Origin of the sequence: Flammeovirga pacifica (assembly GCF_000807855.2) — a bacterium.
GTDB lineage: Bacteria > Bacteroidota > Bacteroidia > Cytophagales > Flammeovirgaceae > Flammeovirga > Flammeovirga pacifica.
Genome location: NZ_JRYR02000002.1, coordinates 853456 through 911126, shown reverse-complemented (window position 1 = coordinate 911126; position 57671 = coordinate 853456). Strand labels below are relative to the sequence as shown.

Genomic DNA, 57671 nt, shown 5'->3' with positions numbered 1-57671 from the left:
CTACCATTGCATCCAAAAGATTCAATAGAGTTTGGAGGTTATTTCTGTAATATAAACGAGGTTTATCCACTGATTCTCCAACAGCTTTTGAAGCAGCAAAATGAATAATACCATCTAATTTTTCTGTTTTGAACAATTGATCTAGTTGATCTGCATCTAAAAGATCAAATTCATAAAAAGTAGGACGAACACCTGAGATTTTCTCTATACCGTCTAAAGCACTTTTTTCTGAATTTGATAAGTTATCTACAATAACTACTTCAAAACCTTTATTGATTAATTCTACAGAGGTATGTGAACCGATATATCCTAAACCTCCCGTAACTAGAATTTTCTTTTTCATGATTTATTTTTGATAAGTTGTTGTCTGTTTATAAAAAAGGGAGCTGGATCTGTTTTTCTGTATGAAAATGAAATTAACTGTCCTTTATCCAACTCCCTTAAATTAAAGTTACACTGTCCATTGTAACTTTAAAAAGAAAGCAAATCATAGTAATAACAATGATTTGCTCAACTAAACTACTAACTAACGATTGTTATCTTCAGCCAACTCACGCTGCTTGTAATGAACTAAAGATTGCTCTCTAATTCTTGCAGCTGCTGTTTCTGCTGTAATATCTCTTTGAGCATTCGCAAGCATTTCGTAACCTACCATAAACTTCTTCACAGAAGCTGATCTAAGTAAAGGAGGATAGAAACACATATGTAAATGCCATTCTGGGTGATCTTCTCCGTCTGTAGGTGCTTGATGTATACCTGCAGAATAAGGGAAAGAAACCTCAAATATATTATCATACTTTACAGTTAAATGCTTGTAAGCATCTGCATAAGCATCTTTTTCTTCATCTGTAAGATCTGTAATTCTTGATACAGCTCTTTTAGGAACGATCATGGTCTCAAATGGCCAAACCGCCCAATAAGGTACAAGGGCTACAAAGTGTTCGTTTTCATATACGACACGAGTACCTTGCTCAATTTCTTGTTTGATGTAATCCGATAGTAAAGTTCTACCATTGGCATCAAAATAATTTTTTTGATTTTCAGTCTTTTTTGCTGGCTCTAAAGGAACTGATTCCTGTGCCCAAATCTGACCGTGGGGGTGAGGGTTTGAGCAACCCATTACACTACCTTTGTTTTCAAAAACTTGTACATAGTTAATATAGTCTCTGCTACCTAACTCTGTATATTCTTTACACCATAGATCAACTACTTTACGGATACCCGCAACTTCCATTTCAGGAATAGTTAAATCATGACGAGGTGAGAAGCAAATTACTTTACAAAGACCTCTTTCGCTTTTTGCTCTAAAGAGACCATTATGATCGTTAACTTCTCCAGAAGGAATTTCTTCTAATAATGCAGCAAAGTCATTTTGGAAAGAAAATGTATCTGTATATTGAGGGTTAACTTCTCCACCAATACGAGTGTTACCAGCACACAAATAACAGCTTGGATCATGTTCCGGACGCTTCTCTTCTTCAATCTTCTCTACTTGTCCTTGCCAAGGTCTTTTCGCTCTATGTGGAGATACTTGAATCCATTCACCTGTTAAAGGATTGTATCGTCTATGCGGATGGTCTTCAAAGTTAAATTTCATCTTTCTGGTCTTTTAAAAAGTCTTTGTTGTAGTTGATTGGGGAGATTATAACCTCCCCAATCAGTTTGTAAATTTAGTTTAAGTTGTTGTTTGATAGCTTGATATAGTTGAAAAAATAATGGCGAGAACCATTTAAAAAATGCTATTAAACAATCACTTTTAATAAGAATTGATTATGCTTCTACAGCTTCCTCAGTTCTTGCACCTGGTCCGATTACTACAGCATAAGCTAACATGTCTTTACCCATGCCTTCTTTGTATGCTTTAGTCATACGGTCGATAAATGCATCTACTGCATCCTCTTTTACCAAGTTAATAGTACAGCCACCGAAGCCGCCGCCCATCATACGCGCACCCAACACATTGTCATCTTCTAAAGTTTGCTCCACTAGGAAGTCTAACTCAGGACATGACACTTCATATTTCTTAGAAAGGCCTTCATGAGAACCATAGATCATTTTACCTAAGTTCACTAAATCACCTTTGTCCATGAATTCACAAGCTTTTACTAAACGGTCGTTTTCTTCAACAACATAAGAACATCTGTTGTAGATTACTTGGTCCATTTCACCTTCGAATTCTTTGATCATTTCAACAGATACGTCACGTAAGTTGATGATCTCTGGATATTTCTTTTTGATTACTTCAACACCTGCTTCACATTGCTCTCTACGAGTATTGTACTCTGAAGAAGCTAATGAGTGAGTTACATTTGTGTTACATAAAACAAGTTTATGACCTGTGATGTCTAAAGTATGGTACTCATACTCTTTAGTACGACAGTCTAACTTGATTACTTTATTAGTTTGTCCGTAAGTAGAAGCAAATTGGTCCATAATACCACACTTCACACCTGCGTAATTATGCTCAGACATTTGAGAAGCTAAAACGATATCTAATTTAGAAAGATCTCCATTAAATAATTTGTTTAAGCCTGTAGCTAATCCACACTCTAATGCAGCTGAAGAAGACATACCTGCACCTAGTGGCACATCGCCTGCAAATACTACATCAAAACCTTGTGGTTTTAATCCTTTTTTAGCTGTTTCTGCAACAACACCTTTGATATAGTTGATCCATCCTTCTGTTGGAACGATAGAATCTAAATTGAAAGAATCCTGCTCGTTTAAGTCTAAAGCAAATGCATTTACAGAGTTTGTGCCGTTTAAAGCGATTGCAAATACCATTTCCTTATCAACTGAGGCAGGTAATACGAACCCATCATTGTAGTCAGTATGCTCTCCGATAATGTTAACACGACCTGGAGCTCTTGAAATTAGAGGTTCATTTTTGAATAGTTCTTCGAACTTAGCTACTATTGCTGTTGTTTGCATGATTAAAAAATTAATTTACGTTTCATTTCGATGTTTCAAAACTGTGGTTAATTTTTTTAAATGACAAATATACATTTCCGAAAATAATAAAATAACGTTACCGGAAACGTTACCGGTAAATTCTCGGTTGTTATTTACGTTATTTTTTTGTCTATTTGTAGTATGAAAAGTCGAAAGCCAACCATTAAAGATATAGCAAGAAGATTAGATATATCTGTATCAACTGTCTCAAGAGCATTACGTAATGCAGATGATATCAATCCGGTCACAAGGAGGAAAGTATTAGAACTTGCCGAGAAAATCGGATATAAGAAAAGTGTTCTTGCAGCGGGGTTAGCAAGTAAGAAATCATATTTAATAGGGGTAATCATTCCAGAAATAACGGTTCCTTTTTTCGGTACAGTGATTATGGGTATTGAAGAATTTTTAAAACCTTTAGGCTATGATTTGATCATTTTACATTCCGATGAGAATGTAACTACTGAAAGTGATTGTATAGATTTATTAATCGACAGACAGGTAGATGGTATCATGATTTCTTTATCGATGAATACGAAAGAGGATGATCATTTGAAGAAAGCAATGGAAGAAGAAATTCCGGTGGTAATTTTTGATCGATACCTTCCTGATTCTATTTTACCAATTCCAAGGGTAATCATTGATGATTTTGATGCAGGATATCAAGCAACAAATCATCTTATCAATAAAGGGTACAAAAGAATAGCATTTATCACTGGTCCGGTAGATATGTTCATCTCTCAACAAAGGCAAGAAGGATATGTTAGGGCAATGGAACGACATGGACGTTCAACGTCTGCCGATTTAATTGTACCGGCAACAGATTTAAGAAGGAGCGTAGGAACAGCATTAGATAAACTGATGGTTTTAAAAAATAGACCTGACGCAATATTAGCATTTAACGATCCTATAGCATTTAAATTAATGAGATTGCTACATAAAAGAGAAATCAAAATTCCTAAAGAAGTAGCAGTCATGGGTATTTCTGGCGATGATATGGGCGAGTTATTCTATCCAAGTTTAACCACAATAGCACAACCGGCAAAAGACATGGGATATTGGGCTGCTAATTTGCTAAAAGACAGAATGGATGCCATGAAAAAAGCTAAGGATGAAGGGAAAGTATTTATACCAATGTCTATTCAGAAATTTTTACCTATTCAACTCATTCAAAGAGAAAGTACTTAATACAATAAAATTCACTTTAAGTGATCAATTTTGTATATTACAAATTATATAATAATCTCAATCTAATTATAAATGGAAACTCAAAACCCAGAATGGGAAAACACAGAAGTAAGACCTTGGGGCATGGATGTAAATCAATTCTGCATGCTCATGCATTTATCTCAATTTGCAGGTTACCTTATGCCATTCGCTGGAGTGGCTTTACCAATTGTTATGTGGGCCACTACTAAAGAAGAAAGTCCACAAGTAGATGAACAAGGTAAAAATATTTTGAATTGGATGATCAGTACTTATATCTATGCTATAGGTTTTGGTATTTTATGTATTTTCCTTATCGGTATTCCATTCATCATTGCACTAGGTATTATGACTGTTGTTTGTGCAATTTTGGGTGCAATTAAATCTAATGATGGAGGAATATATAAGTATCCTTTTACAATTAATTTCATTAAATAGAAGATTTTTTTAATGATCATAAAACGACTGAAAAGTAATCTTATAAATGAAAAAGAATGGGATGAGTTCATAAGAATTCATGCCCATTCTTTTTTATATGCTCAATCTTGGTTTTTAAATCTCTTTGATGAAAAATGGGGAGCTTACATAGCCTATGATAACAAGAAAATCATTGGTATACTTCCTTATCAGTATAAAATACAGTTGGGAATAGTCAAAATATTGAATAACCCTTTTGTTAATGAATTAGGTGTCATCACAGATGAAAATTATGATGGTGTCAAAGAAAAGTTACTTCAATCTTTTACAGCTTTACAATTTATTTCACTGTATAAGTTTAATGTAAATAATAGTTTTAATACCTCTAAAATTATTAGTTTGGAGACTACACATCACCTTTCTTTAAATTCTGATTACGATACATTATTTAAAAATTATTCTAAAAACTTAAAGAGAAAACTGAAAGTAGCAAACAATATAACAATAGAAAAAACCGAAGACCTGTCTACTTTAATTCATCTATTTAAAAAACATGTTGCCCAAAAAATATATGGCATAGAGGAGCATCAATATGATTTATTACAAAGGATTTATCAAGAATTTAAATCAAGAGGAATAGGTCAAGTATATATTGCCAAAGAGGTAGATGAAGTACTTTGTGCTGTTTTAATGGTGCAACAGGGAAACAGGTTGATTTATTATTTTGCTGCATCCTCACCAAAAGGTAAAGAATTAAATGCTTCTGCTTTTCTGATTGATTTTTTAATTAAAAAGAATGCTAGTTCTAATTTAATATTTGATTTTGAAGGAGGTGATATTCAAGGGTTAGCACAATTTTATGGCAGTTTTGGAAGTGATAAAAAATCAATACCTGTACTTCGTCAAATGCTCACTGATAAAATCAAATCCTATTTACATTTAATATAACATTACTTAAACATTTGATTTAAAATAGAAGTGTAGTAAGTTTGTGTAGAATTTTAAACACTTTAATGTATTGAAGACAGCTAAGCTACATCAACTTTTTCATCTTGTCTGTGCAGGAGTTATTCTGTTCAATGCATTTTCTTTGTCTTTACTTAAGATTGACCTAGAAATTCAAAGAGATTTCATAGAGAAGGTTTTTTGTATCAATAAAGACAAACCTGAAATGTCTTGTCATGGACAGTGCTTCATCAACAAACAGATGAAAAAAGAAGCGCAAAAGCAGGAGGAAACCAATACTATTACCACAAAAGAAGTAGTATTATCCTATGCCGAAAAAGAGTGTTTGATTCCTCATTTTTCGCAGAAAAATCCTCTGCTGACCTCATTAAGAGTGCTAAAGAAAGCACCCCAATTAACAGCGAAAGATAAAGCTGATAGACTACTACGACCTCCCATCGCTTAGATTCATTTCCTTATTTTGATATGATATTCAAGACATGTTATGCAATAATATGCCTTAGTTTTGACGGCTTATAACTAAAGTTGATACCTATTCTAAGTGCTGATTATTAGTATTTTATTTGGTGTTTGATCATGTCAATTTCCTTATTTATTTTTTTGATATATCATTATTTGTTAATCTCATTTTAGGGGTAGCTTTTTGATGTGTCATCTAACCTAATCATACACATTAGGCAATACTTTTATGCCTAAATATTTATTTTTTTAAGATGAAAAATTTTTCAATTTTATTATATACTCTTCTTGTATCAGCTGTTTTATTTTCGTGTGATAATAATGATTCTACTTCTACAATCCCAGAAGAAGAGCTTTATACAATAGCAAAAATCACGAATGATAATGGAGTAGAACTTCAAATGAAATCTACTGCAGAAATGCTTTACGAAGGAGTAAACAATGTGCAATTTGATATCGAAAATGGAAGTTTATCAGACGGGGGAGTTTGGAAAATTATGCCTGTTATGCAAATGATGATGAACGGTGAAACTGCTCATCAACACTCTACTCCATTAAGAGGTTTCGATGTAGGAATGTCGAATACTACTACAGGTAAAGGACAAATTCTTTTTGTAATGCCTTCCTCGGAAATGGGAGAATGGACGATGCACGTATCTTATTATGTAAATGATGAAATGGAAGCAATGTGGGTGCTGCCAATTGATGTAAATGCGGTTGAATTCTTAACTCCAGCTGCAAATTATAAGACAGTCATAATGGCTCCAATTCCGGATTCTGACGATCGTTTAATATTAGGATACAATTTTTTATCTGGAACACCTGATATTGGTAATAACGATTACGAAATTCTTGCTTTTAGAAGAACACCTGCTATGATGAGTCATGGTAGAACATCAAATGAACATATGTTTGAAACTTACACAGCATACAATGATCTTACTTTTGAAGTTACACCATGGATGCCATCTATGGGTCATAGTTCATCAAATAATGAAGATCCTTTGGCAAGTAAAGAGGGTGTTTATACTGGCCTAGTGAATTTTTCTATGAAGGGAGATTGGCAATTACAATTGAACGTAAAAGACGGAGAACAACAACTTATTGAGGAAGACGGATTATCATTCTATTTAGAATTCTAATGCAAAACGTATTCTTAATCATGGTACTACTCTTTTTGGGTAGTACCTTTTCTATAAATTCTATGGCTCAGGATACATTAAAAACGATGTATTTGGGTGAAGTATTGATACAATCAGATACGATTTCTAATAATGATTATCAGTTAACGATTGATCAATTAATGAGTCAACAAGCTGATCTAAATGTAGTTAAAAGAGGAGGTTTTGCTTGGGAACCGATTATCAATGGTTACACTGATGGTCAGATTACAGTTTCTGTCGATGGTATGCGTGTTTTTTATGCCTGTACCGATAAAATGGATCCAGCAACATCTTACCTTGAGCCCATCAATTTATCAACCTTTAAAATAGCAAAATCTTCTGAAGCACAACGTTATGGAACATCAATAGGAGGGACTTTACAAGCGGAAATGAAATATCCGACACTTAATAAAGGGACTTCTGCAGGTATCCAAAGTTATTATAGCAGTAACACTAATGGATATGATGGGAATGTTTTTGTAGAGCAATCTTCAGAAAAATTTGGCTTTCGTTATTCGGGTGCCTTGCGAAAGCATGGAATTTATACCGATGGGCACGGTCAAGAAGTAGAATTTACTCAGTTTCAGAAACAAAATCATACTTTAACAACGGTTTATAAACCTAATCATCAACATGAATTGACAGGTCTATTTATGTTTGATGAAGGGAAAGATATTGGTTATCCGGCTTTGCCAATGGATGTGAGTTCTGCTACTGCCTATATGGGTAATATCGGTTATAAAAATCATGTAAGTGATAGGACTTTTGAATTATTACAAGCAAAAGTATATTTCAATTCTATTGAACATATCATGGATGATACAAAGCGAGAGAACGTTGCCATGCATATGGATATGCCAGGAAAGAGTACCACATTTGGGGCTTGGTTCCAGGCAGATAGAAATACAGCTTTGCATCATCAAGAAATAAGGGTAGAAGGATTTTCTAACTTGCTTTTTGCTGATATGCGAATGTATTCACCAATAGGTGGCCAAGATATGTATTTAATGACTTGGGGTGATATTCATCGTTACAATGCTTCTGCTTTTATTTTGGATCAATGGCAATTGGACCCTCGCTTAACTTGGACCAATAGTTTAAGGATGGAATATAATTCTACCAATTTGACGAGTGATTTTGCTCGTAAGCAATTTGAAACTCTCAATTCCTATATAGATGGTGCAAAAAGTCATTTAACCGGTAACTTTTCTTCTTCTTTTCACTATCAGTTAAATGATGCATGGTCCTCTGATTTTGGAGTAGGTTTTACACATAGGGCCCCAACAGCTTCAGAAATGTACGGGTATTATCTATTTAATGCTCGAGATCGATTTGATTATGTGGGTAATCCAGATATTGATACTGAAAAAGCATTCGAGTTTAATTTCAATATAGGTTACGAAAAGGAGGGATGGAAATTCGTTTTTAATGCCCGTAAAGTATTTTTGGATGACTACATAGTAGGTGTTATTCAAGAAGATTTAGATGCAAGTACTCCAGGTGCATTGGGAGTGAAAAAGTACGAAAATGTAGGAAAAGCCAATACATCTCATTTAAGCATGTTATTAGGTAAAGAGATAAGTAATTGGCTCTATTATCAAATTAACTTTAGAATGGATAATGGGTTTATTGATGCATTACATTCACCTCCAGCATATATGAGTCCGCTTACCATTGATCAAAGAGTGGCATTCAATATCAAAAAGATACAAGTGGGAATAAACTATAAATATTGCGATGGCATGAGCACACCTGCGGATGTGTTAGGAGAGCAAAAAACTTCCGCTTATCATCTTTTCGATTTAAACGTAGATTATGGTATTTCTCTAAGAAAAGGAATATTGAATTTATCAGCCAAAGCTGAAAATATTTTTGATACTTATTATATCGATCCGTTTGCTTGGAATAACATTCCTAATATAGGGAGGAATTTTAAGGTAGGAGTAGGATATAGTTTCTAAAGAACAAATAAAAAAGGCTGTAACCATTATTTAATAGGTTACAGCCTTTTATTAGGTACTTGTTTCTATTCATACTTTACGTTATATATGATCTGCTTTACATGTGATTACTTGCCCATTTTTTCGGTTGAATGTAACGTAAATTAATGCATTTTCATTCACAATTAACCTCACATTTACCACCCCAGAAGTTTTGGTAACTTCTTTAATAGTCGCTGATCTGATTCCGTTTTCAAAGGCACAGAAAAACTCCTCGGTGGATAAATTGTATAAATATAGTGTCTCATTCTCTTCATATAAACCAACCCATTCTTCTAGAAGATCAATGGTTTGTCTATCATCCAATTCAACGTCAATTATCATAAGATATTTGTTGAACCATTCGGTATCATTTGCATAAATGTTAAGAGGGATAAGGAATGTTATTAATAATATAGTAATGTAGTGTTTCATATATTTATAGTTGGTGTTCGTATAATTAACATTATTAAAATAATTATAATTCTATGTTTGTAAGTATTTTATTAAATGTCCTTTTAAAACGGTTAATTTCATGAAATAAAATGTAACATCTTCTTAAAGTGCAATATTATTAATTGATAAATTACAATAGTTAGGGTTACATGGCATGTAAGGATTTTAATTAATTACTAATTTTGAAGAAAGGGAAGCCTATACTACAGTAGTTAGACTTTTTCATAGAGGATAGTACTTCTTATTCATCTTTTTATACTTTTGTGTTTTGATCTTTTATTATGATACAGAGAAGTATACCATTATCTAAAATAAGAACACTAATCACAAAATTAAGTGATCTTTCCTATCAATATGATAAGGAAACACATACTATTACCTACACATTGGAGGATGAGGAGATCTATCAATTAAGATTACCTTATCAATTAGATGAAAATCTTGAAGTGAGAAACTATGATTATGTCATTTGTTTGATTCAAACAGAAAATGCATCGGTGGGAATGGTTAAAGATCATCAGATTATTGATCATAAAACTTTTTCGACTTATGCTGTCAGGAAAAAGCAAGGGAAAAGTCAGATTAAATATTTAAAAACAAGAGGGAAGTCAAAAGCAGGTTCACGTTTACGTTTGGCCAATACGATTAATTTTTTTGAGCATATTAATGAACGTCTTCAGCAGTATTTTAAAGATCATGAGGTAAAAAAGGTCATGTTTAGCTGTTCAAAAATTCTTATCCCATATTTATTTACTTCAAAAGTAGCTTGTCCATTTGATAAAAAAGATGAGCGTATACATAAAATACCTAAATACATTCCAAATGCTAATTTCGAAGATCTTACACAAACATTTAAAAACTTACAAAAAGGAGAGTTTATCTTCTCAGAAGCATCAAAAGAAGATGCTGAAATACTATTACAAAGCGTTTTTGATAATTAATGTTTTTTTATTCGTTACTCTAAGTTGTACATCAAAAAATATGAATTGGATGGATAAGGTTATAATTGAAGGTAGACATGTATCTAAACAGAATTCATTGGACTTATTTTGGCCAGGATCATCAATCACTTTTAAAGTAAAAACCAAATCTCTACAATTAAAAATGTGTGATACGGTTGGAGAAAGTGAATATCTAGTTATTGTAGATCAGGAAGCAAAACATCAATTTGTCGTTAATCAAGATAGTATTTATACACTTTGGGAAGAAAATGAGGTGAGAGAAGTTGAGATCACATTACATCGATTAAACGATTTTTCAAGAGGTACCACTAGTATAGAATTATCCCAATTTAATGGAGACTTCTTGCCGATCAATAAAAAGAAAAAGCAGATTACTTACTACGGGAATTCAATTACAGTTGGGTATGCAAATGTTGATACTACGGGTACGGATAACTCATTATATACTAGTAATTACAAAGCATTTTCTTCTTTAACTTCTAGAGCTTTATCAGCAAGTCAAAATGTAATTGCAAAGAGTGGAATTGGCATTACTATGAGTTGGGGAGATTACATTATGCCTCAAATATATAATAGGATAGATCCAACAGATTCGACTTCAGTATGGGATTTTCAACAAGATACTACAGATTTAGTAGTTGTAAATTTAATGCAAAACGATTATTGGTTAAGTGGGCATCCTGCTCATGAAAGGTATATTCATTGGATAGGAAGACAACAACTTCGAAAAGAAGATTTTATTCAATCTTATGCATCGTTTCTAAAACAGCTGAGAAAAGCACATCCACAAGCTCCTATTATTTGTGTTTTAGGATGTATGGATGTAGTTAAGGAAGATTCTCCATTTATTGATTATGTTGACGAGGCCGTTAAAGAATTAGACGATAAGTCAATTTATCGACTTAATTTCCCCTATTTAGCTAAAGAAGCACATCCTAATGTAGATATGCACCAAGCAATGTCAGACATATTAGTGCAATACATTCGAGAGCATCAATTATTGTAATTGTATGATAACGTGATTCTGATTAAATTTTTGAAGTCAATATTTGAATACTGTCGAGTTAATTGTAATTTCTATAAGTTAATTGATAAAACTAAAGTAAAATAGAAATGTACGGTATTGTTAATAAAGCAATCCAAGGATTGGTAACTGAAAATTTTGGTCAAGAAAATTGGGATGCCATCCTTAAAAAAAGTGGAGTAGATATAGAGCTCTTTGCAGGAAATGAAATATATGATGATAAAATTACGTTTGATCTAGCTATTGCTGCTTCAGAAGTATTGAGTCTACCACTAAAAGATGTGCTCATTGCATTTGGAAAGTATTGGGTGCTAACTACAGCTAAAAAACATTACGGCTCTCTTATGGATACAGGGGGGAATAATTTGAAAGATTTTTTCTTTAACCTACCTAATTTTCATAGTCGTGTAATGTTGCTTTATCCTAATATCCAGCCTCCTGAATTTGATGTGGAGGAAATTCCTGGTAATTCTAATTCTATCAAGGTAAAATACTTTTCTGTAAGAGAAGGATTAACGGACTTTGTCTATGGCCTAATGTTAGGTCTTGGTGAAGCGTTCGAAACAGAAGTAGAAGTAGAATTTGTTCAAGGTAGAGTGGATGGTCTTCCACATGATGAATTTACTGTAAGTTGGTAAAATGGATATTAATATAGCAAATACAAATATTGATTTTGATTTACTTTATCCATTTTATTTTATAGTGGATAAGGATAAAAAATTTGATAGTGTAGGGAAAAGTTTTGATAAGCTTTTCCCTAACATTGTTGGAAAAGATTTTGATGACACATTAAAGTTAGTTCGTCCTTGGAGTATTAAGTTTAATTATAATGAATTAATCGGACAACTTACAAAAGTATTTGTATTTCAAAATGCAAAAAAGGCTATTGTTTTAAGGGGGCAAGTAGTACTATTAGAGGCCGAAAAGAAAATATTATTTTTAGGCTCTCCTTGGATGAAAAGTACCGATGAATTAGTTACCCATAAATTGGCTTTAAGTGATTTTGCATTAAATGATCCTACGCCTGATGCAGTTCAGTTATTGAAAATGAATGAAATTAACCTAACTGAACTAAGAGAACTAACAGATAGATTAAAGCAACAAAAGATAAAAGTAGAGGAGAAGGAATTATTATATAGAGGTCTAGTAGAAAATGCCTCGGAGATTATAATAAGAACAGATTTAGACGGTAGATTTCTCTATGTCAACCCTTCTTTAATTGAGCTTACGGGTTATACGGAGGAAGAACTTTTAGGAAAAGAGTTTTTCGAACTTATCACAGAAGATCTTCATGATGATATTGCCGAACAATTTCATCAGCAAGCCTACTTATCAAAAGATAAAGACATTTATGAGTTTAGTATAAATACAAAATCAGGTAAAATAATTTGGTTATACGCTACAATAATCTCCATTAAAGATGATAACAATAAAATCTTAGGATATTCGTCTGTTGGGGTTGATATTTCATTAAGAAAAGAAATGGAAGAGGCGTTGTCAAAAGCGAGAGAAAAGGCCATTGAAACTGCCAAAGTGAAAGAACGTTTTATTGCAAATACCTCTCATGAGTTAAGAACACCAATGAATGCTATTATTGGGTTATCTAATTTATTGACAAAAACACCATTATTACCGAAACAATCTGAGTTTATTCATGCTATCAAGACATCTGCTGAAAATCTTCTTGTGGTCATAAATGATGTTTTAGATATTTCTAAAATAGAATCTGAAAAACTTGAAATTGAACATATCGAATTTGATTTGAAAGATAGAATCAAATCTTTTGTAAGATCATTAGAAATAAGAGCTACAGAAAAAAATATTCTATTAAATCATAAATGGAACGAAGATATACACCCTACATTAATTGGAGATCCCTATCGTTTAAATCAAATATTAACCAACTTAGTTAGCAATGCTATAAAGTTTACAAACTACGGAGAAGTAACTTTAGATATATCAATAGATGTAGACAAGACCAACGAAAATAATCAGCAGGTTCTTTTTAAAGTAATTGATACTGGAGAGGGTATTCCTAAAGAGAAACACGATAAAATATTTGAAGGATTTTCACAAGCAGATGCTTCTGTTACACGTAAATTTGGAGGAACAGGCTTAGGTTTAACCATCAGTAAAAGTTTAATAGAATTGATGGGTGGAGAAATTTCTCTGGAGAGTGAAGTGGGGGTAGGAACTACTTTTACCGTAAGTATACCTTTTGAAAAGTGCAGTATCATTAATGATGATACTAGCCTTATACTTTCTCAAGAAGATGTGGATTGGTCTGATTTTAATGTCTTATTGGTAGAAGATAATCAGTTTAACCAACTTTTAGCAGATAACATTTTAAAGCAGTGGAACCTAAATGTAGACATAAGTGATAATGGAAAGATTGCTACAGAAGTTCTAAGAAATAAATCATACGATGTAATCTTAATGGATATTCAAATGCCGGAAATGGACGGTATTGAAGCCACTCAATATATTAGAAATACGTTACAAATAGGAACGCCAATTATTGCATTAACGGCAAATGCAATGAAATCTGATTTAGATTATTATAAAGAAATTGGAATGGATACAACTGTAACTAAACCATTTCAACAAGAAGACTTATTTATAGAACTATCAAAGATCTTTGATCAAAAAGAAATAAAAGACGAACACGGGGTAGATCATTCTACTTGGGAAGATAAGAGTGTTCTTTTAGTGGAGGATAATGAATACAATCAACTTCTTGTAACTAATATCTTATCTAGATGGGGTTTAAATGTAATCAAAGCCGATAATGGTAAAGAGGCAGTTAACATAATTAGTTCAGGGGATAAACTAGATTTAATTCTAATGGATATCCAAATGCCCGTAATGGATGGCGTAGAGTCCACTAAAGTGATTAGAGAAAAATACAACAAAAATATTCCAATTATAGCTTTCTCAGCACATTTAACCTCAGAATATGAAGAGAAATTTTTAGAAGTAGGAATGAATGGTTGTATTCCAAAACCCTTTAAAGTGGGTCAACTGAAAAAAGTAATTCAGGACGTCTTTTTCTTGAAACCTAAAGATAAAGAATTACATCGCCCATCAGATTCTTGGAAAGGAAAGAAAGTATTGGTGGTAGAAGATAACATGTTTAATAAAATGCTGGTCGTTAATATTTTAGAAGGCTGGGGTTTAGAAGTGGAGACTGCTGAACATGGTGAAGAAGCAGTCGAAATGGTAAAGGATATACATTATGATATAATATTAATGGATATCCAAATGCCTGTGATGGATGGTATTGAAGCTACAAAAATTATAAGAGGAGATTTAAATCAAAGCCTACCGATTATTGCACTAACGGCAAATAGTTCTAAAGCAGATCAAAAGATTTACAAGGCAAATGGGATAGATGCTTGTGTATCAAAACCATTTGATCTAGAAGACTTGGAGGAAGTCATTAAAAAACATCTGAATCAACAAAATAAGGATGTTAGAAGGAAGGAGTTAAAAAAAGGCAATTGGAGAGGAATGAAAGTACTCATGGTAGAGGACAACCCTTTCAATATCTTGCTTTTAAAAGGTATACTTGAAAATTGGGAAATGGATATTTTCGAAGCTGAAAATGGTTTAATTGCTACAGATTTATGCAAAGATGAGGACTTTGATATCATCCTAATGGATATTCAAATGCCTGTGATGGATGGCGTTGAAGCTACAAAAATTATTAGAAATGACTTAAAACTAAATACACCAATTATTGCAATTACTGCAAATGTAGAAGAAGATTTAGTGCAGAAATATATTAGTGTCGGTATGAATGCTTGCATACCAAAACCTTATGAGCAAGAAGATTTACAAAAATTTATAATGAAATATCTTTAACCTGAGTTTTTAAAACTCAGGTTAATAATTAAGCCGTTGTTGTTTTTTTGGTTTTGCCTTTTTGAAACCATATATAACCGAAAACTATACCTAATACACCTAAGAAATGATATAGTTTTACACCTTGATCTAAAATGCTTACAACAATCCAAATGGCATCACTAATTACTGGTGTAACTAATGCAAATAAACCAATTACAAAGCCTTCAACTTTATAAATTTGCCAAGTAGTGAAGACATGATAGAATAAGGCAGCAAAAGGAAATACGCCTATTATCCAATTCGTAAAATATTTTCTAATTGATTCCATGATTACTTCATTTATGTTTGATATAAAACTAACAAATGTAGCTATTTAAGTCAAGTGATTTGATTGTAAACAATGTTAATTTAGATCCCTTATTCATTCATTATGAGTATCTTATTATGAATTATATAAACTCATGAACAAATATTAACAACTTAAGTGTTGTTTTTACATTTGTTATTAATTGAGGTTTTGGTTTGTTAGTTGTTAAACAAATTTATTTAGTTTGATTTTTCTATTTGAAAATGATATTGCAACTTTTAATCTTGAAAAAGTATTTCATTTTTTTCAATAGGAGGTAACACGTTTTTTAGAATTTTAGTATAAGTTTAATTTCCTTATTAAAATTGTATTACGTAAAAATAAATAGATAAATATTTCATTCAATTTATTGCCACTTAAGTTGGTTGTGATATTCCCTGTTTTTGAGGTCGAAGGAAATCGAGATGCAGAAGCTATTGAAGTGATTCAAAGTATCTATCCTGATAAGAAAATGGAACCCATTGAAATGAATGAGATAGCAAAAGAAGGTGGATTGATGAATTATATATCTTGGACAGGATAATACATGCCAAACAAATTGCCATTTATGAATTGAAATAACATTTTTATCTTAGTACATATATCAACAAAAATCACTCACAAAATAGTAGGAGAGACCTTCTTAATTTTGTGAGTGATTTTACCTAAATTTTTTAATTTAATTAAAACTCTGAGCTTAATTTATTTTCTGTATTTGCAGACTGATTTAATCTTTCTTTTTCCTTTTTACACCTCTAACAGCTTCTTCTTCCCAAGGTTCATCTGGCCAAGCATGCTTAGGATACCTTCTTTTTAATTCTTTTTTGACCTCATAATAGGTATTGTTCCAAAAACTATGAAGATCAGAAGTGATCTGAACAGGTTTGAAACCTGGAGATAATAAGTGCATCAATACTTTGTTTTTTCCCTTATTGATAGATGGAGTCTCAGATAGACCAAAGCATTCTTGAAGACGTACAGATAAAATTGGAGCGTCTCCATTACTTAAATATTTTACTTTGATATTACTTCCACTAGGCACTTTAATTCTTGTGGGTGTAAGTTGTTCTAATTCTTCTTGTTGTTCCCAAGGTAAACTATGATGAAGAATATCCATTAGATTTAATTTCTTTAAATCTTGTGGCTTTTTCACATCAGTTAAATAAGGTGACAACCATTTTTTATTGTTTAATAATAAATGAGACGTTGAACAATCAGGCCAACCTTCTTTTGGATTCCATTTTCTTAGACAACTCACCCTTGCTTGCCACTGCTGCACTTCTTCATTAAAGTCTAACAAACGTTCACCTTCTTTCTTAATAGCATCAGTAATAGCATTTAATTTTGCCTCTTCAGAAACACTTTGTATAGGGGTACTTTTAAGAACAATATTACCAATTCTTAAATCTTTTGAAGCAATTAATCCACCGTCTTCCGTATCCCATTCAATCACTTCCTTTTCCTTCACCATAGTGGCCAAATCTTTAGGATCTAATGGAGAAGCCATAAAAATCTTGCCCATGTTTTCTCTTGCATCAATATGTGCTACAGCAAGCCATTGTTCGTAGGCTAGATCATCTTTATGACCTGCCATGGCAATTTTACCATTTGCTAATTGAAACTGTGCATTATTTCCAGGTTTAGAACAGGCAATTCTTTCCGGATAGGCGTGAGCCAGTAAAACTCCGGTTTCGAAATCATCCACAGAAGAATTGTCAATAGGTGCATCAAATAGTTTTCGATATTGATTGGCTACTTTATCGATATTTGTGAATCGCTTGTTTTTACCATCATCTCTGCGGTACCTTCTTAATGCTTCAATTCTAAGATTGATGTCTATACCAGCCTCTCTTGGTAGGGGGTCTCTCTCGTCTAAAATTGCAGCTAAATCACAGGCTAAGCCAAGTAGATCATTTTCTTGACCGTACAATAGCATATGGGCAATTCTAGGATGACAAGGAAGTTGGTGTACCTCTTTACCATGTTCAGTTAATTTTCCTTCTTCTAAAGCTTCTAATTGCTCTAAAGTTTCAACAGCCTGTAAAAAATGACCGTTTGGCGGTGGAGTTACCCAATCCAAAGATGTTGGAGAGGTAATGCCCCATTCTGCCATATCTAAAGCTAATGCTGTAAGGTCAGCTTTTTCGATTTCTGGAGTTCTTTCCTTATCTAATTTATGATGTGTCGAACTGCTCCAAAGTCTATAACAAACCCCTTCAGATAGACGACCTGCACGCCCTTTTCTTTGGTCAGCAGCGTCTTCGGAGATTTGTTCAGTGATGAGTTTGGATAAACCGGAGTTGGCATCAAATACTTGTGTTCTTGTAAAGCCAGAATCAACAACAATTTTAATTCCTTCAATTGTTAAACTGGTTTCGGCAATATTGGTAGCCAAGACCACCTTTCGTTTACCTTCCTTATTAGGGAATATTGCTTTTTGCTGTATATGAAAAGGGAGCTGTCCATAGAGAGGGTGTATCATAAAACCTTTTAAAGCTCCTCTCAAAATCTCCTCACACTTTTTGATCTCACCTTGACCGGGTAAAAAACAAAGTATATCTCCTTCATGTTTTTTTGAGGCATCAATGACAGTTTTAGCAGTTAATTCTGGGATTAAATACCTATCAATATCACCAACATAATTCACATCCACAGGAAACATTTTACCCTTACTTTCTAATATAGGAGCATGATTTAACATGCTAGAAAGTTGTGGCATATCCATGGTTGCAGACATTACCAAAATTCTCAAATCTTCTCTGATCACTTTCTGTACCTCTCGTGAAAGCGCCATAGCCACATCAGCATGAATACTTCTTTCATGAAATTCATCAAATATTACTAACCCTATATTTTCAAGGGTATTGTCATGATGTATCATACGAGTGAGAATACCCTCAGTGACTACTTCAATTTTAGTGTTTTCTGATACTTTGGTATCGAATCTGACTCTATAACCTACGGTATTTCCTACCTTTTCACCAAGCATATCAGACATTCTTTCAGCAATAGATTTTGCCGCTAAACGTCTTGGTTCTAACATCAATATTTTTTGATTCCCAAGCCATTCTTCCTCTAATAATGCCAAAGGAAGAAGCGTACTTTTTCCGGCACCCGGAGGAGCTTTTAGAATAAGTGTATTTTGATGTGAAAGTTTTTGAAGAACTTCCGGAATAATTTCCTTTACAGGAAGTGAGGTGTTTTGATATGAAAATGTCACTTGATAAGATTTTATGAAGCGACAAAGGTACGAATACTCTTAAAAATCACCCAAAATGGTGATGTTATATAATCAGAATAAGAAGTATCTTTGAACTATAAAGCATTATTATGAGCGAATTAAAAATACTTATTGTAGACGATCATGTGTTATTTTGTACTGGTATTGAACAGATTCTAAAAAATCTATTAAATGCAGAGGTGACCGTATGTTTTAATCCAATAGATGCTTTAACCGAATTACCTCTCCATGAATATCAAATTATCTTAGTAGATATGGACATGCCCGAGATAAAAGGGTTTGAGTTTATTAAACGTGCTAAGGCAATTACAACTGATTGTAAATTTCTAATAGTTTCTATGCATAGTAAACCGTCCATACTGATAAAAGCAAAAAGACTTAATATTGATGGTTATATTTTAAAGGATGATGAAATGTCTACATTTCAAGAAGCTATTCTAGAAATTATGGATGGTAGACAATATTTTACTCATAAAGTCAATTCTTTTATGAAACTTAGAGAAGATACCAAAGCATTTGTATCTCCTAGAGAAGAGCAAATTATCAAGTTAATTGCTGATGGGAAAAGTATGAAAGATATTTCAGATGAATTATTTATCAGTCATGAAACAGTAAAAACACATACTAAAAATATAAAAGCAAAATTAAAAATAGACACTAGGGCCGACTTGATTAAATATGCTGTAGAAAATTTACTTGTTTAGATCGAAATCGTATGAAATTTACTAAGCTTCTTCTCACTATTGCCTTCCAACTAACCTTTATCTCTCTAGTTTTTTCAAATGAAATTAATGAAGAAATACTTGATGATCAATTAGAAGTATCAGATCTAATGAAAGCCTTTGATGTAACTACTATAGATTTCGATGAATTAAACCTTGATCATTATCTTTATAAAGATGCTACAGCACAACCACTCAAAGAGGTGTTTCTAGGTCCTGCGTCTACTCCAAAATTATTTTATTTTGATTTTTCTAATGTATCAGAGGAAGAATATTTTTTGAATATTGATTTTGGAATGATTAGAAAATTAAATGTCAAAATCATTCAAGACACCACAGAAGTAGAATATCATTTAGGTACTAATCAAATACATTCATTCATAGATTATTTTGAACCATATGTAGGTTATATAATACCTTTACCCAAGGGAAAAGCTAAAGTGGTGATAGGAATTGATGGTGATGATAATACAGTAATGACCAATTTTTTTATAACAAAAAAAGAGTTCCTAAGTAAACAGAGCAATGAAATAAAATACAATAATAATATCCTGAAATCTATCACGACTTTTCAGGCATTGATGTGTTTTTTAATGTTTATTGTTCTTCGAAAAAATATTATTTTATTCTGTTTTATGAATATTGTTGGACTGACATTATTTACAGAAACACAGTCACTTATATTCTATAATTATATTCCAAATGAGACTTTATTATATGTTTTTAGATTAATCGGAAATAATACCTATACATTGTTTACTCTTTTGTTATACATGAGTATATACCCTCCATTAAAATACAAAAAACAAATAATAATAGTGAGTTTAGTATTAACCAGTATCAATGCTGTTTTACTTACTTTTTATACTTTTGTAGGGCTAGATGTAAAGGTTTTCTCCTTAATTCTTACAATTTATAATATATCAGTTGGACAACTTTTTATTTTCACAGCAATGACACTCTGTCTCCTCAATATGTTGAAAACCCCCAACTTTTGGAATATAGGGATCTTTACTATACAATCTTTTTTATACGGAATTATAGGGATATTTATTTCAAGTCCTTCTTTGGGTTTATCATCAAGAATGAGTAATGAGAGTACAGCTTCTTATTATATTAATCTGATACAGATTTTATTTTTCATCATTTTAATCATCTATAAATTTATTAAGGATGAGCAAATAAGGAAAAGCATTCAATTATCAATTTATGAAATAAGAGACAAAACAAACACAGCATTGATAGAAGGTGAAATGAAGGAAAGGGAAAAAATTGGGAATAAACTCACTAAAAATATATCAGAAAACCTGAAAGTACTTACCAATACTAACAATAATGATTTAGATACTAAAACCTTAGAAAAAACAATCTTTGCTGTGAGATCTTTAAGTCATCAATTACTCTTGCCAAATTTTGAAGAGGATGAATTTGAAGATATTATGCTTGATTTATTGATGAAACATAATACAGAAAAAATCTCCTGTTTCATGCACCTAAAAGAGTGGGAAAATGTACAAGTGACTGTACAGCAACATATTTATAGGTTAATACAAGAAATTTTAATTTATTTGGAAGAGAGAGAATGTTCAGGAAGTTTATTTTTTAATTTTACTCAAGAGGAGCTGTTAGGAGATTTCTCAATAGAATGGAGTAGTACAAATGAAAATACAGAACAAATCTTTGCTTTCTTATCAAAAGCAATTCGTTATAGAATTATAGCAATTGATGGTCAATTCTCTGAAGATATAAAAAGTCAAAATTATTTTTTAAACCTAACTGGTATAGACTTGAGTGGTCAACAAGAAAAAGATGCTCTAATTTAACAGTTAAGTGATATAGTCCTAGTGAAAGATATGTTAGTAGTAATTTTTCATATGCTTTTATTGATTACGCCTACTAAAGAACAAAGTTTTAAGCATGATGTTAAAACTGATTTTTATAAATATGAAGGCAATGTCAAATTAAATATTCACAGTGCTGTTTTAGAACAGGAACATTGGAAGTCTATATCTAATACAATTTATCATGATGGATTTAATGAGGTAGAGTGGTATAAATTATCTGTAACTTCTGAATGGGAAGGAGAATGTCTTTTATATCTAGATAATGTATTATTTGATAAACTGATTGTTTATGAAGTTTCTAACCAATTCTCAGAATATAACTTTTATGATTTAAGCCGTTATAATCAGTTAGATAATTTTGAAAATGGAGGGTTAAAACAATTGATTTTTTTAGCCAAGGGTGAAAAGAAAAATATATTTTTTAAAGTACGTTCTAAAGGATTTCCTACCTATACAAGATTAGAGCTTTTGACTGGAAACATGTATTCTAAGTTGCACAACGATACTCATTTATTTCAGATTTTTGCAAGGATAATTATTTTTTGCTTTTTAGTTTTCGCTGTTCTTATAGGTGTTATTACCAGGTTTAATGTATTTAGATATTATATTTTAAATACACTTTCTTCCTTCTTTTTAGTAGAAGCAGAATATGGATTTATAGTACAGTTGGTGGGTAATCAGAACGAATCATATATACGTTTATTTCAATTGTGTTGTATGCATATATTTATTTTGTCCTACGTATTGTTTTATTATAAAGGCATTAATAATAGAAAAACATTACACAAAAACTTAAGTGGTTTAACAAATACAGCTCATACTTTTTTTTTAGCATCGATGTTTGTTTTTATATCAGGAATTTTCACTCAATATACAAACAGATTCTTCTTGGTTTTTTTAGGTTTAAGTTACATCATCGTATTGTGTTTAAATTTATATTTTAATTATTCGGCTTATCTGAAAAAGAAAGATATTGCAGGGATATCACTATTAATCAACTGTATTAATTTAATATTATTGGTTGGACAAATGTTTGTACTAAAAGAATATTCTACTTCTACTTTTACACAGCAAACAAACATTTATTTATTGGTGATTACTAATACGGCCTGTTGCTTTCTATTGTTACTATATTATACTATTAATATCCATAATAAACGTTCTCAATTGGAAGTAGAAGAACATCAGCTATTACAAAAATATTCTAATGAGGTGATCTTAGGACAAGAAAAAGAGAGGATTAGAATAGGGAGAGAATTACACGATTTTGTTGGAGGGAATCTATCATTAGTAAACAAAACACAAAATTTAAAGGTTGATGCAATTAAAAATATATTAATTAATACGGCTCGAAACGTAGAAGAATTAAAACTAGGGTTGCTAGAAGAATTTGACAATAAGGTATCGAATAAAACCTTGTTTCTGAATTTAGTTGAAAAATTCCATTCAGATAAAATGAATTGTTTTATCCAGTTTGATGGAGATGAATTTGATCTTGTGTCAAAAGAGATGATTAATCATTTATATAGAATTACCCAAGAACTGATGAATAATGCTCTAAAGCATAGTGAATCAACTTTAACTATTTTGGCTTTTGTGATTGACACTAAAAAGAATACATTATACTTTCATTATAACGATAATGGAAAAGGATTTAAAGTTAGTAAATCTTTAAAGGGAATGGGGATCAAAAATATCCAATATAGAGTAAAAGAGATGGGAGGTAATTTATCAATCAATTCAAATAATGGAGGAACTACAATAGTTATTTCTGATTTATTGTTATAAAATATTCTAAGAAATTCTGCTGTGCAGAAAGAGTGCATTATATTGTTTTTTATTTGTAGTGTTCAATAATTGATTACTTCAATGACTAGATAATAATTAAAATATGCCAATTAATAAAAACGCACAAATTAGATACAATACCTTAGATAGATGTTTTAGAAATACTGGAAGAATGTATTTTATCGATGATCTTATAATAGAATGCAATAAGTCTCTTAGTGAATTAGACCCAAATACATCTGGTATTAGAAAAAGACAAGTTTTTGATGATATTAAATTTATGGAATCAGAGGCGGGTTATGGAATTGAGTTAGATAGAAACAAGGAGGGGAGAAGAACATACTACAGGTATTCGAATACTAAGTTTTCCATTTCAAATCAGCCAATTAATGAAAAAGAAGCAAGTCAACTTAAATCTGCATTAACAGTATTAGGACGTTTTGAAGGTATGCCTCAATTTGAATGGGTGAGGGAATTAAAAACAAAACTATCGTCTACTTTTTCAATGGAGGATCAAGATCAAGTGATTAGTTTTGATAATAACAGTGATTACACAGGAATTATTTTCTTAGAAAAATTATTTGATGCAGTCACCAATAAAAGAGTGATTGAAATTGAATATACACCATTTGGATCAACTGAAACGAAATGTTTTGTCTTGCATCCTTATTATCTAAAGCAATACAATAATAGATGGTTTCTGTTAGGAAAGGATGAACGATTTAGTTCATTAACTACACTGCCACTTGATAGAATGAGACATGTAAAGGAGGTAGATCAAACCTACATACCGAATGTTGATGTAAACTTCTTGGATTACTTTTATGATATTGTTGGGGTAACTAGAACGAATGAAGAGTCTCAACTAATAGAATTCTGTGTTATTAATGAAAGAGCGGATTATGTGAGAACTAAACCTATACATGGTACGCAGAAAGAAAAATACACGAATGAAAAAGGTACCGTTTTCTCTATCGATGTCATTCCAAATAAAGAATTAGAAACTCAATTATTTTCATTTGGTGATGCTCTTACAGTTCTTTCTCCAAAATCGTTTAGAAACCAAATGAATGAAAGGGTGAAAAAATTGTATGAAGCGTATCAATTATAGCTACTAATTTCATCCATTTAATAAATGGAACTAATTGGGAAGTACTGAGGACTAATTAGGAAATCAAAGAGGTGAATAACAGCGTTTTATTAATTGTAGCTTGACAGGAAGTTAAGTTTACAAAGATGATATTATAACCCCAAAAAAAGGTGGCACATTTTTAAAATGTGTCACCACTAACAAAGATAAGAATAATGATGTTTTGATAAATTGATAATGATTACTGTGAAGTAATACCTCTAGTTTCTAGAAATTTACTTTGATGTTAAAGAAAAGGTTGTCTCAATATTGAATGAGACAACCTTTTTTTATAAAAAACACTAATCATTTTTCTTTCATATAAAGATTAGAGTCTCTTCAATAAATTAGTATTTTTTTGAACTACCGAAATTAAGATTGGCACCAAATCTCATATTTGCCGTCTTTGTACCTTCTACATCAAATGCTCCGGTGATAAGATTGTCTGTTATGAAATACATTTGGAAACCAGGAAACCCTACAGATACCATCCCACCAAGGTGAGCCAAGCTTTGTTTGTCTGCAGTATAACTTAATCCAATTCCAAATACTTTTCCTAGTTTTTGTTGGGCATGCAATGTAAACGAAGGTAATATTAATTCTTCATAATTTGTTTGAGAATATAAAGCCCCTAAAGTGGTGTTTTTAGTTAAATTATATGATGTTCCAATGTTAAAAGACCATGGTAAAACAGTCATCTCGGTACTTTTTCCTTCATATTCCTTGAAACTAAGTGTGTCGAATGTAGGGTAAGGCGATTCAATTGAATTTCCTAGTAAAACGTCTTGGATATTTAAACCATCAAAATTATAATTACCCAAATCAGAATCGTAATTTACTTGATCATCAGCAGACCATTTAATAGCCCCTAAATTCAAAACAGAAGCTTCTACTTTCCATTGATCATTAATTTGATAAATTGCACCCAAATCTATTGCAGCACCATAATTAGAAAAACTTGTTGTAGATTCAACCATGTCGTCTTCATTCACTGAAAAGTTGTTATCAGTATCAATAAATTTTCCTAATCCATTACCAGAAAGAGTAAAACGTCCATCTACTTCAGTATCAAAACTTGTATTGTCTTTTTGAACAAAAGAGGCCTCTGCTTTTGCTTTTAACTGTTGTTTACCAGATAGTAACTTTATTGTAGCACCTAAAGATAATTTCTCATTTACTTTAAAATTGGTACCTAAATTAAGAGAAACATATCCCATAACATCCATAATAGCAGATACATATTGTGTTTCACCAAGAACGCCTGGTGCCGCAGGCCCTTTGGTAAGTAATTTAAATAGATTGTCATTATATACAGTTTTCTGAAACAAACCATAGTTTAAACTAACACGAAATCCGAAATTATCAGTTTGATGATATAACCCTATAATTTCAGAAGACAAACTACTTAATTGAACATTATTTTTGGGAGATAAAATATTACTTAAAGCGTTTTGATCAATATATCCTTGACCATTTTTTTCATAATAAATATCACTTAATGAAAATTCATTAGTGGCACTCAGACTAATATTTGTAATAGGAATACTTACTACCCATTTAGAATCAATAGATCTAGCAGGGTTGAGCTGTTGAGCTTGTGCTACATTTTCTTGAAAGAATAATGTATTTACTTGTTGAGCGTATGAATTAACGCACAAAAAGATAAAAGGGAGTATATATAAATATTTTTTCATTTGACTATTTTGAGCTATTTGTACCGTTAATAGAAGCATTAATGTAAATACCTGAGATGATTTCTAATTCTTGATTGTAAGTGATCCTTACAGGTTCAAGTTCAGAAGTATCTGGATTACCATCTGCTTTCATTACAAAAGAGATCTCAACAGCAGTAGCTTTAAGTAAAGCATCTACTTGTTCCATATTCAACATAGTAGTTAAATAATTAGGTGTATATTGAGCGTTTTCTCCATCACTATCTGTGGTGGCAGCTAAAATTGATTTTTTATTATCATTACCATCAACATTAATGGTAGCACTAATATTATCATCTTCGTCTAATACATGAATGATAAATTCTCCACCAATAGGAATTTCATTATTCATTTCTGTTCTTAGCTCAGCAGATTTTAATTCAATAATATTAATTCCAGCATCAAGATTTACGTCTGTTTTATTTGTGCTTATATAATTATCGAAACCAATATATAGTGGTGCCTTTCCTTTTATGGTTGCAACAACTTTATCATCGTGTGAAAACTGACAACTCTGTCCCGGAGGAACTACATAATGTACTTTTCCAGTAAATGTAGCTTTTGTTGGTCTAGCACTTAAAAGCTGATCTGATTGGTATACTTTTTTATAAAGAGCGTATGATGTGTTAAACCCAGAAGCAGCTTCAATGTTAAGTATTTGTGTTTTTCCAGCATCATCATTAAAAAATAACATCATTTCACTTCCGTCACTATTAACTGTTTTTGCATTATCTGTCATATCAACAATGCCTGTAGCACCAATTGGATTCTCTAAATTTAATGAGATTTCAGTCTCTTTAAATTTGATTTCCACATTTTCATCAAAAATATCACTTAGAAAATCTAATTGAATCTCTTCGTAAGGTATTGTTACAGGATCAGCAGTTTTACCATCTTTAAAGAAAATTTCTAATTCATCAATTTCATTATCATCACTCATATCAATTTCGTTGATATAAGCTTCTTGAGGAGTGCTATTTACATCAAAATATTGAATAGTTAACTCTGGTTTATTTTCATTATTAATCCAAATATCAACTAATGGAAGTGTAGCAACTTCAAATTTTGAGGGATCTTGTACGTATGACTTGCTAGTAATAGTCTCATCACCATCAATACCAGTAGCACTTAAACTCAATGATAGATATCCACCAACGTTTCCTTTAAAGTGAACTTCTAGTGCTCCTTTAGAAAATTTTAATTTTGTTACATCTCCAATTTCATTAGAGATAGGTAAGCAGTTAATACTTGAGCAATCTGAAATATTTTTTACAATTTCGAAGTTTATCCCAGTAGAAGGTATAAGTACATCACTTGAGAAATTTTTGTCAAAATTTACTTTGAAAAAAGATTCTGGAGATGAGCCACCAAAAGCGGTTACAATTTGAGATGTACTGGCAATTTCAACATCTTGAGAAAATTCAAAATATATATTGTTATCTTCATCTACATTGATATCGTCTTTTTGATCTTCAGATAGAAAGTCTAAGAATTTAACCTTCCCTTTTACAAGAGGTAAGCCAATATGGAAGTCGTCAATAGGGGCGGTTTCTAAATCGTCTAAATTAATATCTGTGTTACAAGAAAAGGTTAAAAAAATTGGAACAATAGATAAAAAAAGACTTTTAGTAAAGTTAGATTGTTTATAAGTCATTTTATATTCGAAAATTGAAAAACAAAAAAATAGATATGAGTATTTATCATAATTATATGTTAAAATTAATAATAAGTAGCATAAAAGTGTAAAGTAAAGTGAAATTTATTACATAATACTAATCATTTGAAAAAAAACTACCCCAAGGGGTAGTAGAAAGCAAAATCCTAAAAACTAAATTTGTACATACTAAAACAAGAAAAATTTATATTAAAATATATAAATTCTTTACCCTTTTCTATTTAACTTTCTTTTTTAGAAAAATTACAAGAAGGAGACCAATATAATGGTCTCCTTTTTTTATAAAAAAAATTTGTTTTTTAAAAAGATTAGTCACAAATTACAAGAACATTGCTATACTAAAAATAGAAACTTACACCATTAATTATCTTAAAAACTATCTATGGCTTACCTACTAAAACAAAAGAGTAAAAACTTACATTTAGAACTTCTAGAACCGTACAATCTTACTCAATTGTGTGAAGCTTTCTCAAATGCTGCAGTTATGTTAGCGAACGAAAAATATGACAAATTAATAATCGATACCTTAAAATTGGATAAACCATTTTCTTTTATCGACCGTTGTCATTTGATCTCTAATTTATCGGAATTTGGCTTCAAAAGAAGCACCCCACTTGTAAATGTATGCCATTTCGACGATGACTATCGTAGAAACATGGAAACATTGGCCAAGAATCGTGGTTGGAATTTTACTACCACCTGTAATATGGTAAGTAGTCAGTAAACTATTTTAAGCAGAAAACTATAACCCAGAATTGATAATTTAAAATGCATGAATAGAGTATTTAAAGAAACCATTCTATTATTAAGAATACCATTTTCAATTTATCTAATGCCAATTTTTATCTTTAGTTTGAGTCAAACTCCTGTAATAAATTTTACGAAGGCATTATTCTCATTTCTCATTTTGCATTTATTAGTTTATCCTGCCTCAAATGGTTATAACAGTTATGAGGACAAAGACACAGAAAGTATAGGAGGATTAGAACATCCACCTTTACCGTCGAAACTGTTATTTCAAACTGTATTAGGAATGGATATGCTAGCATTGATATTATCTTATGTTGTAATTAGCCCTTTATTTTGTTTATTGGTAGCAGTCTATATAGCAATGTCAAGACTCTACAGCTATAAAGGGGTGAGATTAAAAAAATATCCTATCATAAGCTTCTTAACCGTATTTGTTTTTCAAGGGTTTTGGACGTTTTGGATGGTATACATAAGTGTCGATGCTAGTAATATCCCTTTTTTTAATACAGATTTACCTTTAGCGGCACTCGGTAGTTCACTCATGATTGGTGGTGCTTATCCATTATCTCAAATTTATCAGCACAAGCAAGATAAAGAAAGTGGAGATTTTACCTTAAGCCTGTTACTTGGCTTAAAAGGAACATTTGTTTTCGCTATGATTATGTTTTCACTTGCTGGAGTGTGTTTGTATTATTATTTTGAAGTGTTATTTCACGGTAGTTTTCTAATTTTTTTAGCATGTTTAATTCCTCTCTTCCTGTGGTTTAATATGTGGATGTTGAGAACATGGAAAGATGATACGCAAGCCAATTTTAAAAACATGATGATTATGAATAATTTATCGGCTTTTTGTATGAACACATGTTACTTTATTTACGCACTGCAAAACCATACTAGCATTTTTTAGTTTATTTATTGTAATTTGATAAAAAACTAATCTTTTACAACATCATTACATGACTTACATACATAGAATAACTACTGCATCTCCTAAAAACGTTTTTGCTCAAACAGAATTGGAAGAACATATGCAAAATGTCTATCAATTCTCAACAGAGAGAGAAAGAAGATTGATGCATATGATTTATCATAAATCAGGTATTGACAAACGTAAATCTGTAATTAATGATTTTGTCGGGTTTTTTAAAAAAGATATTCCACCCACTTTAGAAGAAAGGATCAATATCTTTAAAAAAGAGGGGCTAGCATTAGGAATAGAGGCCGCCAATAATTGTTTGGTAGATATTGATAGAAAAGAAATTACACATATTATTACCGTTTCATGTACAGGTTTATCTGCTCCAGGTATAGATATAGATCTTATTCAGCATTTAGAATTATCTCATCAAACAGTTAGAACAACCGTTAACTTTATGGGGTGTTATGCTGCATTTCATGCCTTGAGAATTGCCGATCAAATTTGTAAATCAACGCCGAATGCAAAAGTGCTTATTGTCGATATAGAATTATGTTCATTACACTTTCAAAATAAGACAGATGATGACAACCTATTAGCCAATACCTTATTTGCGGATGGTGCATCAGCAGTACTTTTATCTTCAGAAAAAAAACAAGAGAGCTTATATTCAATCACTAATTTTGCATCTAGATTATCTTTTCAAGGAAAAGAAGAAATGGCTTGGGATTTATCAAGTACAGGTTTTCAAATGAGATTGAGTACATATGTTCCGAAGCTGATTGAAAAAGATATTAAAAGTTTATTAGATGATGTGTTATCGTATCAAAATCTAAATAAAGAAGAGATGCGTTGGGCTTTTCATCCAGGTGGAGTGAGAATACTAAGTAGTATTGTAAAAGCGCTTGAAATTGATGAAGAAGACCTAAAACCATCTTTTGAAGTATTGAGAGAAAATGGAAATATGTCTTCAGTATCCATACTTTTTGTACTTAAAAAAATAAGTCAGATCAAAGAAAGTAAACCTATTTTCGCGGCAGGGTTCGGTCCTGGATTAACTTTAGAAGCAATGACTTTATCACGAGCATAGTATTATGATTTCCTTTAAGAATAGAACAAATCAATTAGAACTTTTAGATGCTCCAAACATACCTACAAAAGACTTATATCAAAATTTAAAAGAGTTACATACCATAAACTCATTGTTAGGCGGATACAATGTTATGATCAAGGGTATCGAACGTTTATTAAAGGACGTACCTCCAAATAAAGAAATCAAAATTTTAGATATAGGTTCTGGAGGGGGAGATACTTTAAAAGTGATACATCGAAAGCTTTCAAAAAAGTATAATCTTAAATTGTATGGTGTCGATTTAAAAAAGGATTGTATTGACTATGCCTCAGAGAACTGTAAAAAGTATGATATCACATTTATTCTTTCTGATTATAGAGATTTGATCGATCAAGAATTAGAATTTGATATTGTTGTTAGTAGCCTTTTTTGTCATCACCTTACCAACCATGATTTAGTGAACCTTTTCCAATGGATGCATACTCATGCTAAGATAGGGGCAGTAGTAAACGATTTACATAGACATCCATTAGCTTATTATAGTATACAATGGCTAACAAAGCTTATTTCCAAAAGTTATTTAGTAAAAAATGACGCCCCTTTATCTGTTGCAAGAAGTTTTAAGAGAAATGATTTTTCACGTTACCTTAAAGAAGCCAATATTACGAAACATCGTTTAACTTGGTTTTGGGCTTTTCGATGGTTACTCACTTTTAACGGTAAAAATAATGATTGATGTAATAATAATTGGAGGTGGTTTAGGAGGATTGGCTTTGGGTATTCGATTACAAAAACAAGGTATTAATTGCACTTTATTAGAACAAAAATCTTATCCTTTTCATAGGGTTTGTGGAGAATATATTAGCCATGAAGCGTGGCCATTTTTAAAATCTTGTGGTATAGACCCTGATGAGTTACAATTACCATCAATAAATAAATTAAAAGTAACAAGTAATAGCGGTAATGTCTTAGAAACTGAAATGCCCCAAGGTGGTAGAGGTATTTCTAGGTTCTTACTTGATCATCTCTTATACGAAGAAGCAAAAAAGGTAGGAGTGAATGTAATCACAAGTTGTAAAGTAAATGCAGTATACCAATCAAATTTAGGATGGGAGGTACACAGTACTTCTGGAAACATTAAAGGTAAAGCAGTGGTTGGAGCTTTTGGAAAACGCTCTTCATTAGATAAATTTTTCAATAGAGATTACCTAAATACAGGTGTTATTAAAAATCGCTTAAAGAATTTTGTAGGTGTGAAATACCATCTTAAAGGAGATTTTCCTAATGATTTAATTGAGTTGCATAATTTTAGTGGCGGATATTGTGGTTTATCTAAAGTGGAAGAAGACAAGATTTGTATGTGTTACCTTTCTAGAGGTGAAAACCTTAAGAAGGTTAGGACACTAAAAGAAATGGAAAGTGCTTATTTATCTCAAAACCCATTTCTAAAGAAATACTTATCCTATGATCGTTTATGGGATAAGCCCATAAGTATTGCTAAAATCGATTTTTCTAATAAAAATACTATCGAATCTGAAATTCCTTTAATTGGTGATGCGGCCGGGTTAATTGCACCATTATGTGGTAACGGAATGAGTATGTCTTTGCATTCTTCTGTATTGATTAGTGATTTATTAATGCTTTATCTAAACGAAGAAATGACATGGGATGAACTCGTAACAGACTATAAATCGATTTGGAAAAAAACCTTTGGGAAACGTTTATTTGTTGGTCGTAACATACAGCGTTTATTTGGAGGAGAACATACCACTTCACTATTGATTAGTTTATTGAATAAAACGCCTCATCTTACAAATCGTCTCATCAAGTCAACTCATGGAGAGTTTTTTTAAGACCTTATTGTATTAATCTAACATCATTATACTATTTATTTAGGATGATAAGACCTTATTGAACTTACTATAGTTGAATAAGGTTTTTTTATTGATATGCTTTAGTTAAAGACTTTTTGTGATGTTGATCTTAGTCTATTTACTTCATTTTGAATGAGCCCCAAAAATATTATAAGCATATCGTTTAAAAAGAATTATTCAAATCATTAAAAATAGATAATGAGGGGGAAAAATATATTAGTCCTCTTGATTTTACTACACACTTTTTATCATCTTTCTTCAGCACAGACATCTTTATCTGACGAGATGATTCAAACCGTTCTAAATCTTGAGAAGAGGCCTTTGAAAAGTCAAGTAGACAGTTTAGGAGAAAATATTCCTAAGATTTCTATTAGTAAATCTTATGCTGATAGAATTGTTCTATTAGAAAGTAAGAGTCAAGAATTTGAAAAACGAAAACGATATGAAGAAGCTACAAGAGGTATTAATGAGATAGCTACAATATATTGGGAACATTTTTATTTTTCTGAGGCACGAGCTTATTTTCATCAATCAATAAGATTAAATAATAAAATAGGTAATCATAATGGTATTGGTAAGTTAAATAACAATATCGGAATGATCTGTTTTGATTATAGTGATTACGAATTAGCCTTAGAATATTTTAATATCACTTTAGATCAAAGAAAAAAAGATGTAAAACAAAAAGACCCTTTGTTATCTTCCCTTACCAATGTGGCTCTAACACTCAATAAATTAAAAAGATATAATGAAGCAATTGTTGAGTTAAAATCTGCTGAAAGGGTAGCTCATGAAATGAATGAACCAGAAAGAATACGCACAATTTATGGTATGCTTTCAGAAACTTATGATAAAGCAGGAGATTCCAAAAACGCTCAAAAGTATTTTGAACTTTATCGTACATTTCATGAATTAATACTTAAACAGAAAGAAGTAAAAATTGAACAAAGTATCAGAGAGTCTGAGCTTGAAAAAAAACTATTACAATTAGAAAAAGAAAACAAAGAATTACAGTTAGTTAAAACTCAACAAGAACTTTTAAAGACTGAAAATCAATTAGCTGAAAGCGATTCAACCAATTTGCATCTCACTAAAGTAGCAACAAAAAAAGAGCTTCAAATTTTAACGTTACAGCAAGAAAAAGAAATACAACGACTTGAATTAAAAGAACAAGATTATTTACACGAGTCGGAACAAAAAGAAACAAGAACAAAACTTAATGCTCTTTTTGTGTTCATCATTTTTCTTATTGTTATCGCTATTTTGATTTATAGAAGTTACTTTATAAAACAAAGAGCCAATAAAAAATTGGCAATACAACAAAAGAAGATTCTTCACCAAAAGAATCTTTTGGAGACTCAGAACGAAAATATCACACAAAGTATTGCCTATGCTGCATATATTCAAAAAGCAGTGTTAGAAGAAGTCTCAGAGTTAAATAATTATGTAAATGATTCCTTTATCTTATTTGAACCAAGAGATCTTGTTTCAGGCGATTTTTATTGGTTTAAAGAAATAAAAACTACATCAGATAATGGACAATCATCAAATAAGACAATTATTACTGCAGCAGATTGTACAGGACATGGTGTGCCAGGAGCAATTATGTCTATGATTGGGGTGAAATTAATGGATCAAGTAGTTTTAGAAGAACACATTACGCAACCTAATCAAGTATTAGAGAAATTGCATACAGGAATTGTGGAATCTCTTCATCAAGAAGCAACTAATATACATGACGGTATGGACTTAGCTTTCATTAGTATCGATCATCAAAATAATACATTCGAATTTGCTGGTGCTAAAAACCCTTTGATATACATTGCTGATAATGAGTTGTATCAGATTAAAGGAGATAAGAAATCAATTGGCGATCAGTTACATAATCAATATATAGAATATACGAACCATAAAATAGAGATAAGTACTCCTACTTGGTTATATATCTTTTCTGATGGTTTTAATGATCAGTTTGGAGGAGAAAAAGGAGGGAAATTTATGATCAAAAGACTGAAGAAAATTTTACTCGAAAATCATCAAAAATCAGGTAAAGAACAATATGAAATATTGAAGAAAACTTTATCAGAATGGATGGGAGAAGAAGATCAAGTAGATGATATTCTTGTTATGGGAATAAAAATATTACCGGCCTAATTATTACTATCATGAAATTAACATTTACAGTATTATTTTACTTTTTGATATATCATTTGATGGCTCAAGAAGTTCTAAATCATGAAAAAAAATCTCATGTAGATTCTTTAAATCGTTTCTATCAACAAGCGGATTTACCTTTGTACCTTTTTGTAGCTACTGATAAAAAGGGTACAGACCTGCATCAAATGTCTATGAAAACAAATGGGGAAATGAGGAAGGAGCCCGTATTTCTTGATGGACATGGGTTACATTCTTTCAAACACTTTGATGAAGTCGATAAAATAGAACAACGTTTTTATATTTATGCAGATGGAGAGGCTCCAAAAACTACCCTCAACTTTTCAGGAGCGAATAGATATATGAATCATGAAAGAGTAATTTTTTATGGACAAGGATTGTTTACATCCTTAAATTCTGAGGATGGTATGTCGGGCTTAGATAGTATATTTTATTCTATTAATGAGATAAGCTACCAACCTTATCAAGGTCGAATAGATTTTGATCAAGAAGGATCGTATAATTATAAATACTATGCTACTGATAAAGTAGGAAATATAGAGACCGTCAAGGAAGCGAAATATATTGTAGATTTATCTACTCCGAATAGTAATTATGTGATCAATGGCGTTTCTGTAGGGAATACTATATCATCAAATACTAAGCTATTTTTAGAAACAATAGATTCTTTATCAGGTGTAAAAGCGTTGAAATATAAGTTTAATGATGAAGAATTTAAAGATGTGAATGTACAAGAACCGTTAGATTTCGCACATCTTGAAGATGGAGATCATGTCCTCACCTTTTTTGCTGAAGATAATGTAGGCAATATTGAAACTGTTGAGAAATTTGAATTCTATCTTGATAAAAGTGCACCAATTACGGCAGCAGATATTATTGGAGATAGGTTTTTAGTAAATGGTAAATTATTCTTTTCAGGAAGAACCAAATTAAAAATTACAGCAGTAGATAATAAAGTAGGCGTCAGAGATGTATTGTACTCAGTAGATGATGAAGATTTTAAATCATACAATGATCCATTTTATCTTCCTTCTAAAGCGGGAGAACATGTTGTTCGCTTTTTTTCAATAGATCATTTACAAAATCAAACCGATGCAGAAAAAGATGCATTCTTACATAAAGTAAGTAAATTTTATGTCGATTTAGTTGGGCCTAACTTATCACATCTTTTCGAAGGTCCAACTTTTGAAAAAGAAGATACGGTATTTATAAGCGATAAAACGAGATTGGTTTTAAATGCAAAAGACAATGAATCTGGACTACAATATATTGCATATAATATCAATGGATCAAGTAAAGAAAAGGAATATGATAATGGAATCACACTAGATAAAGAAGGGTTACATACGGTAGATTATCATGGGTATGACAATGTTAATAATCGAAATACTAATTCTGTAACTTTTATGGTTGATTTAGAAGGTCCAGATGTGTATCATCATTTTTCTATTGATGATATCGGAAAAGATAATCAAAGTAAATTGTCATTATATCCTCATTATGTTTCTGTTTTTTTAGCAGCTACTGATAAACATACAGGATATAAAAGAATGTATTACAGTATTAATGGTAAACAAGAACAGCCCTATATTGGCGTAATTGACGGTTTTAAAAGAAATAAAAAGTACAATATTAAAATTAGATGTCTTGATAAATTGGATAATGAAAAAGAATATAATTTTGCTTTTAAGACAGTAAAAAAGAAAGAGGAAACACAAGAATAATTAAGTATAGTTTATTGATATCAACCAGGAAATTTAAAATATTTAAGAGCATTAGGCTGTATTGAATCAAAAGGCAAATCATTATGTGATTTGCTTTTTGTTTGCCCTGCAATCAAACCTATCATTCAGCTTACAAGAAAGCTGAATCGCCATGGGTGGGAAGAAAATGAGATCTCAAGAGTGCATCAGTTATAAAGGCACGTTGAAACTCAAAAGGTGCTTACTGGACGAGAAACGGATTGTCTACTCACCCCAATAAGATCTCCCAATTCTTGCATGGTCAATATGTTGGGAAGGTAATCAGATTGGATCTGATCAATGGATACTTTCTGAAAATAGATCTTACAAATTTGTTCAATTTTAGTAAGGATAGATTTCTGATTGACCAACGCCAATTTCTTTTCGGCAATACACCACCTTTTCACCAAATAGTATTTAAACCAATCAGACAATCGGTGGTCTTGTATAATAATATCCCTAAAAAATTGATGTTCAATTTTAAGTAAAGTACTTGTCGTGAGTGCTTTGGAGAATTCATAAAAGTTACCACTTTCTAAATACTTCAGGTTGCCAAAAATATTGTTTTTACCTAAAATATCGTAAGTAACACAATTGCCATCGTGGGTATATTCTCCAAGACTAACGCCTCCCTCTATTACATAATAAATATGTAAAGTGGTGGTAGAGGGTTGATAAATCATTTCCCCTTTTTCCACCGTTATTGTTTTAAAAAAAGGCTTGTGGTCAACATTCTCATTTAAATATTGGTGTAAACAAAATGATTTATAGTTAGAATTTGTCATGGATAGTTAATGCTTAATTGGATTTAATTTATCATTAAAGCTATTCAAAATATTACGGATAGTAGAAGGAATAGCATTCCTATTGAGAATTATTTAGTCACTGTTTTCCTTTGCATAATACTGGTTACTTTCAGGCAATTTAAAAGCAATTTAGAAAGAGATTTATTAACTTTATAGTAATATATACTTTTGGGTTTGAGTGATCAATTCTGAAATTTATGTTATAAACAACTTACTTAAATTTTACCTCCAATGAAAACTCTCTATTTATTTTTCTTTCTTCTAATTTCGGATGTTATCTATTCTCAATCCATCACCAATTACCATTTAGGAGATAATTTCACAAGCAGTTAGGACATGATTTTCACCCGTGTGGGAAATCTAGACGGCGTCATTTTTATATATACAGATGATAATGATAAGATTACCTCTATCGGTTTTGTACCTTCTTATGATGGTCATTCAACACGACTAATAGAGGAAAAAGACTTTCGCGATTTTATGTACAATTTGAGGAAAATGTATAACACAAATTTTGACAGAAATATACAGAATTGGCGGAAGAAACATCATTATGTAACACGATTGGATAAGGAAACAAAGTTGGTCGTAACCATAGATGACTTTACAGAAAGTAACTATGCTAAATTATCTTTGATGATTAATCGGGTAAAGAAGTAGAAACTTCCCTAATAAGCCTTACTTAAATCAACATTAAGCATATTATACAGTATTAAGATACCTTTGTCAAAAACTAAAAAGCAGAACAGAGACTCGTATCCTCATTTTCCCAAAACTAAATTCGTATTATAAAGTATATTGAACTTTTGTTAACGTTTACCCAATGTTGAATTATGATTTTTTAGTTCATAATAAATCATTTATTTTTGATTTATTAAATATAAAACCAAGAAATAAATGAATTTTAAGAAAACCCTAGTATTAACTCTATCAACATTGTTTTGTACACTAACAACTAAAGCACAAGAATTGCCAGAAGTGGGTAGTTGGTATGTGTATAATGGATTCTTCAAATTTTCTCCTAAGTTTGAAATTTTCTTTGAGACACAAGCAAGAACTTATGATGTAGTCACTGATGTTCAAAGTTTCTTTGTTCGTCCTTTCTTTTGTTATAATGTGACAGACAATTTTCAATTGGCGGTATCTCAAGAATATCACCACAATAATCCTTATGAACCTGTGAATCCTGATGGCGTTTCATCATCGGAATACAGAACCACATTTCAAGGCATTACTTCCCAAAAAATTGGGCGTTTTTCTTTGCAACATAGATACAGATATGAATTAAGATCTTTGGAAAGTGGTTTAGCACAAAGAGGTAGATATAGAGCACAAGTTGGAGTGCCTATTTCTGATAAGACTATGCATCAAGGAGTTGTTTTTGGTACATTTGGTAATGAAGTTTTGGTAGATATTGATCCTAACACTCAATTGAATCAAAACCGTGCGTATGCAATGTTAGGTTATCAATTTTCAAAAACAATGAACCTGCAAGCAGGATACATGTACTTATCAAAAAATGGTCATCCTAATGAACATAGATTACAGTTTTTCTTAACGCATAAATTAGCTTTTTTTGAGAACTAATTCGATTTAGAAAATACAAAATTAAGGTTGTCTTGTAATGTATACAGGCAACCTTTTTTTGTTTCATATCAGCTAGGTATCTTTATTAAAAATATTTTTTTTGAAGAGAAACATTATTGCTGTCTGTTTTTATCAATGTTGTATTACAAATATCATTTTTAATATCTAATTTAGGGTTACTAAACTAATAAATCCCTTCTATAGAAAATGAAGAAGAAGAATTATGAATAGCATCCAAAAAATAGAAACAAGTACGTTAAGAATAATTGCAGTTGTTAATTTGTTAATGGCTTTTGCAGGATGGTATACCTATGATGTTACCGCTTCAGAAGCAATGTTATTGGATGGTAATTTCTCTTTTATAGCTGTATTAGTAACCATAGCGGCAGAATTTATTTCACGATCTAAGCATCAAAGAACAGCTACTTTCCCTTTTGGTAAATATTCTTATGAAGCCTTTTTTGTGCTATTTAAAGGCTTTTTGATTTTGGGGATTATTTTAGGAGCCACTTTTCAGAATACCATAAAAATCTTAGATTATATAACAGGGGAGGAAATATCCATAATCAAAACTGGACCTATTGTATATTATATTATTGGAATGGTTATTCTTTGTTTTGGAATGGCATTTTTTGCTAAGAAACAAAATATCAAAATGAATAATCAGAGTGATATTTTAAGAGTTGAGGTAGCTTCATTAAAATTAGACGGCTATTTATCCCTGTTTTCAGGGGCAGCCTTAGTTGCTTTTTCTTTCATCAATGAAGGCTCCTTCTTCGGCTTTTTAAGGTATACAGGAGATGCAATTATAGTGCTTTTGATGTGTGTAATGATGATCAAAAGTCCATTGAATATTATAAAAGATGCTTTTGTAGAACTAGGTGGTGGAGTATTACAAGATAAAAACCTGAGGAACGACATTGAAGATGCAGTACTAAAGATAGTAGAAGAAGAATTTAGTGAGGTAAGTGTCTTTGTTTCTAAAACAGGAAGTAACTATTTAGTACTTGTTTACTTAGATGATGAAACAGAAAAAGTGTCCATTCATAAAGTCAAACAACTGAAAAAAGAAATAAGTACAACATTGTCGGGTCAGTTGGATTCTCTTTCTTTGGAGTTTGTTATATAAAAAAGAAGAGCCACCAAGACAAAATCCTGGCGGCTCACACACTTACGTTAAAAAGCTATGAGAAAGCAACTTTTTGTTTTTCCTTCCGGATTATTTTCTTGCTTTCTTTTCCTTTGATGATTCCTTTGTCATCATCTAACCAAACAATCGCACCGGTAGGGCATCTTTGTATCGGTTTTTGTGTAAGTTTTTCTTTATAATTTATCCTTGGTAAATTATCTATCATATTGATGCCACCTTCTGCATCCATCACGCATTTGCCACAAGCGGTACAACCCACTTGGCATTCTTCTAAAATTTCATCACCTTTTTGAAGATTTTTACAGGCTACCCAAAGTCGGTTTTCAATAGGTTCCAAAGAGAATAAACCTTTAGGACAACTTTCCACACAATCACCACAAGCAGTACATTTTTCAACATCTACTTCAGGTATACCGTGTTTGTTCATTTGAATGGCATCAAAATCACAGCTTACCGAACAGTCTCCTAAACCTAAGCAACCCCAAAAACACCCTTTTTGACCACCTGAAATTAGTGAAGCTGCAGAACAAGAAGACAAACCTTGGTATTCAGCTCTATCCACGGCAACATTACTACCACCCTGACAGGCCAAACGAGCTACAATTTTATCCTCATCTCCTAAAGCTACTCCTAAATAATCTGCAATGGCGTTTTTCCCTTCTTCAGAATTAACGGTACATTTACCAGGTAAAACTTCACCTTTCACAACTGCTTCAGCAAAAGTTCTACAGCCAGGCATTCCACAAGCACCACAATTGGCTTTGGGAAGCAAATCATCTACGACATCTATTCTAGGATCTTCAAAAACATATAATTTCTTATTCGCTACAATCAGCATTATGGCCAATAGTAAGGTGAGGCCACCTAATGCTGCTAATGCTGTTATTATACTCATAAAGTTTAATTAGGAGTTAGAAACTAGGAATTAGAAGTTCAGTTATAGAAAATCTATCTTTCGAAGAACAACTTTATCCTAGTTCCTAACGAATTAATAAATTACTTCTGCCCACTTACCGCCAGCAATAAGCTCTTTTTTTCTAGTTTCCCATTTTTGTTTTGAACCTAAAATATTGGCAAAAGCGATATCTAATTTTTTCATTACATCTTTATAGCCTGCTATATAAACGTGAGTATTATTCATGGCTAAAAGTTGTTTGATTTCGTAAGCACGACCTTCAAGTACTTGATCTAAATTGATCGGGTCTTGCCATTTTGGTCTTGGACTTACAGCTTGTAAAGCCTCAAAAGAAGTTTGATCATAATATTGGGTGAGATCGCTGTTTTTATCATTCATGTACAGCATATCTAAACCACTTTTAGCACCATAGAATAGGCGAACTTTACCTTTCCAATCGCCAATATCATTATAAATATGTTTGATAAAGGCTCTAAATGGAGCGATTCCCGTTCCCATACCTACTAAAATCATATTCGATTCTTCATCTTCAGGAACATTAAATGCTAAGTTGAAAGGTCCTGTAATTTGAATCTCATCAAGAGGTTTCAGGTCGCAAATATAATTTGATACAATCCCTTTGAAGAGCTCTCCACTGAAATCATCAACATAGCCACATCTTTTGACTAACATTTTAATTTGCAGTTTACCCCCAACAGCTTTTGGTACATCAGCCACACTATATAATCTATGATGATACGTGTTGCCAAAATCACCATTGGCTCTTACTAAAACACCAAAACTTTGATTTACTTCAATTTGGAAGTTGGGATCATCGACTTCTAACAAAATTTCTCTTACTTCATCTGTATCTTCAGGAGTAAGACGGTCCGTTTTCAGAACCAACGCTTGATAACGTTTTTCTGTAGGGTAATCGCTTAATTGTGTCATAACGTAATGTGTTGTATTAATTTTTTATCAAATGATAACTTGTTTATCTTTTTTACAGACTACTTTACATTTACAGCCTGTACATTTTGATCTGCCCGCCAAAGCATCATCGTATTGATGTTGATCTTTAAAGACCTTCGACCAACCCATTTGAACTATCATCCAAAGGAGAACGATGCAAACGACTATGATTATGGGAAGAATGTAATTCATGATTTATTGATTTTAAAAATAAGGTTGATAGAGCAAATCATTTCAGAAACCAAAACTCACTTTAGTTATTTTGAGCTTCGAATTTCTAACTCATAACCTTTACCCCAATCCTGAAAATCCCATAAAACCTAAGCTTAATATGCCTGCGATCAGAAGAGTAATTGCTGTTCCCTTTACTATTTTGGGAGTATCAGCAAGTTCGAGTTGTTCTCTTAATCCGGCCATAAGGAGTAGGGCAATGGTAAAACCAGCTCCTGCACCCAAAGCATAGACAAATCCTTCTAAAATGTTATATCCTTTAGCCGTTTGGAATAAAACTAAACCCAAAATAGCACAGTTGGTTGTGATAAGAGGGAGGAATATTCCTAGCGCATTAAACAATGCAGGACTCATTTTTTTGACAAACATTTCTACTAATTGTACCGTAGAGGCAATCACTACGATGTAACTAATTAGTTGTAAATAAGGAGCATTAATAGCAGTAAGTATACTATTGATACCGAATGCGCATAATGAACTGATCACCATAACAAAGGTTACTGCAGCGCCCATTTTTGAGGCTGTTGCTACTTTCCCAGAGACCCCTAAAAAGGGACATATACCTAAGAAGTAGGCCAGTACAAAGTTGTTGATGAGGCAGGCATTTATAAAAATGCTCCATAGTGAGGCTGTGTTCATGATTTCGCTTTTCTTTCTTTTAAATAGTTAAAGAACAGTAACCAAAAAGCGAGGGTGAAAAATCCTCCAGCAGGAAGGATCATAATGATCCAAGATTGGAAGTTTTCGGGTAAGATTTGAAATTGGAAGACTGTCCCGCTCCCAAGAACTTCTCTCACGACACCTAAACAAAGTAATGCAAATGTAAAACCTATACCCATACCTAAAGCATCCATAACAGAGTGCTTTAAAGTGTTTTTTGAAGCAAAGGCTTCTGCACGACTCAATATCAAACAGTTCACTACAATGAGTGAAATGAATGCACCTAAACTTTTATGTAACTCTACACTGATTGCTTGTATCACATAATCAATTACCGTTACAAAAGTTGCAATTATCAATATGTAAGAGGAAATACGTACTTGTTTTGGGATGAAATTTCTTAATAGTGAAATTAAAATATTTGACATCAGCAAAACAAAAGAAGTAGCTAATCCCATGGCCAAAGCATTCATAGAGGTGTTAGTCACAGCTAAAACTGGACACATCCCTAATACTTGGACAAAAACAGGATTTTCCTTCCAAAGCCCTTTAATGAACTCATCGGTACTTTTCTGCTCTCTCTTCTTTTTATTTTCTTTTACAGCGACGTTCATTTATTTATTTTTAATCAACTGATACATACAATTACTTGATGTATCAGCCTAATAAAACAACAGTCTTGGAACAAGGAATAGATGATAAGTAATAGGTAATCATTCAATATATTTTCTGCCTACCCTTAGTTTTTACTTATTATTTATTACTTATTTTTGGTCCAATCTCTTGGATACTAGAGTTAATAATATCTCCAATTGCTCGGCTGGATATTGTCGCTCCTGTAATTCCATCGATTTCCCAAGGATTGCTCTTTTCACCTTGTTTGACAGTCACAACCTCATTGGCTAGCCCTTTTTTATCGGCATTTAAAGTGACGTCTAAACTGATGAAATTCGCTAAAAAGGATTCTTGTTTCTCTATTTTATCACCCAAGCCAGGTGTTTCCTTACTTTCCAGTACTTGGAAACCAACAATGGCTTGTTTCTGTGGATCATAACCATAGAGCACCTTAATGATATCAGCATAACCTTGCCCGCTAGCTTCAATAGCATAGCCGACAAGTTGATTACTCTCATTATAACCTGCATATAGTGTTTCACCTTTTGCTTCTTTATCGACCTCGGTCAATTGACCATCAATAAATTGCATTGGTTTCATACTTTTAGCGTTCGGTATTACTTGGAAGATGGCTTTTTCTAAGGCTTCTGCTTTAAGAAATGCTCTTCTCTCTTTTGTTCCCTCAAAAATGAGGACAATAAGAAGTGCACAAAAAGCACCTATACCTACCATGGCAATCAGCATTTTTTTGCTATCTGCCCCGTTTTCTTCTGGTATGGATTGATTCGGTAGATTCATGATTTCGAAAGTTTTGAAGTTCCATAAACACGAGGTTGAATCACTCTATCCAATTGAGGAGCTAAAGCATTGCCTAATAGGATAGCATACATTACTCCTTCAGGAAGTCCACCCCATATTCTGATAATCACTACCAGAATACCAATAAAACATCCGTAGATAATGACACCTAAATTCGTGATCGGAGAACCGACCATATCTGTTGCCATAAAAAAGGCACCTAACAATAAACCTCCAGAGAATAGGATAAACCAAGGAGTAGGGTATAATTCAGGATTATATAGATACAACATTCCCGAGAATAGGAAAGCAGAGGTGAGAATTGAAGCTGGAATTTTCCAGTTCATCATTCCTCTGTAAATCAAATATAAACCACCCAAAACAATGGCAATTGCACATGTTTCTCCGGTTGATCCACTTACAAAACCAAACATTAAATCTGTTGTTTCAGCTGATATGTGATCAAACTTAAAAGCAGATAAAGGTGTGGCTCCCGAAGCACCATCAAACAATGGTTGCATGAACGGAAGTGTATATATTGATGAGGCTACCGAAGTAAATCTATCTTGCATTAATGCTGGGTACCATGTGGTAATTGCAACAGGGAAAGCTGCTTGTAAAACAGCTCGTCCAACAAGGGCAGGGTTAAAGACATTGAAGCCTAATCCACCAAATAGATATTTACCTAAACCAATGGCAATTACTCCTCCCATAAAAGTCATCCATAATGGAAAAATAGGAGGTAGGGTTAACCCCAATAATACACCAGTGATTACAGCAGAATAATCGTTTATTGTAGAGTCTTTATCCGACCATTTACATAAGAAATGCTCTGTCAGTACACAAGAAGTAACCGACATGCCAATGGTGAATAAAGCACTGAGACCAAAAACATAGATAGAAAATGCGGTGGCAGGGATTAATGCATAGACCACATTTTTCATAATCACATCTGTAGTTACCCCTTTTTTAAGGTGTGGAGATGTGCTAATATTTAATGTTTGATTACGCATGTGCTTTCGCTTTTCGTTTTCTAACAATTGATTTTGCAATACGGAAACGTTGTACTAGTGGAATATTAGATGGGCACACATAAGAACAGCTGCCACATTCAAAACAATCCATTAAATTACAATCTGATACCATCTCATCATATGCCTTTACTCTTGATAGTAAACCCATTTTTGATGGGTTTAAACTGATAGGGCAGGCATCGACACAACTTCCGCATTTGATACAAGGGAATTCTCGTTTTACATCGGGTACATCTTTATTAGTGTAGACCACAATTCCGGATGTTCCTTTAACTACAGGAATGTCCAGATTGGATATAGCTACACCCATCATCGGTCCACCAAGGTAGACTTCAGAAATTTGATCAGAAACCCCAACTTCTTCGAGCACATAACGGATAGGAGTACCTATAGGAATTAAATAATTTCCTTTTTTCTTTACTCCTGGTCCGGTAATCGTGACCACTCTTTCTTGAATACCTAAACCATGAGGTAATAACCTTCCTATTTCTGCCGAAGTTGCAATATTTACAACTACAACTCCAACATCAATAGGCAAACCACCAGAAGGTACTTCAATGTCAAGAACACTAGTAATCAACATTTTTTCTGCTCCTTGAGGATACTTTACAGGTACAACTCTTACTTCTACAGGAAGATCTTCCGGAATATTTTTTTCCAAATGATCTGCTGCATTTTGTTTATTTGCTTCAATCCCAATAATACATTTTTTAGCACCCGTAGCTTTTAATAAGTAACGGATACCCATAAACACATCATCAGATTGTTCGAGCATTACTCTATGGTCGGTAGTTAAATAAGGCTCACATTCTACTCCATTAAGGAGGAGGATATCACATTGTTTATCCTCAGGAACTTTAAGTTTTACATGGGTAGGAAAAGCTGCTCCCCCCAAACCTACAATACCCGCTTGCTGTATAGCATTTAATATTTGCTCTTTAGTAGCGTCTTGCGGATGGATAGGAATACCTTCCCTTACCTCTTGTCCAGAGTAAGGGAAAGCTTCCAAATAAACACCAGTGACCATCTTACCACTGACGGTAGGTACTTTGGTGATTTTACGAATTACCCCGGAAACCGGTGCGTGAACAGGGACAGACATAAAACCGCTAGCCTTGGCGATCATTTGGCCACGGTCTACTTCTTGTCCTTCATTCACTAATAATTCAGATGGACCACCAATGTGTTGTTCCATAGGTAGGATAAACACCGGAGAGAAAGAGAACTGTTTAATCGGCAGATCTTTGGTATCGTCTTTAAACTCCGGTGGGTGAATCCCATGTTTGAACGTATTTTTATAAAAATTAAATAACTTCATGGGTCCTTCCTTTCTAGTTCAATCTTTCCCCTCTTTTGATCCATTTTTCGATTTCCTTTTCGGACATATCCTTAGGGAAACCTGGGTGAATCACACCTTGAGAACATTTCTCTCCTGCTTTGACTAGATCGGCATATGGTCCTGCTTGAGCATTCTTAATGATGGCTTGTTTCTGAGTATTGTATTCAAACATCTTATTATTGATTTTGATACATTCATCACAACCACTACATTCTTCAGACTCTATCCAAGGAGCCATATAGTTCCCGTTATCAGCTGCACCATTTTCAACAGGTGTTGCTGATGCATCATCCTGAGGTAATACAACGTCTGCAATATCACCTGCTTCTCCGGTCGCTAATTTCATTAAACCTTGAGCAAGTTTTCCAACGATTTCCTGACGAATATGAGACTCATCTACTTCAGGGATTTCTTGTTTACCCGCTAAGTCTTTTAGCATGATCCAGAATTCTTTACGCTCAATCGCAGAATCAACAATTGGTTCAGCAATCATTACTCTTGTCAATTGCTCTTTTTTATCGACTGCCCAAACAAACGGGAATAAACCTTCTCGATCTTCTTTAGGCATTTCAATAAATTCAGCTAAAGGCACCATGTTTTCATTCCAAGTATCTCTTGGAGCCATTCTAAAGTGCTTTCTGAATCTAGCTTCAGTAATGGCAAAATCAGCGAAAGTCATATCTACTTCCATTGTTTTGTCTTTGCCATTGTCTTTATATTTCAGGGTATATTTAGGCCAGATAAGATCCATATCTGGGTTACCAGATAAATCGAAATTATCAGATGCTTTGGTACCCAAATCAGGATTGTATTTAAAGATTGGATAAGTACGAGACTCAATGGCTAACTTCGCTTGATGTGCACCTAAATCATCTGCCACACCATGTTCTGGCTGACAAGTTGTATAAACATTGAATAGGGCAGGACGTTTCGTCATTAATCCATCAATAAAGCCTTCTAACATCTGAGAAGTATTGGCTAAAGTGGATTGTAACACATAAGTATTTCTATGTGCCATTGCAATTAAACCAATCTCTTTACGAGGTTCTGCTTTACCTTTCCATACCTTACCATATTGTGCCATATCAGATACTTGACCAATAAAACCAGAGGTACAAGCTTGACCACCAGTGTTAGAGTACACTTGTGTATCTACAACCACTACCTTAATAGGTTTACCTGAGGCCATCATTCTTGATAAGTTTTGGAAACCGATGTCGTACATCGAACCATCACCACCAAGGGCTACAACTGGAGGACATAAATGCCACTCTTCATCACTAAATTGTTCCCAATTAAAGTAAGTAAAGAAATCTTTATGTTTGTCTGCATCATACGTACCGGCTAATTCCAATTCAGCTTTTCTAACCGCTTTGAAACCATCAGCCATTTTAGCCATGTGACCTTCGAAGATACCCATTGCTAATGATGTTGAATCCTGGAACAAGTGGTTGGCCCATGGGAAAGGATACGGATTGTAAGGATAGGTAGATCCCCATACCGAAGTACATCCTGTGGCATTTGTCATACCCATACTAGAACGACCTCGACCCGTTGTGCCTTGCTCATATTTCCATTTTAATTGTTTCAGCTGTGCCATCAGTTGAGTGACACCTCTAAACCATTCTTGGTCAATAGGAGCAGTACCTTTGGCAGATTCAATTCTACTTGTAATACTTGACATGGTTAAGTCTGAATCCGACATTTCAGTCACGATATCAGCCATAAGATCGGCATCATTTAAGTTGACTGTTTCCATCAACTTCAATTGGATATGCTTCTCTAATTTACCAATCAGTTCACCTATATAAGCTACATGTTTTTTCACTCTAGGCATCATCAAAGATTCTACCGTTGCAGTGAATAAATGCACTACTGATTTTTCTGAGCAACCAAGACAAGCTCCATCGCCTGAGGCCATCACAGAGTAGGCATTTTTATTTAATAGGAGGGTCTCTAATGGACCAATTTTCTCTTCTAAATCATCAATTCTGTTGTATTTAGCAGGAGTGGTTGGTAGATCTTCCCATAGGTTCCATTCATCACGAAGTTTGGCTACAGAACCATCTGTTTGTATGACTGCATGTAAAGCATCATCTTCACAGACCTTGATACATTCCATACAACCTTTACAGGTTTGAGGATTTAATGTAATACTAAATAAACCTCCACTTCCTTTTTCTTTTTTCTCATTCAATTGATAATAAGGACGAGTTAAAGCAAATTGGAAATCACCTAGTTCTTGCTTGAACCATTCCAGTTCTTGAACTTGTGCTGTTGGAGTACTAGCATCAAAAATTACCTCATCTAAGATGGCGTGTATTTGATCGTTCACTGTTACATCACCTTTCACACTGTCAAAACGCTCACGGATTTTACCGGTCATCTGACGGATCACTTTAGGTAGATGTTCTACTTTACCTTTTTTCTTTTTAACTCGTTTTACTACTGTTTCCATTACATCGTTTAAGTCGGAAACCAAGCCAGGTAAGGCCGTGTCAGGACAAACAGTATAACAGTTACCACAAGCAGTACAATTGTTAGGAATCCATTCTGGATGTTCAAAACGAATACCTGTCATATCTCTAAACAAAGAGGAAGCAGCAGGCATCACACTCAAACCAATAAACGGATCGGTGATGTTGTCGTTGCCCATTCCTCTTTGATAGAAATGACCAGTTTGCTCCCAGAAGCGGTGAACATCAGATAATTTTGATTCACTTACTGGAGACTTTTTAAGTAGAGTTGGGGTTGGGATATCTTTATGGATCTGTTCAACAAGTTGTTGTTCTGTAATGACCTTACAAGTGATTTCATGTACCTCATCGAAGCCACGTTTAACCACTCTCATGTTGTCATCAACTACTCGTTGACCTTTGCCTCCAAATTTAGATTGTAATTGATCTTGGATTGCGTCTAATAATTTATCAGCATCCAAACCTGTTTTTTCCATTAGTGGAGAAGACGAGAAAAAGGCACCTTGGAAGGCGATTCCTTGCATTCTCAATTGTAATTCAGGATCTGTAGCTTCTTCTCTCGCAATTTTGAAACCATCGATATAGAAAACATGAATGTTCTTATCAATAATTATTTTTTGATATTGACGAGGAATATCTGCCCAAACTTCTTCTTGAGTGGCCTTATCACTTTGAATAATAAAACATCCACCTTCTTTCAGACCTGCAATTGCATTTGTGTGTTTAAATACATTAGGGTCTGGAGAAAGTACAACATCCACAAAATAGTATTCGCAGTTGATACGAATTGGTTCAGGAGCGGCTGCTAAATAATAAGTTGTAGGCTGACCTTTTTTCTCAGAACCGTATTTTGGATTGGCTTTGATATCGTATCCCAAAAGATCGAACAATGTCATGGCCAAGTTTTTACCTGTAGTGATAGCTCCCCAACCACCGATAGAGTGGAAACGGACAGTCACAGCCTGTTTAGGCATTAAGTTAGGATTTTCAGAACCACGAACCGAAAGATTCTTGATGTTAGGATACGACTCCTGTATAGTTTCTTGATATTGTCTTTGCTTAGGGTTAAAAGCTTTTTCTCTTACAAAATCAATGGATAAATAGAATAGCTTTTTCTGTGCACCATCGTCCATCATATTTTCGATAGCACCAATAATACCTTCAGGTTGAAGGTCTCTTGATCCCATGCCAAATGAACCAGAATACAAAGCAGGCATTTCTTTAGGTTTATAACTGCTTAATTCTGGATATGGAAGATTTTTACTGTGCGTTCCGTTTTCTAAACATTTTGATAAAACAGAACGAACTTCTCTCATAATTGGAGCATCTTCTGCCAATGGCTGATCCAAACGTTCTAGAATAGTAACTCCTTTTTTGCCTTTTAATACTTGTGCAAGTAAATCGGCAGGGAAAGGGCGGAACATTACTAAATCGACTACACCTACTTTTATACCTCTAGTTTCTCTGATGTAATCAACTACTGCTTCGGCACTAGAAACCACACTACCTTGCCCTAGGATAAGGTAATCTGCATCTTCTACTTTATAGGTCATGACACGTTTGTATTCACGCCCTGTTAATTCGTAGAAATCTTTAAATGCCTGATCCGTAATTTCTTTAATATGATCAAAGAAGAAAGGTCTTTGAGAAGCCACAGATTGCATATACGCATCTTGGTTCTGTACAATACCCGCCATTAATGGATTATCCACATCCCAAATTTCAGGAATACGTCTACGAGTTTCTCCATAAATAATTTTTTGTGCTGGAGTAGGCGTAGGGATAATGTCGTCTGGACGACCTAAATACTCTTTGATTAATTCTCTTTCCGGAATGTTAAGAGATTCGATTAAGTGGGTTGTTAAGAACCCATCTTGTGCAATCACCCCAGGTGTTAAAGCCAACTCGGCAATTTTATGGGAAATGATATTCAAGTCGGCAACGTGTTGTGCTTTCTTGGCAAATAACTGGAAGAAACCAGTGTCATCTATGGCATGGTAGTCATCATGTCCTGCATGTACATTAAGGGTAGACTTCGTCATTGCCCTTGCGCCAATGTTTAAGACATACGTAAGTCGCTTACCAACAGCTGCATATAAAGATTCATGCATGTAGGCAATACCTTGACCTGATGAAAAATTGGCGGCTCTTTGGCCTGTCATAGATAAACCAGCGGTTACAGCTGCTGCTGCATGTTCACCTTCTGGCTCAATAAAAATTAAAGGTTTGTCTGAAATGTTTAAATGCCCTCTAGCGGCTTCTTCTGCCCAATATTCACCCATTTGAGTAGATGGAGTAATAGGATAAGCGCCTGCTGCATCTGACGATTCCCTTTCGCACATAATAGCTGCAGTGTTTCCATCCATAGCTACACGAGTTCCAGGGTACTTCGCGTTAGTTGTGTTGTTGCTCATTTTTATCTATTCGCTTTCTGTAAATGTGTATTCAAAAGATCAAAAAAAGATGTTATGCTTCAATAAAGTATAGCATCGTATTTTTGTATTTTTTATATATTTAAACTTGTAGTAATAGTTATATAAGTTGCTTTCTTCATTTTCATTTCTACGATAAATTTATCGTAAGAATCATTTTATTATAACTACAAGGTTTCGTTTTATTAGGTTGAAATAAAAGTTAGTAATTAAACTATGATAATTAACCAACTCATTATCAATATATAAGTGAGTAGTGTTATGTGTGTCGTTATTGTATAACTGTATTGTTTACACTCCTAAAGTATTGAGATTGAAAATTATTTCACATGACACCTATCAATTAAATAGGTGACGAAAGTCAATAATAGTTATTTTCTATTGTAAAAAATCAAGTTTAAACTCGTAATTTTTATTTGTGAATTGACATTAGGTAATAGCATAAATAGCCTAATAAGACGTTTAAATGACACTTTTTGTTCATGTCTAGAAGTTTTTATTAATGAGATTTCAAATTGTACCTTTTCAATTGTTTAGAATCGTTTTAAAATACTTAATAATGAACAATATTTAACAGAAACAAATAATCTGATGATAAGAGGTGCCAATGATTTATTGATAATTGGTATTTGTGAAATGAAATTTCATCTATAATAATTTCAATTTTTATAGACTATTATTTTGGTTAATATTTGAAAATAGTATAGATTTATTGTTTGATATCAATATTTAATGTAAATTAATTTTATAAATATTGATAAGCGCTACTCAACCCATAATTTTCATAACTATATACTACTGGGAACACTACATTTAAAATAACGATTATTATGAAAATTTCAAGACGAATCATAAACCACGAGATGGATAGAATCGACCAAATGACTGAAGATCAAGCATTACAATTTACCGACGAGACGGATTATTTTAATGCCCAAGTTGACAATGGCATTTTTGCTAAAATTGAACCATTGGTGGTGAAAAATACAGATAAAATCAAAAAATTAACTTGGATGCAAATGCAATCTTTTAAGGCTATGAATCCTAAAAAGAGCAGACCTAATATGGCTTTTGTAAGCATGTTAGATGCTAGAGGGACTTTATTTTTTGATTACACGAGCAAAACAGAAGAAGAATTAGAGGAATTGGTTTTGTCAGGTAAACTTCTACCGAAATCATTAGTGGTATACACCCTATTTTGTATTGATATGAATAATAAATCAAGACGAAGTATTCATTTAGGATGTCCCTATGTTTTTGTAAATAGACAAGCCACTTATTGGTTGATGAAAAATTATCCAAATAGATTCTTTTTCGGAGAAGACAAAGAGTTAATGAAAGAGCTTAAACAAGCAGGGGGTGAAGTATACCGTTTTCCTCTTGGTAGAAAGAAGCTGGGTTAATAAGATTTAGTGTTTTTAATTTTCATAATATCACCTCATTCATCTTAAGATGGGTGAGGTGTTTTTATTGCCAAACATTTTTATTTGATAAAATAAATGAGTAAATAGAAGTGTCGAAACTATAATAAACTAGAATAGCCAGTTTGACTACTGTTTAATTTTTTAATTTCATTAAGATGAAAACATTAAGTCATGTACTGTTTTTGACAGTATTAATAGGGTTATTTAGTTGTGAAAATCAATCAACAGAGGTACAAACCTCACTTAAAGAAGTATATAAAGATAAGTTCCTTCTAGGGACTGCTTTACATGTTCAACACACCAATGGTTTAAGAAAAGAATCCTCGGTTGTAGTAGAGCAACAGTTTAATTCTATTGTAGCAGAAAACTGTATGAAACCAGAAGAACTCCACCCTTCTGAAGATGAATATGATTTTACAGATGCAGATGTTTTTGTCCAATATGGGGAAAAACATAATATGTTTATCGTTGGTCATACCCTTATTTGGCATTCTCAAGTACCTGAATGGTTTTTCTTAAATGACAAAGGTGAACAATGTTCGAGAGAAGAATTGATCAACCGAATGAGAGATCATATTTATACCGTTGTAGGACGTTATAAAGGTAGAGTCCAAGCATGGGATGTAGTGAATGAAGCTATTGATGATATTGAAGGTCTCAGAAAAAGTAAATGGTTTGAAATAATTGGTCCTGAGTATATCGAGTTGGCTTTTAAATTTGCAAATGAGGCGGATCCAAATGCTGAGTTATATTATAATGATTATTCTTTGATTTTACCACATAGAAGGACTGAAGCTGTACGTCTTATCAAAAAATTGCAGGAAAAAGGTCTTAGAGTGGATGGAATTGGTATGCAAGCACATTATGGAATAGATTATGTGAAAATTCATGAGTTTGAAAAAAGTATCACAGACTTTGCAGCCCTCGGTATTAAAGTAATGTTGACCGAATTAGATATTTCAGTTCTACCTTTCCCAACAGAGGAAATTTCGGCAGAAATATCCCAAAAATATGCATTAGTTCCAGAATTTGATCCTTTTACAACATCTTTACCAGATAGTATGCAAACTAAATTAGCATCTAATTATGTTGATTTATTTAAAATATTATTAAAACATCAAGATAAAATAAGTAGAGTTACTTTTTGGGGTGTTAATGATGCGCATACATGGCGAAATAATTGGCCAATTGAAGGAAGAACAGACCATCCTTTGTTATTTGATAGAAAAAATAACCCCAAGAAAGCTTATCACGCAATTATAGAATTAGGTAAAGAACCCTCTAAAGGGTAAATAGATTAAGGAAATCTTTACTTTAATAGAAGTGATCATGGTTTTTTTTATTTAAATAGGTACATAATATTTTAATATCTATTTATTCTAAGTAATATTATATGAAATGAAGAAAACTGTGATCACTTATTTATTCTTTTAAGAACTATCACTCTAACATCGATTTATGAATTATTATTTACTACTAATATTTTTTTTATTTTCATCAATTAGCGTTTACAGTCAGGACAATGAGTTTATCAATTTGAATTTTAATGCAGATGGTAGACCTATTACTGATATCAATAAAGATTCCAATGGTTTTCTATGGGTCGGTACCTTTGGTAATGGTATCTATAAATATGATGGATTAAATTATGAACAATATCATTATGCTTATGATGATTCATCTAGCATAAATGATAATTTTATACGCTGTTCTACTATTGATCAAGACCAAAAACTATGGGTGGGTACCAATAAAGGTATCAGTTATTTTGATGTAGATGAAAATAAATTTCAACCTGTTGCACTAAACGGCACTCATGATGTCGTGGTTTTTGATATGGTGAAAACTGATGATCAATCTCTTATTTTATGTGCAAATACCAAAGGTTTGTATGTCAAATCAAAGGAGAATAACATTGATTATTATAGCCTGAATTTTAAACTTGATGAATATTTTAAGGTCAACTCTATTGCTACAAAAGATGGCCAAAATTATTATTTAGCCACAAATCAAGGGCTCTTTATTTTTAATTATCATTCAAAATCATTCAACAGATTTAATGATAATCTTTTACCTTATAATATAAATATCCAAAAAGTATTTATTTCTGAAAGTGGGGACTTATGGATAGGAACTAATGATAAAGGGATATTCAAGTATCATTTTGTAAATAAAAAACTCACCCATTATGAAGTGACGAATACACGAATTATGGATTTTTGTGAAAGTGAATGGGGAGTATTTTCGGCTACTGAAAATGATGGAGTCTTCCTTTTTCATCAAAAAGGTTCTTATAAACATTTTGAGGCAGATGCGAAATATGATAATTCATTGGCCTCAAATTCTATATGGTCACTCCATGCAATTGATTCATCAAAAATATTACTAGGGTATTATGAATTTGGTGTTGGTCTTTTTGATCCTAATTTTTATAAATTCAGTCATTTGTTTCATGATCCCTTTAATGATAACTCTTTAACTACCTCTTCTGTTAACAGTATTGTGAAAGGTAAAAATGAAGTGTTATGGTTAGGTCAAGATGGAGGTGGAATAACTCGATATGATCTCATCGGTCATCAATTTACAGCAGTTAATTCTCAACATCAGACATTAGTTAAAGGTTTAGGGAGTAACGCTGTACAAGCTCTTTTTCGAGATAGTAAAGGACAGGCATGGGTGGCAACTTGGGGGAATGGTATTTATCATTTACCAAAGGGTAAAAAGAAGTTCATTAATCTGACTAAAGAGAACTCTGAATTATCTTCAGACAGAGTCATCTATTTTGATGAAGATACTAAAGGACGAATTTGGATTGCTACTTTTGATAGAGGGATATGCTATTATGATTTAACGACAGAACAAATGCATTATCCTAATTATGGAGATTTTGTAGCAACAAGTTTATCCACTAAAGATATTAGGAAAGTAGTTGTAGATAATGAAGATAACATTTGGGTAGCATCAACTGAAGGTCTTTATTTTATTGATACGCATAAAGAGGAATTTCATGTAAAAAGAATTCTTGAAAATAAATTAGGAGGTGATAACATATTATCATTATTTATAAGTAAAGAGAATGATCTTTGGATTGGTACAGATGGAGCAGGATTATTTAAGTATACTATTACTACAAATGTTTTACTTCCATATCAAGGTCATGATAAAGTAAATAGAAAGGTAATTTGTGGTATTGTTGAAGATAACAACGGGAATATTTGGGTAACAAGTAAAAACGGCATTGGTGTGATCCAAAAATGGAATCATTCGGTACGTTATTTCTCACAAAAAGACGGCTTGGTTTCTGAAAACTTTAATTACAATGCCATTGCTTACGATTCGATTGCCAACATTGTATACGCTGGATCAATTAAGGGTTTAAATTATATTGATGCATCAATTATTAAATCACAAAAATGTGAAGCGAAAATCTATTTTAATAGTGTCAATATACATCAAACAAATTTTAAGAATAAAGATGATATTCAGGAGATTAAACAAAAAGTAACTTCAGGAGAACAGATAGTTTTATCTCAAAGTGAAAATATATTTTCTATCAATTTTACAGGAATTGACTTCCCTTATTCTGATAAAATTAGTTTTGCTTATTATTTAGATGGCCCAGAAAAGACATGGAATTATGTAGGGACAACTAGGAGTGTAACTTACACATCTTTGCCAAAAGGAAAATATACTTTCCATTTAAAAGGAATGGATAATAATGGGGTGTGGACAGAAGAAAAAGTACTATATATAGAAGTGTTACCGTATTGGTATCAATCAAATTTAGCCTTGATATTTTATATTGTATTTTTCTTAATAGGTTTATACTTCTTGAATAAATTAATGAAGGCAAGAGTGAGAATTTTGGAAGAAGCAAAAGGAGAAAGAGAAAGACGTTTACAAGAAGAAGCTTTGACAAAAACTAAATTACAGTTTTTTACTAATATTTCTCATGAATTTAGAACCCCTCTTACACTAATATTGAATCCAATTTCAGATATGGTTTCAGGACAGTTTTCGACCCAACAGTTAAGAGATAAAAATATTTCTATTTATAGAAATGCATTACGTCTAAAACACTTGATTGATGAATTAATGGATTTTAGAAAACTGAATTCTAATAGCATGTTGCTAAAAGCACAATATCTAAATCCAGAAGAGGTGATTGAAGAATCAATTTTATTTTTTGAAGAAGAAGCAGAAAGTCGTCAAATCAACATCAAAATATCTAAAGATTACCAACAAGAAATAAAAATATATATTGATGAAAGTATGGTTGAAAAAATAATATTCAACTTATTTTCAAATGCCTTTAAACTGATGGAAAATGAAGGAGAAATCAATATAGATTTATCATATACTGATGAATATTTTAGAATTTCTGTAAAAGATACAGGCCCAGGCATTTCACCAGAGAATTTAAACAAAGTCTTTGATCGTTTCTATCAAGTAGATTCGCATCAAGATGCTTATTATGGTGGAACAGGAGTTGGATTGGAAGTAGTAAAGCAATTTGTAGAATTGCATAAAGGAAAAGTGGCAGTAGAAAGTAAAGTTAATGAAGGTACTGTTTTTCATATGGATTTCCCGATGGGTAAAAATCATTTACCATCAGATCAAATTGTAAGTGACCAAAACAGAGTCAAAAATAAATATGTACTTCCGATAGGATCAAAAGAAAAACTTTCAGCTAACAATGCATCATCTACAAGTAAAAAACAATCTATTTTATTAGTTGAAGATAATTATGAGTTAAGATCTTACTTAAAAGAAGCATTACAGGATAGGTATCATATTTATGAAGCTATTGATGGGTTTACTGCTTTAGAATTATTGGA

At 32.6% G+C, this 57671-nt stretch carries 45 protein-coding genes (2 of these 45 only partly in view); 28 read left to right on the top strand and 17 right to left on the bottom strand.

Annotated features, from left to right (window positions below; all coding sequences use genetic code 11):
• The 3 genes from galE to galK form a co-directional block, all read right to left on the bottom strand.
• Positions 1-343: the 5' end (the start) of a UDP-glucose 4-epimerase GalE gene (gene galE / locus NH26_RS22640; RefSeq protein ID WP_044220504.1), read on the bottom strand. It extends 695 nt beyond the left edge of the window; the window shows 343 of its 1038 coding nt (coding positions 1-343); its start codon is at positions 341-343; its stop codon lies beyond the left edge, outside the window.
• Between the two features lie 183 nt (positions 344-526).
• Entirely contained in the window at positions 527-1597 is a 1071-nt protein-coding gene (locus NH26_RS22635) for a UDP-glucose--hexose-1-phosphate uridylyltransferase (RefSeq protein ID WP_044220506.1), read from the bottom strand.
• Between the two features lie 173 nt (positions 1598-1770).
• Positions 1771-2931, bottom strand: a complete 1161-nt coding sequence (gene galK / locus NH26_RS22630; protein ID WP_044220509.1) for a galactokinase — start codon at positions 2929-2931, stop codon at positions 1771-1773.
• Between the two features lie 162 nt (positions 2932-3093).
• Between galK and NH26_RS22625 the strand changes: the two genes are divergently transcribed.
• The 6 genes from NH26_RS22625 to NH26_RS22600 all read left to right on the top strand — a co-directional run bounded on the left by NH26_RS22625 (position 3094) and on the right by NH26_RS22600 (position 9121).
• The gene (locus NH26_RS22625; RefSeq protein WP_044220513.1) at positions 3094-4137 is read left to right on the top strand and encodes a LacI family DNA-binding transcriptional regulator; all 1044 of its coding nucleotides are present in this window, start codon (positions 3094-3096) and stop codon (positions 4135-4137) included.
• 72 nt (positions 4138-4209) lie between these two features.
• The gene (locus tag NH26_RS22620; protein WP_044220516.1) at positions 4210-4593 is read left to right on the top strand and encodes a DUF4870 domain-containing protein; all 384 of its coding nucleotides are present in this window, start codon (positions 4210-4212) and stop codon (positions 4591-4593) included.
• A gap of 12 nt (positions 4594-4605) precedes the next feature.
• Complete coding sequence (locus NH26_RS22615; protein ID WP_044220519.1) at positions 4606-5520, top strand: GNAT family N-acetyltransferase; 915 nt, start codon at positions 4606-4608, stop codon at positions 5518-5520.
• A gap of 70 nt (positions 5521-5590) precedes the next feature.
• Complete coding sequence (locus NH26_RS22610) at positions 5591-5983, top strand: hypothetical protein (protein WP_052431872.1); 393 nt, start codon at positions 5591-5593, stop codon at positions 5981-5983.
• A 268-nt stretch (positions 5984-6251) separates the two neighbouring features.
• The gene (locus NH26_RS22605) at positions 6252-7139 is read left to right on the top strand and encodes a FixH family protein (protein ID WP_044220521.1); all 888 of its coding nucleotides are present in this window, start codon (positions 6252-6254) and stop codon (positions 7137-7139) included.
• Positions 7139-9121 (top strand): TonB-dependent receptor plug domain-containing protein, encoded by a 1983-nt coding sequence (locus NH26_RS22600; RefSeq protein WP_044220524.1) that lies wholly within the window; start codon positions 7139-7141, stop codon positions 9119-9121. The genes NH26_RS22605 and NH26_RS22600 overlap by 1 nt, the downstream gene beginning before the upstream one ends.
• An 81-nt stretch (positions 9122-9202) precedes the next feature.
• Here NH26_RS22600 and NH26_RS22595 read toward each other — a convergent pair whose 3' ends face one another.
• Positions 9203-9574, bottom strand: coding sequence for a hypothetical protein (locus NH26_RS22595; protein WP_044220526.1), 372 nt, complete (start codon positions 9572-9574; stop codon positions 9203-9205).
• 302 nt (positions 9575-9876) lie between these two features.
• Between NH26_RS22595 and NH26_RS25550 the strand changes: the two genes are divergently transcribed.
• From NH26_RS25550 to NH26_RS22575, 4 genes are all read left to right on the top strand, one after another.
• The gene (locus NH26_RS25550) at positions 9877-10536 is read left to right on the top strand and encodes a hypothetical protein (RefSeq protein WP_044220529.1); all 660 of its coding nucleotides are present in this window, start codon (positions 9877-9879) and stop codon (positions 10534-10536) included.
• A gap of 49 nt (positions 10537-10585) precedes the next feature.
• Positions 10586-11563, top strand: coding sequence for an SGNH/GDSL hydrolase family protein (locus NH26_RS22585; RefSeq protein WP_158022010.1), 978 nt, complete (start codon positions 10586-10588; stop codon positions 11561-11563).
• 107 nt (positions 11564-11670) lie between these two features.
• Positions 11671-12219 carry a heme NO-binding domain-containing protein gene (locus NH26_RS22580; RefSeq protein WP_044220536.1) on the top strand — a complete coding sequence of 183 codons (549 nt, stop codon included), beginning with the start codon at positions 11671-11673 and terminating at the stop codon, positions 12217-12219.
• A 1-nt stretch (position 12220) separates the two neighbouring features.
• A complete protein-coding gene (locus tag NH26_RS22575; RefSeq protein WP_044220539.1) occupies positions 12221-15445 on the top strand; it encodes a response regulator in 3225 nt (1074 codons plus the stop codon).
• Between the two features lie 28 nt (positions 15446-15473).
• Here the strand turns inward: NH26_RS22575 and NH26_RS22570 are convergent, their stop codons facing one another.
• Positions 15474-15755: a hypothetical protein gene (locus tag NH26_RS22570; protein WP_044220542.1), complete on the bottom strand. Its 282-nt coding sequence runs from the start codon at positions 15753-15755 to the stop codon at positions 15474-15476.
• A gap of 388 nt (positions 15756-16143) precedes the next feature.
• On the opposite strand from NH26_RS22570, the gene NH26_RS25320 reads away from it, so the two are divergent.
• Positions 16144-16317, top strand: a complete 174-nt coding sequence (locus tag NH26_RS25320; protein WP_158022009.1) for an agmatine deiminase family protein — start codon at positions 16144-16146, stop codon at positions 16315-16317.
• A gap of 183 nt (positions 16318-16500) precedes the next feature.
• Here the strand turns inward: NH26_RS25320 and hrpB are convergent, their stop codons facing one another.
• Complete coding sequence (hrpB, locus tag NH26_RS22565) at positions 16501-18993, bottom strand: ATP-dependent helicase HrpB (RefSeq protein WP_044220545.1); 2493 nt, start codon at positions 18991-18993, stop codon at positions 16501-16503.
• Between the two features lie 110 nt (positions 18994-19103).
• On the opposite strand from hrpB, the gene NH26_RS22560 reads away from it, so the two are divergent.
• From NH26_RS22560 to NH26_RS22545, 4 genes are all read left to right on the top strand, one after another.
• Positions 19104-19718: a response regulator transcription factor gene (locus NH26_RS22560; RefSeq protein ID WP_044220547.1), complete on the top strand. Its 615-nt coding sequence runs from the start codon at positions 19104-19106 to the stop codon at positions 19716-19718.
• Positions 19719-19729: 11 nt separating this feature from the next.
• On the top strand, positions 19730-21559 hold the full coding sequence (locus NH26_RS22555) for a hypothetical protein (RefSeq protein WP_044220550.1): 1830 nt from the start codon (positions 19730-19732) through the stop codon (positions 21557-21559).
• 30 nt (positions 21560-21589) lie between these two features.
• A complete protein-coding gene (locus tag NH26_RS22550) occupies positions 21590-23368 on the top strand; it encodes a sensor histidine kinase (protein ID WP_052431873.1) in 1779 nt (592 codons plus the stop codon).
• A 103-nt stretch (positions 23369-23471) separates the two neighbouring features.
• Positions 23472-24479, top strand: a complete 1008-nt coding sequence (locus NH26_RS22545; protein WP_044220553.1) for a helix-turn-helix transcriptional regulator — start codon at positions 23472-23474, stop codon at positions 24477-24479.
• Positions 24480-24844: 365 nt separating this feature from the next.
• Here the strand turns inward: NH26_RS22545 and NH26_RS22540 are convergent, their stop codons facing one another.
• Positions 24845-26191: a DUF5723 family protein gene (locus NH26_RS22540; protein ID WP_139263245.1), complete on the bottom strand. Its 1347-nt coding sequence runs from the start codon at positions 26189-26191 to the stop codon at positions 24845-24847.
• Between the two features lie 4 nt (positions 26192-26195).
• Positions 26196-27863, bottom strand: a complete 1668-nt coding sequence (locus tag NH26_RS22535; protein ID WP_044220559.1) for a hypothetical protein — start codon at positions 27861-27863, stop codon at positions 26196-26198.
• Between the two features lie 403 nt (positions 27864-28266).
• Here NH26_RS22535 and NH26_RS22530 point away from each other — a divergent pair, with 403 nt between their 5' ends.
• The 7 genes from NH26_RS22530 to NH26_RS22500 all read left to right on the top strand — a co-directional run bounded on the left by NH26_RS22530 (position 28267) and on the right by NH26_RS22500 (position 36395).
• Entirely contained in the window at positions 28267-28608 is a 342-nt protein-coding gene (locus NH26_RS22530; RefSeq protein WP_044220562.1) for a hypothetical protein, read from the top strand.
• A 48-nt stretch (positions 28609-28656) separates the two neighbouring features.
• Entirely contained in the window at positions 28657-29541 is an 885-nt protein-coding gene (locus NH26_RS22525) for a UbiA family prenyltransferase (protein ID WP_044220565.1), read from the top strand.
• Positions 29542-29590: 49 nt separating this feature from the next.
• Entirely contained in the window at positions 29591-30640 is a 1050-nt protein-coding gene (locus tag NH26_RS22520) for a type III polyketide synthase (protein WP_044220568.1), read from the top strand.
• 4 nt (positions 30641-30644) lie between these two features.
• Positions 30645-31358 (top strand): methyltransferase domain-containing protein, encoded by a 714-nt coding sequence (locus NH26_RS22515; protein WP_044220571.1) that lies wholly within the window; start codon positions 30645-30647, stop codon positions 31356-31358.
• Positions 31351-32475 carry an NAD(P)/FAD-dependent oxidoreductase gene (locus NH26_RS22510; protein ID WP_044220574.1) on the top strand — a complete coding sequence of 375 codons (1125 nt, stop codon included), beginning with the start codon at positions 31351-31353 and terminating at the stop codon, positions 32473-32475. The genes NH26_RS22515 and NH26_RS22510 overlap by 8 nt, the downstream gene beginning before the upstream one ends.
• Positions 32476-32721: 246 nt before the next feature.
• On the top strand, positions 32722-34650 hold the full coding sequence (locus NH26_RS22505; RefSeq protein ID WP_199880284.1) for a SpoIIE family protein phosphatase: 1929 nt from the start codon (positions 32722-32724) through the stop codon (positions 34648-34650).
• 11 nt (positions 34651-34661) lie between these two features.
• Positions 34662-36395, top strand: a complete 1734-nt coding sequence (locus NH26_RS22500; protein WP_139263243.1) for an OmpL47-type beta-barrel domain-containing protein — start codon at positions 34662-34664, stop codon at positions 36393-36395.
• Positions 36396-36604: 209 nt separating this feature from the next.
• Here NH26_RS22500 and NH26_RS22495 read toward each other — a convergent pair whose 3' ends face one another.
• The gene (locus NH26_RS22495; RefSeq protein ID WP_044220583.1) at positions 36605-37198 is read right to left on the bottom strand and encodes a Crp/Fnr family transcriptional regulator; all 594 of its coding nucleotides are present in this window, start codon (positions 37196-37198) and stop codon (positions 36605-36607) included.
• Between the two features lie 357 nt (positions 37199-37555).
• On the opposite strand from NH26_RS22495, the gene NH26_RS22490 reads away from it, so the two are divergent.
• The 3 genes from NH26_RS22490 to NH26_RS22480 all read left to right on the top strand — a co-directional run bounded on the left by NH26_RS22490 (position 37556) and on the right by NH26_RS22480 (position 39935).
• Positions 37556-37879 (top strand): hypothetical protein, encoded by a 324-nt coding sequence (locus tag NH26_RS22490; protein ID WP_044220586.1) that lies wholly within the window; start codon positions 37556-37558, stop codon positions 37877-37879.
• 237 nt (positions 37880-38116) lie between these two features.
• Positions 38117-38806, top strand: coding sequence for a DUF2490 domain-containing protein (locus tag NH26_RS22485; RefSeq protein WP_044220589.1), 690 nt, complete (start codon positions 38117-38119; stop codon positions 38804-38806).
• Between the two features lie 223 nt (positions 38807-39029).
• Positions 39030-39935, top strand: a complete 906-nt coding sequence (locus NH26_RS22480) for a cation transporter (RefSeq protein WP_052431874.1) — start codon at positions 39030-39032, stop codon at positions 39933-39935.
• 55 nt (positions 39936-39990) lie between these two features.
• Here NH26_RS22480 and NH26_RS22475 read toward each other — a convergent pair whose 3' ends face one another.
• The 8 genes from NH26_RS22475 to NH26_RS22435 form a co-directional block, all read right to left on the bottom strand.
• On the bottom strand, positions 39991-40851 hold the full coding sequence (locus NH26_RS22475; protein WP_044220595.1) for a (Fe-S)-binding protein: 861 nt from the start codon (positions 40849-40851) through the stop codon (positions 39991-39993).
• A 93-nt stretch (positions 40852-40944) separates the two neighbouring features.
• Entirely contained in the window at positions 40945-41802 is an 858-nt protein-coding gene (locus tag NH26_RS22470; protein ID WP_044220598.1) for a ferredoxin reductase domain-containing protein, read from the bottom strand.
• A 312-nt stretch (positions 41803-42114) separates the two neighbouring features.
• A complete protein-coding gene (locus NH26_RS22460; protein ID WP_044220601.1) occupies positions 42115-42693 on the bottom strand; it encodes an electron transport complex protein RnfA in 579 nt (192 codons plus the stop codon).
• Positions 42690-43328, bottom strand: coding sequence for an electron transport complex subunit RsxE (rsxE, locus tag NH26_RS22455; RefSeq protein ID WP_044220606.1), 639 nt, complete (start codon positions 43326-43328; stop codon positions 42690-42692). Before rsxE ends, NH26_RS22460 begins: the two co-directional genes overlap by 4 nt.
• A 139-nt stretch (positions 43329-43467) precedes the next feature.
• The gene (locus NH26_RS22450; protein ID WP_044220609.1) at positions 43468-44127 is read right to left on the bottom strand and encodes an RnfABCDGE type electron transport complex subunit G; all 660 of its coding nucleotides are present in this window, start codon (positions 44125-44127) and stop codon (positions 43468-43470) included.
• On the bottom strand, positions 44124-45140 hold the full coding sequence (locus NH26_RS22445) for an RnfABCDGE type electron transport complex subunit D (RefSeq protein WP_044220612.1): 1017 nt from the start codon (positions 45138-45140) through the stop codon (positions 44124-44126). Before NH26_RS22445 ends, NH26_RS22450 begins: the two co-directional genes overlap by 4 nt.
• The gene (gene rsxC, locus NH26_RS22440) at positions 45133-46479 is read right to left on the bottom strand and encodes an electron transport complex subunit RsxC (protein WP_044220616.1); all 1347 of its coding nucleotides are present in this window, start codon (positions 46477-46479) and stop codon (positions 45133-45135) included. Before rsxC ends, NH26_RS22445 begins: the two co-directional genes overlap by 8 nt.
• Positions 46480-46492: 13 nt before the next feature.
• Complete coding sequence (locus NH26_RS22435) at positions 46493-51391, bottom strand: 2-oxoacid:acceptor oxidoreductase family protein (RefSeq protein WP_044220619.1); 4899 nt, start codon at positions 51389-51391, stop codon at positions 46493-46495.
• Positions 51392-52239: 848 nt separating this feature from the next.
• Here NH26_RS22435 and NH26_RS22430 point away from each other — a divergent pair.
• From NH26_RS22430 to NH26_RS22420, 3 genes are all read left to right on the top strand, one after another.
• Positions 52240-52812, top strand: a complete 573-nt coding sequence (locus NH26_RS22430; RefSeq protein WP_139263241.1) for a hypothetical protein — start codon at positions 52240-52242, stop codon at positions 52810-52812.
• Positions 52813-52988: 176 nt separating this feature from the next.
• On the top strand, positions 52989-54125 hold the full coding sequence (locus NH26_RS22425; protein ID WP_139263239.1) for an endo-1,4-beta-xylanase: 1137 nt from the start codon (positions 52989-52991) through the stop codon (positions 54123-54125).
• Positions 54126-54291: 166 nt separating this feature from the next.
• On the top strand, positions 54292-57671 hold the 5' portion of the coding sequence (locus NH26_RS22420; RefSeq protein WP_071397266.1) for a hybrid sensor histidine kinase/response regulator transcription factor. It continues 640 nt past the right edge of the window; 3380 of the gene's 4020 nt are visible here — the first part of the coding sequence; the start codon lies at positions 54292-54294; its stop codon lies beyond the right edge, outside the window.

Bases quoted from the DNA above. Each gene is read 5' to 3' on its own strand.
- NH26_RS22540 (WP_139263245.1), bottom strand. From the start codon at position 26,191: ATGAAAAAATATTTATATATACTCCCTTTTATCTTTTTGTGCGTTAAT.
- NH26_RS22585 (WP_158022010.1), top strand. From the start codon at position 10,586: ATGGATAAGGTTATAATTGAAGGTAGACATGTATCTAAACAGAATTCA.
- NH26_RS22615 (WP_044220519.1), top strand. From the start codon at position 4,606: ATGATCATAAAACGACTGAAAAGTAATCTTATAAATGAAAAAGAATGG.
- NH26_RS22485 (WP_044220589.1), top strand. From the start codon at position 38,117: ATGAATTTTAAGAAAACCCTAGTATTAACTCTATCAACATTGTTTTGT.
- NH26_RS22510 (WP_044220574.1), top strand. From the start codon at position 31,351: ATGATTGATGTAATAATAATTGGAGGTGGTTTAGGAGGATTGGCTTTG.
- NH26_RS22500 (WP_139263243.1), top strand. From the start codon at position 34,662: ATGAAATTAACATTTACAGTATTATTTTACTTTTTGATATATCATTTG.
- NH26_RS22605 (WP_044220521.1), top strand. From the start codon at position 6,252: ATGAAAAATTTTTCAATTTTATTATATACTCTTCTTGTATCAGCTGTT.
- NH26_RS22600 (WP_044220524.1), top strand. From the start codon at position 7,139: ATGCAAAACGTATTCTTAATCATGGTACTACTCTTTTTGGGTAGTACC.
- NH26_RS22520 (WP_044220568.1), top strand. From the start codon at position 29,591: ATGACTTACATACATAGAATAACTACTGCATCTCCTAAAAACGTTTTT.
- rsxE (WP_044220606.1), bottom strand. From the start codon at position 43,328: ATGAACGTCGCTGTAAAAGAAAATAAAAAGAAGAGAGAGCAGAAAAGT.
- NH26_RS22555 (WP_044220550.1), top strand. From the start codon at position 19,730: ATGAAATTTACTAAGCTTCTTCTCACTATTGCCTTCCAACTAACCTTT.
- NH26_RS22435 (WP_044220619.1), bottom strand. From the start codon at position 51,391: ATGAGCAACAACACAACTAACGCGAAGTACCCTGGAACTCGTGTAGCT.
- NH26_RS22560 (WP_044220547.1), top strand. From the start codon at position 19,104: ATGAGCGAATTAAAAATACTTATTGTAGACGATCATGTGTTATTTTGT.
- galK (WP_044220509.1), bottom strand. From the start codon at position 2,931: ATGCAAACAACAGCAATAGTAGCTAAGTTCGAAGAACTATTCAAAAAT.
- NH26_RS22635 (WP_044220506.1), bottom strand. From the start codon at position 1,597: ATGAAATTTAACTTTGAAGACCATCCGCATAGACGATACAATCCTTTA.
- NH26_RS22450 (WP_044220609.1), bottom strand. From the start codon at position 44,127: ATGAATCTACCGAATCAATCCATACCAGAAGAAAACGGGGCAGATAGC.
- NH26_RS22525 (WP_044220565.1), top strand. From the start codon at position 28,657: ATGAATAGAGTATTTAAAGAAACCATTCTATTATTAAGAATACCATTT.
- NH26_RS22625 (WP_044220513.1), top strand. From the start codon at position 3,094: ATGAAAAGTCGAAAGCCAACCATTAAAGATATAGCAAGAAGATTAGAT.
- NH26_RS22545 (WP_044220553.1), top strand. From the start codon at position 23,472: ATGCCAATTAATAAAAACGCACAAATTAGATACAATACCTTAGATAGA.
- NH26_RS22425 (WP_139263239.1), top strand. From the start codon at position 52,989: ATGAAAACATTAAGTCATGTACTGTTTTTGACAGTATTAATAGGGTTA.
- NH26_RS22480 (WP_052431874.1), top strand. From the start codon at position 39,030: ATGAATAGCATCCAAAAAATAGAAACAAGTACGTTAAGAATAATTGCA.
- NH26_RS22580 (WP_044220536.1), top strand. From the start codon at position 11,671: ATGTACGGTATTGTTAATAAAGCAATCCAAGGATTGGTAACTGAAAAT.
- NH26_RS22620 (WP_044220516.1), top strand. From the start codon at position 4,210: ATGGAAACTCAAAACCCAGAATGGGAAAACACAGAAGTAAGACCTTGG.
- NH26_RS22445 (WP_044220612.1), bottom strand. From the start codon at position 45,140: ATGCGTAATCAAACATTAAATATTAGCACATCTCCACACCTTAAAAAA.
- NH26_RS22595 (WP_044220526.1), bottom strand. From the start codon at position 9,574: ATGAAACACTACATTACTATATTATTAATAACATTCCTTATCCCTCTT.
- NH26_RS22470 (WP_044220598.1), bottom strand. From the start codon at position 41,802: ATGACACAATTAAGCGATTACCCTACAGAAAAACGTTATCAAGCGTTG.
- NH26_RS22460 (WP_044220601.1), bottom strand. From the start codon at position 42,693: ATGAACACAGCCTCACTATGGAGCATTTTTATAAATGCCTGCCTCATC.
- NH26_RS22495 (WP_044220583.1), bottom strand. From the start codon at position 37,198: ATGACAAATTCTAACTATAAATCATTTTGTTTACACCAATATTTAAAT.
- NH26_RS22575 (WP_044220539.1), top strand. From the start codon at position 12,221: ATGGATATTAATATAGCAAATACAAATATTGATTTTGATTTACTTTAT.
- NH26_RS22550 (WP_052431873.1), top strand. From the start codon at position 21,590: ATGTTAGTAGTAATTTTTCATATGCTTTTATTGATTACGCCTACTAAA.
- NH26_RS22475 (WP_044220595.1), bottom strand. From the start codon at position 40,851: ATGAGTATAATAACAGCATTAGCAGCATTAGGTGGCCTCACCTTACTA.
- NH26_RS22490 (WP_044220586.1), top strand. From the start codon at position 37,556: ATGATTTTCACCCGTGTGGGAAATCTAGACGGCGTCATTTTTATATAT.
- NH26_RS22530 (WP_044220562.1), top strand. From the start codon at position 28,267: ATGGCTTACCTACTAAAACAAAAGAGTAAAAACTTACATTTAGAACTT.
- NH26_RS22515 (WP_044220571.1), top strand. From the start codon at position 30,645: ATGATTTCCTTTAAGAATAGAACAAATCAATTAGAACTTTTAGATGCT.
- NH26_RS22430 (WP_139263241.1), top strand. From the start codon at position 52,240: ATGAAAATTTCAAGACGAATCATAAACCACGAGATGGATAGAATCGAC.
- NH26_RS25550 (WP_044220529.1), top strand. From the start codon at position 9,877: ATGATACAGAGAAGTATACCATTATCTAAAATAAGAACACTAATCACA.
- NH26_RS22535 (WP_044220559.1), bottom strand. From the start codon at position 27,863: ATGACTTATAAACAATCTAACTTTACTAAAAGTCTTTTTTTATCTATT.
- rsxC (WP_044220616.1), bottom strand. From the start codon at position 46,479: ATGAAGTTATTTAATTTTTATAAAAATACGTTCAAACATGGGATTCAC.
- NH26_RS22570 (WP_044220542.1), bottom strand. From the start codon at position 15,755: ATGGAATCAATTAGAAAATATTTTACGAATTGGATAATAGGCGTATTT.